This window comes from Anaerosalibacter bizertensis, from assembly GCF_009696605.1.
In the GTDB taxonomy this organism is placed as follows: Bacteria; Bacillota; Clostridia; order Tissierellales; family Sporanaerobacteraceae; genus Anaerosalibacter; species Anaerosalibacter bizertensis.
Window position 1 is genome coordinate 173,015 of sequence record NZ_VULR01000001.1, and the last position, 57,671, is coordinate 230,685.

The 57,671-nt window shown below is 30.2% G+C and carries 62 protein-coding genes and 2 riboswitches (1 of these 64 cut by a window edge); of the genes, 11 read left to right on the forward strand and 51 right to left on the reverse strand.

What is annotated here, in order from left to right:
• Positions 1–89: 89 nt before the first annotated feature.
• Positions 90–1,349: a beta-ketoacyl-ACP synthase II gene (fabF, locus tag FYJ27_RS00805; protein ID WP_226808460.1), complete on the reverse strand. Its 1,260-nt coding sequence runs from the start codon at positions 1,347–1,349 to the stop codon at positions 90–92.
• Between the two features lie 209 nt (positions 1,350–1,558).
• On the opposite strand from fabF (FYJ27_RS00805), the gene fabZ reads away from it, so the two are divergent.
• Positions 1,559–1,990 carry a 3-hydroxyacyl-ACP dehydratase FabZ gene (gene fabZ / locus FYJ27_RS00810; protein ID WP_216384654.1) on the forward strand — a complete coding sequence of 144 codons (432 nt, stop codon included), beginning with the start codon at positions 1,559–1,561 and terminating at the stop codon, positions 1,988–1,990.
• A 39-nt stretch (positions 1,991–2,029) separates the two neighbouring features.
• Here the strand turns inward: fabZ and fabF (FYJ27_RS00815) are convergent, their stop codons facing one another.
• From fabF (FYJ27_RS00815) to FYJ27_RS00950, 28 genes are all read right to left on the reverse strand, one after another.
• Entirely contained in the window at positions 2,030–3,268 is a 1,239-nt protein-coding gene (gene fabF, locus FYJ27_RS00815) for a beta-ketoacyl-ACP synthase II (RefSeq protein WP_154481638.1), read from the reverse strand.
• A gap of 20 nt (positions 3,269–3,288) precedes the next feature.
• Positions 3,289–3,525: an acyl carrier protein gene (gene acpP / locus FYJ27_RS00820; RefSeq protein ID WP_154481641.1), complete on the reverse strand. Its 237-nt coding sequence runs from the start codon at positions 3,523–3,525 to the stop codon at positions 3,289–3,291.
• A gap of 23 nt (positions 3,526–3,548) precedes the next feature.
• A complete protein-coding gene (fabG, locus tag FYJ27_RS00825) occupies positions 3,549–4,292 on the reverse strand; it encodes a 3-oxoacyl-[acyl-carrier-protein] reductase (RefSeq protein ID WP_154481644.1) in 744 nt (247 codons plus the stop codon).
• A gap of 3 nt (positions 4,293–4,295) precedes the next feature.
• Entirely contained in the window at positions 4,296–5,249 is a 954-nt protein-coding gene (gene fabD, locus FYJ27_RS00830) for an ACP S-malonyltransferase (protein WP_154481647.1), read from the reverse strand.
• 1 nt (position 5,250) lies between these two features.
• Positions 5,251–6,201 (reverse strand): enoyl-[acyl-carrier-protein] reductase FabK, encoded by a 951-nt coding sequence (gene fabK / locus FYJ27_RS00835; RefSeq protein WP_154481650.1) that lies wholly within the window; start codon positions 6,199–6,201, stop codon positions 5,251–5,253.
• A 12-nt stretch (positions 6,202–6,213) separates the two neighbouring features.
• Positions 6,214–7,209 (reverse strand): beta-ketoacyl-ACP synthase III, encoded by a 996-nt coding sequence (locus tag FYJ27_RS00840; RefSeq protein WP_229775432.1) that lies wholly within the window; start codon positions 7,207–7,209, stop codon positions 6,214–6,216.
• A 417-nt stretch (positions 7,210–7,626) separates the two neighbouring features.
• Complete coding sequence (locus tag FYJ27_RS00845; protein ID WP_154481656.1) at positions 7,627–9,273, reverse strand: cobalamin B12-binding domain-containing protein; 1,647 nt, start codon at positions 9,271–9,273, stop codon at positions 7,627–7,629.
• A complete protein-coding gene (locus tag FYJ27_RS00850; RefSeq protein ID WP_154481659.1) occupies positions 9,273–10,388 on the reverse strand; it encodes an NAD/NADP octopine/nopaline dehydrogenase family protein in 1,116 nt (371 codons plus the stop codon). The genes FYJ27_RS00845 and FYJ27_RS00850 overlap by 1 nt, the downstream gene beginning before the upstream one ends.
• Positions 10,389–10,460: 72 nt before the next feature.
• Positions 10,461–10,594: riboswitch (cyclic di-AMP (ydaO/yuaA leader) on the reverse strand.
• A gap of 29 nt (positions 10,595–10,623) precedes the next feature.
• Entirely contained in the window at positions 10,624–11,628 is a 1,005-nt protein-coding gene (locus FYJ27_RS00855; protein ID WP_154481662.1) for a D-alanine--D-alanine ligase family protein, read from the reverse strand.
• A gap of 345 nt (positions 11,629–11,973) precedes the next feature.
• Complete coding sequence (locus FYJ27_RS00860; RefSeq protein ID WP_154481665.1) at positions 11,974–12,531, reverse strand: 2-oxoacid:acceptor oxidoreductase family protein; 558 nt, start codon at positions 12,529–12,531, stop codon at positions 11,974–11,976.
• Positions 12,532–12,534: 3 nt separating this feature from the next.
• Positions 12,535–13,281: a thiamine pyrophosphate-dependent enzyme gene (locus FYJ27_RS00865; protein WP_154481668.1), complete on the reverse strand. Its 747-nt coding sequence runs from the start codon at positions 13,279–13,281 to the stop codon at positions 12,535–12,537.
• Positions 13,265–14,341 carry a 3-methyl-2-oxobutanoate dehydrogenase subunit VorB gene (locus FYJ27_RS00870; RefSeq protein WP_154481671.1) on the reverse strand — a complete coding sequence of 359 codons (1,077 nt, stop codon included), beginning with the start codon at positions 14,339–14,341 and terminating at the stop codon, positions 13,265–13,267. The genes FYJ27_RS00865 and FYJ27_RS00870 overlap by 17 nt, the downstream gene beginning before the upstream one ends.
• 20 nt (positions 14,342–14,361) lie before the next feature.
• Entirely contained in the window at positions 14,362–14,589 is a 228-nt protein-coding gene (locus FYJ27_RS00875; RefSeq protein WP_154481674.1) for a 4Fe-4S binding protein, read from the reverse strand.
• Between the two features lie 26 nt (positions 14,590–14,615).
• Complete coding sequence (locus FYJ27_RS00880; protein WP_154481677.1) at positions 14,616–15,290, reverse strand: nucleotide-binding protein; 675 nt, start codon at positions 15,288–15,290, stop codon at positions 14,616–14,618.
• An 18-nt stretch (positions 15,291–15,308) separates the two neighbouring features.
• Entirely contained in the window at positions 15,309–16,382 is a 1,074-nt protein-coding gene (buk, locus tag FYJ27_RS00885) for a butyrate kinase (protein ID WP_154481680.1), read from the reverse strand.
• A 32-nt stretch (positions 16,383–16,414) separates the two neighbouring features.
• A complete protein-coding gene (gene ptb, locus FYJ27_RS00890; RefSeq protein ID WP_154481683.1) occupies positions 16,415–17,338 on the reverse strand; it encodes a phosphate butyryltransferase in 924 nt (307 codons plus the stop codon).
• A complete protein-coding gene (buk, locus tag FYJ27_RS00895) occupies positions 17,338–18,423 on the reverse strand; it encodes a butyrate kinase (RefSeq protein ID WP_154481686.1) in 1,086 nt (361 codons plus the stop codon). The genes ptb and buk (FYJ27_RS00895) overlap by 1 nt, the downstream gene beginning before the upstream one ends.
• Positions 18,424–18,427: 4 nt before the next feature.
• Entirely contained in the window at positions 18,428–19,708 is a 1,281-nt protein-coding gene (locus tag FYJ27_RS00900; RefSeq protein ID WP_154481689.1) for a CdaR family protein, read from the reverse strand.
• Complete coding sequence (gene cdaA / locus FYJ27_RS00905) at positions 19,686–20,522, reverse strand: diadenylate cyclase CdaA (RefSeq protein WP_154481692.1); 837 nt, start codon at positions 20,520–20,522, stop codon at positions 19,686–19,688. The genes FYJ27_RS00900 and cdaA overlap by 23 nt, the downstream gene beginning before the upstream one ends.
• A gap of 156 nt (positions 20,523–20,678) precedes the next feature.
• Positions 20,679–21,857 carry a CapA family protein gene (locus FYJ27_RS00910; RefSeq protein WP_154481695.1) on the reverse strand — a complete coding sequence of 393 codons (1,179 nt, stop codon included), beginning with the start codon at positions 21,855–21,857 and terminating at the stop codon, positions 20,679–20,681.
• 68 nt (positions 21,858–21,925) lie between these two features.
• Positions 21,926–22,633, reverse strand: a complete 708-nt coding sequence (locus FYJ27_RS00915) for a PrsW family intramembrane metalloprotease (RefSeq protein ID WP_154481698.1) — start codon at positions 22,631–22,633, stop codon at positions 21,926–21,928.
• A 124-nt stretch (positions 22,634–22,757) separates the two neighbouring features.
• Positions 22,758–24,470: a phosphoenolpyruvate--protein phosphotransferase gene (gene ptsP / locus FYJ27_RS00920; protein ID WP_154481701.1), complete on the reverse strand. Its 1,713-nt coding sequence runs from the start codon at positions 24,468–24,470 to the stop codon at positions 22,758–22,760.
• Between the two features lie 12 nt (positions 24,471–24,482).
• Positions 24,483–24,746: an HPr family phosphocarrier protein gene (locus FYJ27_RS00925; RefSeq protein WP_154481704.1), complete on the reverse strand. Its 264-nt coding sequence runs from the start codon at positions 24,744–24,746 to the stop codon at positions 24,483–24,485.
• A gap of 25 nt (positions 24,747–24,771) precedes the next feature.
• Positions 24,772–25,065, reverse strand: a complete 294-nt coding sequence (locus tag FYJ27_RS00930) for a PTS fructose transporter subunit IIB (RefSeq protein ID WP_154481707.1) — start codon at positions 25,063–25,065, stop codon at positions 24,772–24,774.
• Between the two features lies 1 nt (position 25,066).
• Positions 25,067–27,031, reverse strand: coding sequence for a BglG family transcription antiterminator (locus tag FYJ27_RS00935; RefSeq protein ID WP_154481710.1), 1,965 nt, complete (start codon positions 27,029–27,031; stop codon positions 25,067–25,069).
• A 281-nt stretch (positions 27,032–27,312) separates the two neighbouring features.
• Positions 27,313–27,918 carry a DUF5317 domain-containing protein gene (locus FYJ27_RS00940; protein ID WP_154481713.1) on the reverse strand — a complete coding sequence of 202 codons (606 nt, stop codon included), beginning with the start codon at positions 27,916–27,918 and terminating at the stop codon, positions 27,313–27,315.
• A gap of 194 nt (positions 27,919–28,112) precedes the next feature.
• Positions 28,113–30,098, reverse strand: coding sequence for an FAD-dependent oxidoreductase (locus FYJ27_RS00945; RefSeq protein ID WP_154481716.1), 1,986 nt, complete (start codon positions 30,096–30,098; stop codon positions 28,113–28,115).
• A 141-nt stretch (positions 30,099–30,239) separates the two neighbouring features.
• On the reverse strand, positions 30,240–30,515 hold the full coding sequence (locus FYJ27_RS00950; RefSeq protein ID WP_154481719.1) for an ArsR/SmtB family transcription factor: 276 nt from the start codon (positions 30,513–30,515) through the stop codon (positions 30,240–30,242).
• Positions 30,516–30,674: 159 nt separating this feature from the next.
• Between FYJ27_RS00950 and FYJ27_RS00955 the strand changes: the two genes are divergently transcribed.
• On the forward strand, positions 30,675–30,872 hold the full coding sequence (locus tag FYJ27_RS00955; RefSeq protein ID WP_154481722.1) for an alpha/beta-type small acid-soluble spore protein: 198 nt from the start codon (positions 30,675–30,677) through the stop codon (positions 30,870–30,872).
• 16 nt (positions 30,873–30,888) lie between these two features.
• On the opposite strand, the gene FYJ27_RS00960 is transcribed toward FYJ27_RS00955, so the two are convergent.
• Genes FYJ27_RS00960 through FYJ27_RS00970 form a run of 3 tightly spaced genes read right to left on the reverse strand, consistent with a single transcriptional unit; the run spans position 30,889 to position 31,903 of the window.
• A complete protein-coding gene (locus FYJ27_RS00960) occupies positions 30,889–31,461 on the reverse strand; it encodes a manganese catalase family protein (protein WP_154481725.1) in 573 nt (190 codons plus the stop codon).
• 12 nt (positions 31,462–31,473) lie between these two features.
• A complete protein-coding gene (locus FYJ27_RS00965; RefSeq protein WP_154481728.1) occupies positions 31,474–31,734 on the reverse strand; it encodes a spore coat protein CotJB in 261 nt (86 codons plus the stop codon).
• A 13-nt stretch (positions 31,735–31,747) separates the two neighbouring features.
• Positions 31,748–31,903, reverse strand: coding sequence for a spore coat associated protein CotJA (locus tag FYJ27_RS00970; RefSeq protein ID WP_154481731.1), 156 nt, complete (start codon positions 31,901–31,903; stop codon positions 31,748–31,750).
• A gap of 158 nt (positions 31,904–32,061) precedes the next feature.
• On the opposite strand from FYJ27_RS00970, the gene FYJ27_RS00975 reads away from it, so the two are divergent.
• On the forward strand, positions 32,062–32,307 hold the full coding sequence (locus FYJ27_RS00975; RefSeq protein ID WP_154481734.1) for a FeoA family protein: 246 nt from the start codon (positions 32,062–32,064) through the stop codon (positions 32,305–32,307).
• Positions 32,308–32,322: 15 nt separating this feature from the next.
• The gene (gene feoB, locus FYJ27_RS00980; RefSeq protein ID WP_154481737.1) at positions 32,323–34,449 is read left to right on the forward strand and encodes a ferrous iron transport protein B; all 2,127 of its coding nucleotides are present in this window, start codon (positions 32,323–32,325) and stop codon (positions 34,447–34,449) included.
• 35 nt (positions 34,450–34,484) lie between these two features.
• Here the strand turns inward: feoB and FYJ27_RS00985 are convergent, their stop codons facing one another.
• The 3 genes from FYJ27_RS00985 to lysA are packed head-to-tail and all read right to left on the reverse strand — an operon-like array spanning position 34,485 to position 37,889.
• Entirely contained in the window at positions 34,485–35,735 is a 1,251-nt protein-coding gene (locus FYJ27_RS00985; RefSeq protein ID WP_154481740.1) for a dicarboxylate/amino acid:cation symporter, read from the reverse strand.
• Positions 35,736–35,765: 30 nt separating this feature from the next.
• The gene (dapF, locus tag FYJ27_RS00990; RefSeq protein WP_154481743.1) at positions 35,766–36,602 is read right to left on the reverse strand and encodes a diaminopimelate epimerase; all 837 of its coding nucleotides are present in this window, start codon (positions 36,600–36,602) and stop codon (positions 35,766–35,768) included.
• Between the two features lie 24 nt (positions 36,603–36,626).
• Positions 36,627–37,889: a diaminopimelate decarboxylase gene (gene lysA / locus FYJ27_RS00995; protein ID WP_154481746.1), complete on the reverse strand. Its 1,263-nt coding sequence runs from the start codon at positions 37,887–37,889 to the stop codon at positions 36,627–36,629.
• A gap of 359 nt (positions 37,890–38,248) precedes the next feature.
• Between lysA and FYJ27_RS01000 the strand changes: the two genes are divergently transcribed.
• A complete protein-coding gene (locus FYJ27_RS01000; RefSeq protein ID WP_154481749.1) occupies positions 38,249–38,479 on the forward strand; it encodes an alpha/beta-type small acid-soluble spore protein in 231 nt (76 codons plus the stop codon).
• Between the two features lie 45 nt (positions 38,480–38,524).
• Here the strand turns inward: FYJ27_RS01000 and FYJ27_RS01005 are convergent, their stop codons facing one another.
• The 6 genes from FYJ27_RS01005 to FYJ27_RS01030 form a co-directional block, all read right to left on the reverse strand.
• Entirely contained in the window at positions 38,525–39,040 is a 516-nt protein-coding gene (locus FYJ27_RS01005) for a ferritin (RefSeq protein WP_154481752.1), read from the reverse strand.
• Between the two features lie 422 nt (positions 39,041–39,462).
• Entirely contained in the window at positions 39,463–40,188 is a 726-nt protein-coding gene (locus FYJ27_RS01010) for a L,D-transpeptidase family protein (RefSeq protein ID WP_226807600.1), read from the reverse strand.
• 179 nt (positions 40,189–40,367) lie between these two features.
• Entirely contained in the window at positions 40,368–41,552 is a 1,185-nt protein-coding gene (locus tag FYJ27_RS01015) for a cation:proton antiporter domain-containing protein (RefSeq protein ID WP_154481755.1), read from the reverse strand.
• 61 nt (positions 41,553–41,613) lie between these two features.
• A riboswitch (Fluoride riboswitch) is annotated at positions 41,614–41,672 on the reverse strand.
• 59 nt (positions 41,673–41,731) lie between these two features.
• Entirely contained in the window at positions 41,732–41,959 is a 228-nt protein-coding gene (locus FYJ27_RS01020; RefSeq protein ID WP_154481758.1) for a thioredoxin family protein, read from the reverse strand.
• An 18-nt stretch (positions 41,960–41,977) separates the two neighbouring features.
• Positions 41,978–42,982: a permease gene (locus FYJ27_RS01025; RefSeq protein WP_154481761.1), complete on the reverse strand. Its 1,005-nt coding sequence runs from the start codon at positions 42,980–42,982 to the stop codon at positions 41,978–41,980.
• Between the two features lie 51 nt (positions 42,983–43,033).
• Complete coding sequence (locus FYJ27_RS01030) at positions 43,034–43,381, reverse strand: ArsR/SmtB family transcription factor (RefSeq protein ID WP_154481764.1); 348 nt, start codon at positions 43,379–43,381, stop codon at positions 43,034–43,036.
• Between the two features lie 188 nt (positions 43,382–43,569).
• Here FYJ27_RS01030 and FYJ27_RS01035 point away from each other — a divergent pair, with 188 nt between their 5' ends.
• The gene (locus FYJ27_RS01035; RefSeq protein ID WP_154481767.1) at positions 43,570–44,076 is read left to right on the forward strand and encodes a flavin reductase family protein; all 507 of its coding nucleotides are present in this window, start codon (positions 43,570–43,572) and stop codon (positions 44,074–44,076) included.
• A gap of 228 nt (positions 44,077–44,304) precedes the next feature.
• Here FYJ27_RS01035 and FYJ27_RS01040 read toward each other — a convergent pair whose 3' ends face one another.
• The 4 genes from FYJ27_RS01040 to FYJ27_RS01055 form a co-directional block, all read right to left on the reverse strand.
• Positions 44,305–45,000, reverse strand: coding sequence for a DNA alkylation repair protein (locus FYJ27_RS01040; protein ID WP_154481770.1), 696 nt, complete (start codon positions 44,998–45,000; stop codon positions 44,305–44,307).
• A 23-nt stretch (positions 45,001–45,023) separates the two neighbouring features.
• On the reverse strand, positions 45,024–45,512 hold the full coding sequence (locus FYJ27_RS01045; protein WP_154481773.1) for a methylated-DNA--[protein]-cysteine S-methyltransferase: 489 nt from the start codon (positions 45,510–45,512) through the stop codon (positions 45,024–45,026).
• A gap of 59 nt (positions 45,513–45,571) precedes the next feature.
• A complete protein-coding gene (locus FYJ27_RS01050; protein ID WP_154481776.1) occupies positions 45,572–46,012 on the reverse strand; it encodes an NUDIX hydrolase in 441 nt (146 codons plus the stop codon).
• Positions 46,013–46,073: 61 nt separating this feature from the next.
• Positions 46,074–46,667 carry a DUF4230 domain-containing protein gene (locus FYJ27_RS01055; RefSeq protein ID WP_154481779.1) on the reverse strand — a complete coding sequence of 198 codons (594 nt, stop codon included), beginning with the start codon at positions 46,665–46,667 and terminating at the stop codon, positions 46,074–46,076.
• A 229-nt stretch (positions 46,668–46,896) separates the two neighbouring features.
• On the opposite strand from FYJ27_RS01055, the gene FYJ27_RS01060 reads away from it, so the two are divergent.
• The gene (locus FYJ27_RS01060; protein ID WP_154481782.1) at positions 46,897–47,577 is read left to right on the forward strand and encodes a Crp/Fnr family transcriptional regulator; all 681 of its coding nucleotides are present in this window, start codon (positions 46,897–46,899) and stop codon (positions 47,575–47,577) included.
• On the opposite strand, the gene FYJ27_RS01065 is transcribed toward FYJ27_RS01060, so the two are convergent.
• Together FYJ27_RS01065 and FYJ27_RS01070 are read right to left on the reverse strand one after the other, a co-directional pair.
• Positions 47,574–48,236: a DUF421 domain-containing protein gene (locus tag FYJ27_RS01065; protein ID WP_154481785.1), complete on the reverse strand. Its 663-nt coding sequence runs from the start codon at positions 48,234–48,236 to the stop codon at positions 47,574–47,576. The genes FYJ27_RS01060 and FYJ27_RS01065 overlap by 4 nt on opposite strands.
• A 15-nt stretch (positions 48,237–48,251) precedes the next feature.
• On the reverse strand, positions 48,252–49,601 hold the full coding sequence (locus tag FYJ27_RS01070; RefSeq protein ID WP_154481788.1) for a [Fe-Fe] hydrogenase large subunit C-terminal domain-containing protein: 1,350 nt from the start codon (positions 49,599–49,601) through the stop codon (positions 48,252–48,254).
• A gap of 177 nt (positions 49,602–49,778) precedes the next feature.
• Between FYJ27_RS01070 and yedE the strand changes: the two genes are divergently transcribed.
• The 4 genes from yedE (at position 49,779) to FYJ27_RS01090 (ending at position 52,825) form a co-directional block, all read left to right on the forward strand.
• On the forward strand, positions 49,779–50,864 hold the full coding sequence (gene yedE, locus FYJ27_RS01075; RefSeq protein WP_154481791.1) for a YedE family putative selenium transporter: 1,086 nt from the start codon (positions 49,779–49,781) through the stop codon (positions 50,862–50,864).
• The gene (locus FYJ27_RS01080) at positions 50,865–51,077 is read left to right on the forward strand and encodes a sulfurtransferase TusA family protein (RefSeq protein ID WP_154481794.1); all 213 of its coding nucleotides are present in this window, start codon (positions 50,865–50,867) and stop codon (positions 51,075–51,077) included.
• 8 nt (positions 51,078–51,085) lie between these two features.
• Entirely contained in the window at positions 51,086–51,373 is a 288-nt protein-coding gene (locus FYJ27_RS01085; protein ID WP_154481797.1) for a DUF3343 domain-containing protein, read from the forward strand.
• Between the two features lie 69 nt (positions 51,374–51,442).
• Positions 51,443–52,825 (forward strand): NAD(P)/FAD-dependent oxidoreductase, encoded by a 1,383-nt coding sequence (locus FYJ27_RS01090; protein ID WP_154481800.1) that lies wholly within the window; start codon positions 51,443–51,445, stop codon positions 52,823–52,825.
• Between the two features lie 98 nt (positions 52,826–52,923).
• Here FYJ27_RS01090 and FYJ27_RS01095 read toward each other — a convergent pair whose 3' ends face one another.
• The 4 genes from FYJ27_RS01095 to gcvPB all read right to left on the reverse strand — a co-directional run.
• Entirely contained in the window at positions 52,924–54,321 is a 1,398-nt protein-coding gene (locus FYJ27_RS01095) for a TRAP transporter large permease subunit (RefSeq protein ID WP_154481803.1), read from the reverse strand.
• Between the two features lie 77 nt (positions 54,322–54,398).
• On the reverse strand, positions 54,399–55,019 hold the full coding sequence (locus FYJ27_RS01100; RefSeq protein ID WP_154481806.1) for a phosphatase PAP2 family protein: 621 nt from the start codon (positions 55,017–55,019) through the stop codon (positions 54,399–54,401).
• 102 nt (positions 55,020–55,121) lie between these two features.
• Entirely contained in the window at positions 55,122–56,552 is a 1,431-nt protein-coding gene (lpdA, locus tag FYJ27_RS01105) for a dihydrolipoyl dehydrogenase (protein WP_154481809.1), read from the reverse strand.
• 10 nt (positions 56,553–56,562) lie between these two features.
• Positions 56,563–57,671: the 3' portion of an aminomethyl-transferring glycine dehydrogenase subunit GcvPB gene (gene gcvPB, locus FYJ27_RS01110; protein ID WP_154481812.1), read on the reverse strand. Its footprint extends 346 nt past the window's final position; the window shows 1,109 of its 1,455 coding nt (coding positions 347–1,455); its start codon lies off the right edge, out of view; its stop codon occupies positions 56,563–56,565.

Sequence of the window (57,671 nt, forward strand, 5' to 3'; positions counted from 1 at the left end):
ATATTTTTAGTATATCATATCTATTATGGGAATAGGAAAAAGATTATATACAAGAAAAGGCCTTGAAAAAATTTCAAAGCCCTTTCTTATTATCCTGCAAATTGTTTAAATAATAAGGTTGCATTATGCCCTCCAAAGCCGAATGAATTAGATAATGCATATTCTATATCTTTAAATACTGATTTATTTGGAGTATAATCAAGATCACATTCTGGATCAGAAGTTTCATAGTTTATAGTTGGAGGAATCATACCTTTTATTATTGAAAGTAGCGTCGCTATAGCTTCAATACCTCCTGAAGCTCCTAATAAATGGCCTGTCATAGATTTTATTGAACTAATTGAAATTTTATTAGCATATTCTTTAAATACTTCTTTTATTGCTAAAGTTTCTAATTTATCACTACTATAAGTACTTGTCCCATGAGCATTTATATAATCTATTTCTTTATAGTCTATCTTCCCATCTTCTAATGCAATCTTCATAGATTTTGATACAGAATCTACCTTTGCATCTAAATCTTTGTTATTTCTTATATCTGTATTTATATAATGGGAATCTGATATAGTGCCATATCCTACAACCTCTCCATATATATGAGCTCCTCTTTTTATAGCATGTCCTAACTCTTCTAAAATTAATATTCCAGCACCTTCACCTACAACAAAGCCATCTCTATCTTTATCAAAAGGTCTACTCGCCTTTATAGGCTCATCATTTCTTTTAGACAAAACTCCCATTGAACTAAGACCTGCTATGGATATAGGACTTATTGCTGCTTCACTTCCTCCTGTTACTACTATATCGCAAACGCCATTTTGAATCATTCTAAAAGATTCACCAATTGCATGAGTTCCTGATGCACAAGCTGTAGTCATTGTAAAACTAGGTCCTTTAAATCCAAAATTCATAGATATTTGTCCAGGTCCCATGTTTGAAATTATCATAGGTATAAATAAAGGCCTAACCCTTTTATTTCCCTTCTTTAAATATCTTGTATGCTCTAATTCTGCTGTACCAATACCTCCTACTCCTGATCCTAATATTATTCCTACCCTTTCCTTGTCTATCTTTTCTAAATTTAAATTACTATCATCTATAGCTAGTTGTGTACCTGCTACTGCGAACTGACTAAATCTATCCATTCTTCTTGCTTCTTTTTTTTTCATATAGTCTTGGGGATAAAAATCTTTTACTTCTCCTGCAATTTTATTTTCATAGCCTTCCACATCAAAATTGGTTATACAAGATATACCTGATTTACCTTCTATAAGGGACTTCCAATAATTTTCTTTCCCAATCCCTATAGGTGTCACAGGTCCCAAGCCCGTTACAACAACTCTTTTCACTATTTATACCTCCCACCTACTACTTATCTTTAAATATTTATTTCTATATAATTAATATATAGTTGAATTATATATTTTCAATTTGAATAATTTTATAGTTTATAATATAATGAAAAATTAAAGTACTATTAATTATACTTCAAGAAATAGTATATATTATTTTTTTATAAAACTCAACTTTCTCTAAAATACATAAGTGAGGTGGATTTATGTCCAATATGTTAAATATAAATGATATTAAAGAAATTCTTCCCCATAGATATCCTTTTCTTTTGGTAGATAAAATTAATATAGTATCTCCAGGTGAAAAAGTCATAGGATATAAAAATGTAACTATAAATGAACCTTTTTTCCAAGGTCATTTTCCCCAGGAACCTGTTATGCCTGGAGTATTGATAATAGAAGCTATGGCACAAACTGGAGCAGTACTAGTTTTAAGTGAAGAAAAATTTAAAGGTAAAACTCCTTATTTTGTTGGTCTCAATAAAGTAAAGTTCAGAAAAAAAGTTATACCAGGAGACACTTTAAAAATGGAAGTAGAAACAGTGAGAATGAGGAGCTCTATGGGGGTAGGAAAAGCTAAAGCTTATGTTGAAAATAAGCTAGTTGCTGAAGGAGAATTAATGTTTGCAATAGGATAAAAAAGGCAGTCTAAAAATATATTTTTAGACTGCCTTTTTTTATTTATCATATTTTTTAAATATTATAGTCCCATTATGTCCACCAAATCCTAATGAATTAGATAAAGCATATCTTACTTCTCTATCTACTGGTTTATTTGGAGTATAGTCAAGATCACATTCTGAATCAAAAGTTTCATAATTTATAGTTGGAGGAATTTTACTATTTTCTATAGCAAGTACTGATGCTATAGCTTCAATACCTCCTGCAGCTCCTAATAAATGGCCTGTCATAGATTTTGTTGAACTAATTGAAATTTTGCTAGCATGTTCTTTAAAAACTTTCTTTATAGCTAAGGTTTCTAATTTATCATTATAATAAGTACTAGTTCCATGAGCATTTATATAATCAACTTGAGTATAGTCAACTTGTCCATCTTCTAATGCAATTTTTATGGAGTTTGCTGCTCCTGTCGCTTCTGGATCCGGGGCAGTAATATGATATGCGTCTGATGTAGCACCATATCCTACAACCTCTCCATATATATGAGCTCCTCTTTTTAGAGCATGTTCTAATTCTTCAAGGATCAATATTCCTGCTCCTTCTCCTATGATAAAACCATCCCTATCCTTATCAAAAGGTCTACATGCCTTTTCAGGTTCTTCATTTCTCGTTGACAATGCTCTCATTGAACTAAAACCTGCTACAGCTATAGGAGATACTGCTGCTTCGCTACCTCCAGTTACTACTACATCACAAGTCCCAGTTTGTATTAGTTTGAATGATTCACCAATTGCATGAGTTCCTGATGCACAAGCTGTAGTTATAGTAAAACTAGGTCCTCTAAAATCATATAACATAGTTATATGTCCTGGACCCATATTAGCAATCATCATTGGTATGAAAAACGGGCTTACTCTTCGAGGACCTTTTTCAACAAGTTTGGAATGTTCTTTTTCTAAAGTTTCAATTCCTCCTACTCCTGATCCTAATATTACTCCTACCCTCTCCTTATCTAAACTATCTATATCTATCTCACTATCTTCTACAGCTAACATAGCTCCTGCAACTGCAAACTGACTAAATCTATCCATCCTTTTTGCTTCTTTTCTTTCTATATAATTTTCTGGATTAAAGTCCTTAACTTCTCCTGCTATTTGACTAGCATGATTTTCTGGATCAAAATTGGTTATTCGAGATATTCCAGATCTGCCCTCCATAAGGGATTTCCAGTAGTTTTCTTTTCCAATTCCTATAGGTGTTATAGGTCCTAGTCCTGTTACAACTACTCTTCTCAATTGTATATCACCCCATATTATTAAGCTATTTTTTCTTCTATATATTTTACTATATCTGCAATATTTTTAAATTCTTCTGCATCTTCATCTGGAATTTCAATATCAAATTCATCTTCAATATCCATCATTACTTCTACTGCATCTAGTGAATCAGCTTCTAAATCATCCATTATAGAAGTCTCCATAGTTATAGTTTCTTCATCCTCAATTTCTAATTGTTCACAAATAATTCCTCTAATAGTTTCAAAGATTTCCATAATTATTCCTCCTCTAATATTTTTTACATTAACATACCACCATCAACATTTATTATTTGACCTGTAATATAGTTTGCCTTTTCACTACATAGAAATACTACAACATTAGCTATATCTTCTGGTTTTGCAAATCTATTTAAAGGTATCAATTTAAGGGATTGCTCCTTAATATCTTCACTTAAAACTTCTGTCATATCTGTTTCCACAAATCCCGGAGCCACTCCATTAACATTTATTCCTCTACTGCCTAATTCTTTAGCAATGGACTTTGTAAATCCAATAACTCCTGCTTTTGAAGCACTATAATTTCCTTGACCTGCATTTCCAGATATTCCAACAACTGAAGCAATATTTACAATCTTTCCATGTCTTTTTTTCATCATTCCTCTGACAACTGCTTTAGTACATAAATATACACCTTTCAAGTTTGTATTAATTACTTTATCCCAATCTTCTGACTTCATTCTTATAAGAAGATTATCTTTTGTGACTCCTGCATTATTTACTAATACATCAATAGAATCAAATTGACTCTTAATCGTTTTCATCATACTCTTAACATCTTCTTCCGATGAAACATCGGCTTTAATAGCCAGCCCTTTGACTCCATTTTTTTCTACTTCTTTGATCACCTCCTTAGCTTTTTCTTCATTACTATTATAAGTAATAATAACATTGGCTCCTTCTTTAGATAATTCTATAGCGGTAGCTCTTCCAATCCCTCTAGAGCCCCCAGTAACTAAGGCATTTTTCTCTTTTAAAATCAATATTTAAACCTCCTTACCAAAAAAATCACATACCTTTTCAAATCCTGAAAGATTGCTTACACTAAAAACATTTACTTCTTTATTTAAAGGTTTCGCTATTCTTTTTATAAATCCTTTTAAACTTTTACCTGGTCCAATTTCAACAAAGGTATCTACTCCATTATCTAACATATAGATTATGGAATCACACCACAGTACTGAATTACTCACTTGTCTTACAAGACTTGACTTAACTTCTTCTTTATCTCTAAGAGGTTTTGCATCTACATTAGTAATAACTATTTTCTCTAAATCATTTACTTTTACATTTTCTAAATCTTTCTTTAGCTTTTCACCAGCCGGTTCTAATAAACTTGAATGGAATGGTGCACTTACTGGTAAATGTACAGCTTTTTTAGCTCCTAATTCTTTTGATTGAGATACAGCTACCTTTAATGGCTCTACTTCTCCTGATATAACAATTTGTTCAGGACTGTTATAATTCGCTATATCAACAACACCATAATTTCTCGCTTCTTTAATAGCTTCTAATATTTTAGATTTCTCTAGCCCTAAAATAGCTGCCATTCCACCTTTACCTTCTGGTACAGCTTCTTGCATGTATTTACCCCTATTTTTAACTAAGTTTACTGTTTCATTAAAATCAAGAGCATTTGCTTCAACTAATGCTGTATATTCTCCTAAACTTAAACCTGCTGTATAATCACAATTTATTCCTCTTTCTTCAAGAGCTTTTAATATGGCAACACTAGTAGTAAGTATTGCAGGTTGAGTGTTCTCTGTTTTAACAAGTTCCTCCTCTGTTCCTTCAAAACATATACTTTTTATATCAGTTCCTAAGCTTTCATTTGCAGCTTCAAATACTTCTCTAGAAACAGAAAAATTATCATAAAAATCCTTCCCCATTCCTACAAATTGTGCTCCTTGACCAGGAAAAACAAAAGCTACTTTTCCCATTTTACTCACCTCTTTTAAAACTATACAACTTATTAAGTTCTTTTTCTGCATCTTTTATAATATCATTTATAATTTCTTCACAGGATTTTATATCTTTAATCATGCCTGAAATTTGTCCAGCCATTAAAGATCCATTGTCTATATCTCCCTCTTTTACAGCCAATCTCAATCTACCTGCTCCTAATTCTTCTAATTCTTCAAAAGGAACTTCTTCTTTTTCTAATTTTATATACTCTTTAGAAAATCTATTTTTTATCACTCTTACTGGATAACCTGTGCTTCTTCCTGTTACTATTGCATCTCTATCTTTTGCTTTCACAATTTTCCTCTTATAATTATCATGAGCTATACACTCAGTAGAACAAACAAATCTAGTCCCCATTTGTATTCCTTCAGCTCCTAAAGAAAGGGCCGCTAAAAAACCTCTCCCATCTGCAATTCCTCCTGCTGCAATAACTGGAATATCTACAACATCTACCACTTGTGGAACTAAAGACATAGTAGTTAACTCCCCAATATGTCCACCAGCTTCTGTACCTTCTACTATAAGTGCATCTGCTCCTTGCCTTTCCAATCTTTTTGCCAAAGCAACTGAAGGAACTATAGGAACAACCTTTATTCCATTACTTTTGAATTTATCCATATATTTGCCAGGATTTCCAGCCCCTGTAGTAACAACAGGAACTTTTTCTTCACAAACCAATTCTACTATATCTTCAGCAAAAGGAGACATAAGCATTATATTTACACCAAAAGGCTTATCTGTATTTTTCTTTAACTTTTTTATTTCATCTCTTACAACTTCCACAGGTGCAGCTCCTGCAGCAATGACTCCTAATCCTCCTGCATTTGATACTGCTTGAGCTAATTCATGGGTTGCTACCCAAGCCATTCCTCCTTGTATAATTGGACACTCTATGTCTAAAATATCACATATCTTTGTATTAAACATATACACCATCCTTTATTTATTCCATTTCAATAGTACTGATGCCCAAGTAAGTCCTGCACCAAAAGCTACGAATAAAACTATATCATCTTTTTTTATGTAACCTTTGTGGAAAGCTTCATCTAAAGCAATGGGTATTGAAGCAGATGATATATTCCCATATCTATCTAAATTTACATATACTTTATCTCTTTTTATCTTAAGCCTCTTAGCTGCAGATTCAATAATTCTTATATTTGCCTGATGAGGAATAAGATAATCAATAGCTTCCAAAGGAATATTTGCTTTTTCTAAAGCCCTTTTAGATGCTTTTTCCATAGATCTTACTGCAAACTTAAAAACCTCTCTTCCATCCATATGTACATAATGGAGTCTTTTATTTACAGTTTCAATTGATGCAGGATTTAGAGAACCTCCTGCCGGTTGAGTTAAGAAATGTCCATTTGCTCCGTCTGCTCCTAAATCATAAGAAAGTATACCTTTTCCATCTTCACATCTCTGTAAAACACAAGCTCCTGCACCATCCCCAAAAAGTACACAGGTATTCCTATCTTTCCAATCTAATATTCGAGATAATATCTCAGCTCCAACAACTAAAACTGTGTCATATGCTCCAGTTGCTATAAAATTAGAGCCTATAGCCAGCCCATATAAAAAACCTGAGCACCCAACTGATATATCAAAAGCACTGGCATTATTTGCTCCTATATTCTTCTGCACAATACATGCAGTAGAAGGAAATGCCATATCAGGTGTAACTGTTGCCACAAGAATCAAATCTATATCTTCTGGCAAAATATTTGCATCCCTAATAGCTTTTTTTACAGCTTCTGTGCACAGGTCTGAAGTTGCTATATCTTTCTTTGCTATCCTTCTTTCACAAATCCCTGTTCTAGTCCTTATCCATTCATCTGAAGTATCTACTATCTTGCTTAAATCATCATTTGTTACTATTTTTTCAGGAACATAACTTCCTACCCCTGAAATTCCTACAGAATATATAGTATTCAATATATACACCTCCAAACCTACTAATAGCAACATATACAGCATACATGGTCATTAAACTTATATATTGCCTTCAACTTACAAGAAATAGTATATATTAAATAAAAAGTTTTTTCAATTTCTTTTTTTCCAGAATACCCCATGGCCTGAATTACATTTTAATATATCTATAACAAGATATTAACTATTTTAGATAATAGCTTTAATTTTCCCCATCAATATCTTTTAAAACTTCTTTATTCTCCCTAACTGTAGTACCAATAACCTCCAATATTTTAACTCTCTTAATCCTATTTTTTTATTTATAATTCTTCCAGTTATATTATAACATATATAGTAATTTATAATTAATAATTAAATTGAATGTGCTTAACTAAGCATAAAAATAGGCTGTTTAAACAGCCTATTTTTAAATTAATTTTATACTACTGATTTTTTTTCATTATTTTTAATTATTCTATCTATTCTTTCTCTTTCTGATATAACTCTTCCTTCTCTAGTGTCATAAGGATATAGTGCTCCATTAACTAAACGAGTAGTTAATTCTCCTTTTGCGGCCGAGTTTCCCTTAAATTGTGGAGTATCTAATAGTCCTATTTCAACTGCTCTTGCTAAGGTTTCTACATCTGATAATGGATCTTTTACTGTAGGATTTAAAACTTTAATTGCCTCTAGTATTAAATTAGCTTCTTCTATAAGTTCTTTTTTCCTCTCCTCTACTATTAAATTTTTAGTCATATCAACTGTACCTAAGAATTCGTTCCTTATTACACCTCTAACTATTTTACAAGATTCTATTATTTCTTCTGCTCCAGCTGCATGATGTGCTTCGCAATATCCAACTACATGATATATATGAGGTTTTATAGCCATAGCTAGATAAGCTGATGAAGCTAATTGACCTTTAGCTTGGTTTAAGTCTGCCGGGAAACTTGCTAACCCTGCTCTTGCCTGTCTATATGTTCTAAAGTTTTCATCTTCCAAACTTTCTACCAATTCTATTTTTGCAAGCATCTTAGCTAAATCCATTTGCGGAGACATAAATGCAGGTACATTAAACATATATTGTGATACATAGTCCTTTACACCCATTTTTTTAGCATTATAAGCAGCTAAATAAGCAGCAGCCACTCCTATAGCATCATGTGCATCCCTTAAACTCCAATGATGAGGATCATTTACCTCTACAGGAATATCTCTATCTCCATGCCATTTCATTACTTGTTGATTTTCTTTAATGGCTTCTCTTAGAGTCCTAGGTCCTCTTTTATCTAAATCACTGTACCAAAATAATGGTACTGCACACCACGCATTATCAATGGTCTTTTTTAGCATTTCAGCAAAGGGTAACAAATTTTTAGTCCCACTATAACATCTTAGTAAAGGATAATTACCTACTTGGGCTGCTTCATAAAGTTTATTAAAATCTTCACTACTTCTCAGAGGCACCCCTCCAGCTCCATCTAATCTATGATCCATTTTATCTTGTTCAAAAAAATATTCCTGAGCATTTTGATCCGGTGCAATTGATATAACATCTAATACTTCTGCTTTTGCTATTTTTTCTATTGCTTCAGTTGTTTTTTCTAAAGATGGAAGGCCTAAGTGATGTCTAAGTATTGGATAAGGATATTTAGAATTAATTCTAGTAATAAGATCTTTTGGATAGAACTCTTGTTTTTTATAATCCTTTCCCTTTAGGTAAGCTATCACTTCATCTATATCTTCTGTTCCATAAAAGATCTTGTGAAAAATCCCACTTTTTTCTGCAATTTTTGCAGTAGGCTCTGTACCACCAAACATCCATTTTACATTATTTATATTCTGTCTTTCTATTTTTTCTTTTAGTTCAATAAGTATTTCTTCTAATGGTTCAGGAGTAAGTCTATAACTTAAAGCTACAATATCTGGATTTAATTCTAATATCTTTTCTATAACTTTATCTATAGAAAGCGCAATACCTAAAAATTCTGTCTCATAACCTTCTTTTTCAGCTAATGTTAAAAAATTCATCGTTCCTGCCACATGAACACAGTTTCCTATAGTGCCAGCAATTATTCTCTTCATTATGCCACCACCCCTTTTTCTTTAGTAACTATACCAGTTTGAGCAAAATTGTGTATTTCATCTAAGTCTAATCCATCAAGACCAAGATGTTCAACTGTCCTACCACTATTCCAAAAATCTTTCCCTGTCATAAGTTCAGCTAGTCTAATTACAGAATCTATTGCTAGAGTATCTATATTTAATTGTTTTCCAAGTGAAGACATGGGAACTAAACTATAGGGTACATCTTCATATATATATCTGATATTAAGTCCTTTAGGAGCTAAAAGTCCTTTATATCCTGGATTATTTTGTATAGCTTCATATAGGTTTGTTCCTACTGCTCCATAGGATTCATATAGCCAATCCTTAGCTGAGCAAGTTTCAATATTCAATGCTTGGGCTATTCTCATTCTTTCATTATCCATCTTTTCTAAAAACTTACTAATTGATGGTGTAATTCCCTCTGTATAATAATCAAATGGCGCCCCTCTTTCGATATGACCACTATTTAATAAAGTAGGGGCTGGATGAAATATAGCACCATAGTTATTCAAACTTGTTTCCATAACATCCCTTGCAGGTACAAATTGTGGATATGCAGATGAAAGCATATGAATAACTTCATCCGTCTTTGTAGATGGAATGCACGCTAAAGATACCTCATTTTTTTCTCTATATATATGAGCAGATCTAGCACTAGTTTTCCTACAAGCATATATGAAAGTTTGAGCCTCTCCTACAACTATATTTTTATCACATCCATTTTTCTTAAGGGTAGTATATATTTCTAATGCTCCACCTGTTCTACCTGGATTTAAAATTATTATTTGACCATCTTTTAAATATGGGGCCATTAACTTTCCAAGGTTATAATGCCCAATAGCGGGAATAGTGACCATTATTATATCCACATTTTCAATAACTTCCTTTATATTGTCGCTAACTATGTTTAGCTTTCCAGTACCTTCTTTTTCCCCTGTCAATGTAATAGTTGGCTTCTCCATTAATGGTAAAATTTTTTGTAAGGTTCTATTATATAGATTTACTGCGAAACCTTTTTTAGCTAGATAACCTGCCATTGCAAGTCCTCCATTTCCTGCTCCTATAATCCCATAACTAAGACAATTTTTCATAAGACACTCCCTCCCTAAGCACAATATTTATAATAAAATTTAGACTATGGGGCCCATAGTCTAAATTAAAATACTATTCCCCTTCTACGCTGACGGAGTTAACTGACGGATTCGGGCAAGGGTATGCCCTACCTCTAAGAGGATTCACCCCATATACATGGTTCCCCCGCTTCTTTTAAAATAAAAGAATTAAGCGATTGAATTGTGAATATTCATATATTTCTGTACATAATTTTTATGAAATAAGCGGTTCTTTTCTTTCTCCATCAATTAGTCCATATCTATCTATAGCGCTCTCTGTAATCATAGAAATAAATTCTGCTCTATCATATCCTAGTTCATTTGCCATATATCCCATATATCCGTGATGAACATTTTTCTCGCCCTTTCTTGCCTCCATAGTAAGACCTGCAAAAGTATTTATCTCTAAGAAATATGGTATATTGTCCTTTCCTAAAATCATATCTATTCTGCCAAAATCCTTAACATTTAAAACTTTATATATTTCTAAAGCCGTTTTTTTAATTTTATTTTCAATATCTTTAGGAAAATCTGCTGGACAATGTATTATTTCATTATCAAACATCTTATGTTCATAAGTATTTGTTTTAGCAGAATTGTATCCAATTTCTAAAAGAGGTAATATTTTAGGCTCTTTATATCCAATAATGCCAACAGTTAACTCTCTTCCATCTATAAATTCTTCAATTAATGCTGGTTGGCCTATTTTTTCAGTTATTTTTTCAACCACTTTAGGAAGTTGTTCATATTTATAAATTATATTTTCCTCGCTAATACCAGCACTTCCTCTACCTCTTAAAGGTTTTACGAACAATGGATAGTTTAAATCTGTCTTTGGAATCTCTTTTGGACTCCTAGCTATTACAAACTTAGGTGTAGGTAATTTATTGAAAGCTACTATTTCTTTTCTAACAGCTTTGTTAGTAGCTACTAAATCTATACCAGATCCTACATAAGGTATACCAAATGCTTCAAGAAATGAAATCTCTTTAAGACTAGAAGCATTGAATATTAAATCTACCTTTTCCTTAATAATATTTTTCAATGTTTCTCTAGGATCCACTCTCCATTCTAGCAATACTGCATCATAACCTGACTCTTTAAGAGCCATATAATGTTGATATGCTTCTTCATAAGCATCATCATAAACTTTATCTGGTGTAAGTTTTTTCTGAAATTCCACATTTCTGAATTTTCTCCAAAACACACCTATTTTCATATATAAGACCTCCTATTTTTATAAAACGATAGACTTTAGCTTTTGCTTTGTCCGTTTTTAAACATGAGAAAGTAAAGCTATAGTTTAGCCTTCTTTAAAAAATTTTATTTAAACTCTTGTTTCAGATTTTAATAGATATAATTTAATAATTTAAAAAGAATAGTTAATAAAAACGAATTGATAAAAACCGAAAGAAAATAACGAGCAGAATTGTATAATACGCCCAACTGATATTATACCAGAAACATAAATAAAATGCAACATATTTTTTAAAGTAAATTATTACAAAAAACAATTGTTTAAAAATAAAAAAGCTAGCTGAAATTCAGCTAGCTTTTTGTACATTTATACCATTGCTTTCTCTTGTTCTTTTGCTGCTTCCATACCTTTTTCAATAGCCTCTTTGTTTAAAGGTAATAGATGGGCTTTATTTTCCCCAAACACTTTAGTAAAAGCTTCTAATACAGATTCTTCTTTTACCAATTTAGTAGCTTCTAAATAAGCTCCTAATATTACCATATTTGCAACCCTATCATTCCCTAATTTGTTTGCTATTTCATTAGCTGGTATATAATATACATCTATATCATTTCTTACTGCTTTCTTATCTATTAAAGATGAATTAATAAAAAGTTTTCCACCTTTTATTACATCATCTTCAAATTTATCAAGAGATGGTTTGTTCATAACAATTACTGCACTTGCTTCTTCTATTACTGGTGCTCCTATAGATTCATCAGATACTATAACGTTACAGTTAGCAGTCCCTCCACGCATTTCTGGCCCATAAGATGGTAGCCATGATACATGTCTATTTTCAATCATTCCAGCATAAGTTAACAATTGACCTATAGCCATAACTCCTTGCCCACCAAAACCTGCAACAACTATTCTTTCTTCCATTTCTTATTCCACCTCCTCTGGGGTTCTAAAATTTCCTAGAGGATAATAAGGTATCATGTTTTCTTCTAACCATTTCAAAGCTTCTTCTGGAGTATATCCCCAATTAGTTGGACAAGTAGATAGTACTTCTACTATTCCAAATCCTTCTCCATTAATTTGTGTTTCAAAACATTTTTTTATAGCTTTTTTTGCTTTTCTTACATTAGCTGGAGTATTTACTGCTACCCTTTCTACAAACTTTGCTCCATGAATTGTAGCAAGCATTTCAGCCATTCTTATAGGTCTACCAGCATGAGCTTCATCTCTTCCATAAGGTGCTGTTGTAGCTTTTTGTCCTACAAGGGTTGTTGGAGCCATCTGTCCTCCAGTCATACCATATATTGCATTATTTATAAATATAGTTGAAATTTTTTCTCCACGATGGGCAGCATGAACTATTTCAGCAGTACCTATTGAAGCTAAATCCCCATCTCCTTGATAGGTAAATACAAATTTATCTGGATGAACCCTTTTTATTCCCGTAGCTACTGCAGGTGCCCTTCCATGAGCTGCCTCATGCATATCGCAATTAAAATATTTATATGCTAGAACAGAACATCCTACAGGTGCAACCCCTATAGTATCATCAAGAACTCCTAACTCTTCCAAAGATTCAGCAACTAATCTATGAACTATACCATGGGTACATCCTGGACAATAGTGGGTTTGTTCATCTGTTAACCCTCTAGTCTTCTCAAATACTACAGCCATTACTTTTCACCTCCATAGATTCTTTTACCTTTTCAGCTATTTCATTAGGTGTAGGAACCATCCCACCCGTTCTTCCATAAAAGTAAACCGGAAATCTGCCATTTACTGCAATTTTTACGTCGTCTACCATTTGGCCAGTATTCATTTCTATAGTCAATACACCCTTGCACTTATCATTTATTTTATTGAATTCATCATATGGGAAAGGCCATAAAGATATTGGTCTTATAAGTCCTACTTTATATCCTTCTTTTTCTAATTGAGAAATTGCAGTTTTAGCTATTCTAGAAGTTGTTCCATAAGCTGCAACTACTATATCTGCATCTTCAATGTTGTAAGATTCAACTTTTACTTCATTTTCTTTAATAGCTTTATATTTTTTTTGAAGTCTCTCATTATGCTCTTCTAACTCTTCTGCTGCTAAATAAAGAGAGTTAATAATATTAGGTTTTCTCTTTCCTTTTGTCCCTGTTGTAGCCCAATCTTTTTCTGGTAGTTCTCTCTTTTTAGGCTTCTTAAATTCAACAGGCTCCATCATTTGTCCAATCATTCCATCTCCAAGAATCATTACTGGATTCCTATACTGATCTGCTATATCAAATCCTTCTATTATTAAATCTACTAGTTCTTGTACATTTGCTGGAGCAAGAACTACTAATCTGTAATCTCCATTTCCCCCTCCTCTTGTTGCTTGGAAATAATCTGTTTGAGAAGGTTGAATACTTCCTAGGCCTGGACCACCTCTCATTATATTTACTATTAAACATGGTAGCTCAGCACCTGCTATATAAGAAATACCTTCTTGCTTTAATGAAATACCAGGGCTTGATGAGGAAGTCATTACTCTTGCACCTGCTCCTGCTGCTCCATATACCATATTTATAGCAGCAATTTCACTTTCTGCTTGTAAAAATACCCCGTTAATCTTAGGCATTTCTCTTGCCATATATTCAGGGAGTTCACTTTGAGGAGTTATCGGGTACCCAAAAAAGTACTTACAGCCAGCTTCAATTGCAGCAGCTCCAATAGCCTCATTTCCCTTCATGAGAATTTTAGCCATGTTATAAACCCTCCTTATTTTTATTCAGTAATCCTTTCAACTGTAATAACTACATCTGGACACATAGTTGCACAATTTGTACAACCAATACATTTGTCCATTTCTTTTACTGTTGCTGGATGATATCCTTTTTCATTTATTTTTTCTTTATCTAAGGATATGATTTTCATTGGACATACAGATACGCATAGTCCACATCCTTTGCAAAGGTTTTCCTGAAATGTAACCCTTCCTTTAACTTTAGGCATATTGACCCCTCCTTACTCATAATTAATTAAAGCATCCAATCTTCCCTCATATATAAATTAATTGGGAAAATTTCTCCTTCCAAATTATTTGGAAGTTTTTCTGCTACACTTTCTAGTGCAACTATATATTTAATAGGTATTTCTAACTTTTGTGAAAGTTCTTTTGCCAATTTCTGACCTTTTAATACGTCATCTACAGTAGTACTTTTAAGCATATGTGTATTGTTTATGATTCCTGTTACCTTTTTTCTTGAAGCACCTTCTATAGCATTTAAATACCCTATTGCCTTATCTAGAGTATTGGTTTCAGGTCTATTGGCATTTAGAACATAAAACATATCATAGCTTCCTTCTTTTAAAATATCATTATATCTTCCTAAAACCCTAGCTCCTACAGGATCTCCCCCTATATCTAGAATTGTATCATATTTTTCATTTTGTAGTGGGGCATAAGCTTCTGCAGATATAGCTGGTATATCTACTGCAGAAGCTTTTATTGAACTTGAAATTACTTTCACATTGGATTTTTCCAACACCTTTTCTTTTTCTCTACTTCTAAAATATAAATTTACTATATCTAAATCTACAAGTGCCACTTTTTTTCCTTGCTGAGCTATTTTTAAAGCATAATTAACACTAAATTCTGTTTTACCACTACCATAATGACCAACAATAATTCTTATCCTTTTATCTCTATACATATTCCCACCTTATCCTATTTAGTATTCTTTTGCTTTCTCTTCTCCTCTTAAAACCCTTAAACCACCTTCTGCTAAAGCCATTAACTCATCTTCTCCAGGATAAATATATACATTAGATATAAATTTAACCATTTCTTCTATCCATTTAGTAAACTCTTTATCATAAGCTATTCCACCTGTAAGTATTATGCCATCTACTTCACCTTTAAGTACAGCAGCACAGCTACCTATTTCTTTAGCTATTTGATAAGCCATAGCATTGTAAACAAGTTCTGCCTCTTTATTACCTTCTTTTATCATTTCTCCAACTTCTCTTGCATCATTAGTATTTAAATAAGATACTAGTCCACCATTTCCTTTTATTTTCTTTTTCATTTCATCTTCTGAATATTTACCTGAATAACAAAGTTTCACTAGATCCCCAACTGGAAGTCCCCCAGACCTTTCTGGTGAAAAAGGTCCTTCTCCATCAAGAGCATTATTTACATCTATAATCTTTCCTTTTCTATGAGCTCCTACAGATATACCTCCACCTAAATGTGCAACTATTAAATTTATGTCTTCATAATTTTTGTTTTTAGACTTAGAATGTCTTCTTGCAACAGCCTTTTGATTTAATGCATGTACAATACTTCTTCTCTCTATTTCAGGCATACCTGATATTCTAGCTATATCCTCCATCTCGTCTACAACTACTGGATCTACTATATAAGCAGGTTTGTCTATCATTTTAGCTATTTCATTAGCTATTATTCCACCTAAATTCGAAGCATGTTCTCCTTGAACACCAATTTTTAAATCTTTTAACATTTTCTCATTAACTTTATAAGTACCACCTTCTATAGGATTTAACAATCCTCCTCTACCTACTATTGCATTTAGAGATTCTAATTCTATATTATTTTTATTCAAAATCTCAAGTATTATATCTTTTCTAAATTTATATTGATCATACACTTTATCATATTTAGATAATTCTTCTGTAGAATGTCTAAGTGTTTCCTCAAATATAGCTTTTTCATCATCAAATACAGCAATCTTTGTAGATGTACTACCTGGATTTATTACTAATATCCTATACTTCTCTTCCATTTTAAGTCTCCTCTCTAATTTTTGTCTGTTTTTTAGAGGCCATAAGTATGACCTGACTTAGATGCCATAAGTACGCCTAATACAATAGAACGTAGCTTAGCTTCTGCTGTATCAGCTCTAGAAGTTAATACTATTGGAGCTGATGTTCCAACTATTAACCCTGCACTTTCAGCTTTTGCAAAGAAAGTTAAAGATTTATAAAGCACATTACCTGTTTCTATATTAGGCACAATTAATACATCGGCATCTCCTGCAACAGGTCCATCTATACCTTTATGTTTTGCTGCTTCTTTAGATATAGCATTATCTAAGGCTAATGGCCCCTCAATAATACAACCTGTAATATCACCTCTTTTATTCATATCTTCTAATTCTCTTGCATGAATTGTAGCTTCCATATTTGGGGTAACCTTTTCCCTTGCACAGATTACAGCTACTTTTGGTTTTTCCATTTCTAGACTATGAGCAAAAGACACTGCGTTTTCAATTATTTGTCTCTTCTGATTTAAATCCGGATGGATATTCATAGCTGCATCTGTAACAATAATCAACTTTTCATATGTAGAGACACTAAACACAGCTAAATGGCTTATTAAATTTCCTGTTCTAAGGCCTATTTCCTTATCTAGTACTTGCTTCATTATAACTGCAGTATCTATTAAACCTTTCATCAAAACATGGGCTTTTTTTGAACTAACTAAACTTACAGCTTTTCTACAAGCTTCAACTGTATCCTTTTCATCTATAATTTCAAATTGAGAAAGATCCATTTTTATATCTTTTGCTATCTTTTCAATTTTATTTTTATCTCCAACAAGAATAGAATCTGCAACACCTAGATCTTTAGCTGCTTTTACAGAAGTAAGTACCTCTCTATCTTCAGCAACTGCTACAGCAATTTTTTTTGGTTCCCTCTCCTTAGCCAAATCTAATAACTCCTGGAAATTCTTAACCATTATAAATCCACCTCATTTTCATATATTTTTTCTTTTTCCTCCTTATTAAGCACTCTAAGTACCCCTTTATTTAAGGCATCCATTTCATCTTCTCCAGGATATATTACTACATCTGCAATAAATTCTACCATTCCAATTATAAAATCTGTTAAATACTTTGAATAAGCTAGTCCACCTGTTAAAATTATATTGTCCACATTTCCCTCCAAAACTGTTGCTACAGATCCAATTTCTTTGCCTATTTGATATGCCATAGCGCTATAAATAAGGTCTGCTTTTTTATTGCCTTGGGCTATCATTGCCTCTATTTCTCTAGCATCCATAGTCCCCAAATAACCTGACAATCCACCTTTTCCTTTTAATTTTATTTTCATTTCTTCATGAGTATATTTTCCTGAATAGCAAAGTTTCACTATATCCCCAACTGGAAGGCTTCCTGTCCTATCAGGAGAAAAAGGTCCCATTTCACTAGCATTATTAACATCTATCATTTTTCCTTTTTTAACAGGAGCTATAGATATACCCCCTCCTAAATGGGCAACTATTAAATTTAATTCACTTAAATCTTTATTTAATTCTTTTGCTCTTCGATAGGAAACTGCTTTAATATTTAATGCATGGATTAGTGACCTTCTTTTTATTTCTTTAAGACCTGAAATCCTAGCTATATCCTCAAATTCATCTACAGCTACTGGATCCACTATATAAGATTTGATTCCTTCTTTGTCTGCAATACCTTTTGCTAATATGCCACCTAGATTTGAAGCATGTTCACCTTGAATACCAATTTTTAAATCCTCTATCATTTTTTCTGTTACAATATAAGTGCCTCCTGGTATAGACCTTAGAAGCCCTCCTCTACCAACTACTGCAACTAAAGAAGAAGTGGAGATTTCTTCCTTAGCTAACCAGTCATAAATTAATTTCAACCTATAATCATATTGCTCATATACTCTTTCATATTTTTCTAGGTCTTTCAGTTGGTGCGTAATTTTATTGGATTTAATCTCTTTCTCAGCTTCATATATTGCTACCTTGGTAGATGTAGAGCCTGGGTTAATGACTAATACATACTTTCTAGTCATGCCTTCACTCCTTTTCTTCCCTTTTTAATGAAACTTTTACTTTAGCAGGAATAATATCTGATACTTTTATTTCTCTAATATCTTTTATGATTAATTTTACTTCATGAACTCCCTCATCTAATCCCTTTAAATCAATTTCTGGCGATAAAACTTCTTTTCCTGTTGAATTTAAATGATCTTTGGGACCATTTAGAACAACTGTTATACTATTAGTAGAATTACTTGTATCAATGACTAGTTCATCTCCTAAATTTCTAACATTTATTTCAGAAAAACTATAGTCAAATTTTTTATTTATGTTTTCACTAACATTTCCATTTTCTACATCAGAATCTTCAACATCTTTTCCATTTTCAATACTATTCGATTTTAAACTTACAACTATCTTTTGATTTGGATCAACTAATTCTATACCTTCAGGTAACAATAATTCAGTCTCTACGGACCCACTTCCTACAAGTTTATATACACTAATCGGTTTTGTTTTTATAGATGATAAACTGTTTAAAATAGCATCATTACCCTTTACATCCACAGCCTTAGGCGAAACAGTCAATGTAGGATTTTCATATTCAGTTGGAATACTTCCATCTAATTGAATATCAATAGGAATTTTCCTGCTCCTATACATAGGAATAAAGACATCCACAACATTAGGCTCTTTCTCCACCCTTCCTACATCATTTCCATCATCATCTAAAAGCTTAATAGGTACTGTAGCATTTATATCCTTAGTTTTACCTGTTATATCCACTACAGCCACAACTTCCCTGACTGAATTTACCCAACTTTTAGGTCCTTTTAATATTACAGATTGAGGTTTTATTTCTCCATCTCCTAAACTATACCCTGGTTCAAGTTTACCTATAGTTTTTAACACAACTGGCTTTTCTTTAGATACAATCCTCTCGAATCTAAAAGAAATCTCTTTTGGGGTATAATCAACAATATCAACTTTACTTGGTACATCTATATATATAGGTACTTTCTTAGTACCCTCAGAATATCCACTTAAATCTACTTTTGCTATTATATCAGTATCTCTAAGTTTTAAAACTTCACTTCTCCTACCTTCAACCTTTACATTTATTTTTACCTCTTTTGGAGACATGAGTTCAATGCCTGAACGTTCTAAATCTTCCATATTAGAAAATACAACATCAATATTTCTAAATTCCTTAGTTATTTTAGGATTAACTTCGCTCATTACATAGCTCCATAATATAATAGCAATTACTAGAGAAAAGATTTTTATAGTGAGATTACTTTTCTTCTCCTTGCTCATCTTTACGCCTCCACTTTACAAAAAAACTTTGTCGTTGAATTTTGGGTTTATACATATCAATAAGTATTTGTTTCAATGTTTTTGTATCCAAATACCTTGCTAGACTTCCATTTTCCGCTATTGATATTGCGCCTGTTTCTTCTGAAACTACAATAGCTAAACAATCTGACTTTTCTGATATACCTAGCGCTGCTCTATGTCTGGTACCTAATTCTTTACTTAAAGATGTGTTATCTGTTAAAGGTAAAAAACAACCTGCTGCTTTGACAATATCCTCTTTTATTACTACTGCACCATCATGAAGAGGAGTATTAGGTATAAAAACATTTATAAGTAGACCACTTGAAATTTTACCATCTATTCTAGTTCCAGTTTCTACAACTTCACTTAGGCCAGTTTCTCTCTCCATAACTATCAATGCTCCAATTTTTTGTCTCGACAGCGAAGCTACTGCGTCCACTATTTCATCCACTACTTCATTTAAGCTCTCATCTTTTATTTCTGCAAAAGATTTAGTAAAAAATCTGCTTCTACCAATGTATTCTAATCCTCTTCTTAATTCAGGTTGAAAAACAATAAGAATAGCTAAAACTCCAACAGTCATAGTTTTTTCCAATATCCAATACACAGTAAATAACTCTAACCACTCACTTATCTTAGTAGCGACAAATAAAACTATAATTCCTTTAGTAAGTTGCTCTGCTCGTGTTTCCCTTATAAGCATAAATAATTTATAAAAAGCAAAGGCTACTATAAGTATGTCTATAATATCCCTAATTCTTACATTTAGAAAAAGTTCTTTTAAATATTGCAAGGTTTCACACACCCTTATATACTATATTCACATAATATTCTATAATTCTATTATATAATAAATTATTGTAAATTTAAATCTATATCAATAAAAAGACTTATTAATAACAAAAGTTAACAAATAAATTACTTTTTGTTAATAAAAATAAGCCAGAAATTATTGCTGCTGGCCCATTTTATTCATAGTATTTTTATAAGATTCTTTCATTTTAAGTAAGGTTTCTTGATTAAATACTTCTGTATCTATAAAATCTTCAACTGGAAGTATTTCATATTTAGGCTTCCCACTTTCAATATACTTATTTACCCAGGTAGGAATATATTCCACATTCTTTATAATAGTTTTGTTATTAGAAAAATCTTTTTCTACTTCTATATTTACCATAACTCCATCTTCTGTATATTTATTATTTATACTTTCTCTTCTCTGATTCGACAGGAAATTTCCCAGGGAATAAATTATAAACTTATCTTCTCCATTAGATTGTATTATTTCAGACTTTTGAATCACATGAGGATGACTCCCAAATACTATATCTACTCCCCACTCTGTCATTTTTTTCCCTAATTCTATTTGTTCTTCATTAGGTTCCATTTCATATTCATTTCCCCAATGAATAAACATAATAACTAGATCTGCTCCTTTTTCTTTTATTTTATATATATCATTTTTTATTTTATCTTCATCTATTATATTTACCATATACTTTAATTCTTCATCTGTCAAAGTATGTTCCATACCATTACATCCATAGGTATAGGATAGTATTCCAATATCTATATCATTTACTTTTTCAATAAGTATATGCTGCTCTGGTTCCTTATATGTGCCAACATTTTTAAGGTCATATTTTTTTATTGTATCTATAGTTTTTAAAAGCCCATCTTTTCCTTGATCTAAAGTATGGTTATTTGCTGTAGACAGTATATCAAATCCTGAATCTTTTAATGCTTCTATAGACTCTTCTGGAGAGTTGAAATTTGGATATCCTTGAAACCCTCTTTCTTCACCTGCAGTAGTAGTTTCAAAATTTGCTAAAGCCAAGTCTGCAGAATCTACATATTTTTTTATATATTTAAAATTTTCTTTGAAATCATAAGTACCTGTTGTTTCATCATAAGCTCCTCTAATCTGAGGTGAATGAAACATTACATCTCCTGCTGCCAATATAGTAGCAGTAGCATTTGGTTTAGTTTCTACTAACTTAGATTTAGTAGATTCATTAACATCTTCAGAGTCTTTAGGCTTGGCTTTTAATTTAACACAAGATGTTAATAAAATGGAAGTACAAATTAAAGTTGTAAAAAATATGATTCTGAGGGTCTTCTTTTCCATGTTCTCTCTCCTTTTTTATATGGGATAACTATATATTACTTCTATATAATAATTTTTTCAATGATTTTTTACTTTCTTTTCTCCCTAGTTCCTATAAATCTTGATCTAGAATCATATAAGTATTTACTTAATTTCCTCTCATTTAACCACCATAAATATATTACATATGGAACAAATATAATTGTTAACTGTGGTATATTGGCCATTAGTATAAAGTCAAATATTCCATGAAATATTATTGGCATATATAGTGAACGTCTATAAGCTCTTCTTTTTCTTTCCTCTATAGTACTAAATTTAGCTAAAGATAAATAATATCCCATTGTAACTGCGAATACTCCATGAGCTGGAACAGATAGTATACCTCTATAAAGGCCAATATAAGGGTTATTGCTGTATCTATATACTACATATATAACATTTTCTATTGTAGCAAATCCCATAGAGGCAAATACAGCATAAACTATACCATCTAATTTCTCATTAAAATACTTTGATTTATAAGCAACTTTTAAAACAACCAATCTTTTAAAATATTCCTCTGTAAATCCTGCTACTATAAAAGCTGTATAAAAAGCTCCAAGTATACCAGGAAAAACGTTAAATACACTTAATAATTCTTCTACAAATATAGTAGGTATTACAGACAATGCTCCAAGAATATAAGTAATTAATAACAATTTTAGTGGTTCTCTATCGTATCTATCACTTAAATAAAGACCTACTGTTATAACTAATGCTGGTGTTATTGCAATTATAAATAATCTAGTTGACAAAATAGCACCCCCAAATTATTTTAATTTATTCTATACATTAATATTATTATTGCCTATGTTTCTGATTTTATAGCCTTTATAATAGGTATTAAATAGGTATTAAATAAGAAATAACCTCTAAGATTTAAATCTTAGAGGTTATTTCTTTATCTATATATTTTTCAACTTCTTGGGGGGAGCCCAAGGTTAAAATTTTTTCAACCTTCTCTTCCATTTCGGTTTTAGAAATATTTTTTATAATCCATCTTGCCATTAGCATCGAAGAAGCACTCATACTAAATTCGTCTAATCCCATTCCTAAAAGAATTGGAATTAATTTTTCATCTCCTGCAGCTTCACCACACATTCCTACCCATATGCCTTCCTTATGACCATTCTCTATAGTCATCTTAATAAGTCTTAATACAGCTGGATGATATTGACTATATAAATAAGAAATATCTTGATTTCCTCTGTCTACTGCAAGGGTATATTGAATTAAATCATTAGTACCAATGCTAAAGAAGTCTACTTCTTTAGCAAAAATATCTGATTGAATCGCTGTTGAAGGTATTTCTACCATTATTCCAACTTCTATGTCTTCATTAAATTTAACATTTTCAGATCTTAACTCAGATTTCACTTCTTCTAAAATATCTTTTGCTTTTCTTAATTCATCTATATTAGAAATCATAGGAAACATTATTTTTACATTTCCATATGCACTTGATCTCAAAATAGATCTTAATTGAGTTTTAAATATATCTGTTCTATCTAAACAAAGTCTAATGGCTCTATATCCTAAAAATGGATTCATCTCTTCTGGAAGATTTAGATAAGGTAAATCTTTGTCTCCTCCTACATCTAAAGTTCTGATAACTAGAGGTTTTCCATCTAATTTCTCTGCTACAACCTTATATGCTTCAAATTGTTCTTCTTCTGTTGGTAATTTATCTCTATCCATATATAAGAATTCACTTCTATATAAACCAACACCTTCACCATCATGCTCTAAAACCTTATCTATATCTTTTGGAGTGCCTATATTAGCTGCTATTTCAACTTTTACCCCGTCTTTAGATATACTTTTTTCACCTTTTAAATTATTTAACTCTTCTTTAAATTTTTCATAAGAATTTTTCTTTTCTTTATATTTATTAATTTCTTCTTCTGAAGGATTAAGAATTACTAATCCCTCATTTCCATCCATGATTATAATATCTTCATTTCCTACTTTTTTAGTTATATCCTTTACTCCAACAATTGCAGGCAATTCTAATGTTCTTGCCATAATAGAAGTATGAGATGTTCTTCCACCAAATTCAGTTATAAATCCTAAAACCTTATCTTTTCTCATTTGAGCTGTATCTGATGGGGTTAAATCGTCAGATACTATAATATATTCGTCTTCTAAACTTGATAGTTCTACATCTTTTATACCTAGTAGATTTTTTAAAAGTCTAATTGATATATCTTTTACATCGGCTGCTCTTTCTTTTAAATATTCATTGTCAAGGCTTTCTAAAATTTTGACATACTCATCTGTTGCTTTTTTTACTGCCCATTCTGCATTAATTTTTTCTTCTTTAATATTATTCTTAATTCTTCCTATAAATTCTGGATCCTCTAACATTAATCTATGAGCATTAAAAATTTCTGCTTCTTTTTGTCCAAATTCCTTTAAAGTATGTTCATATAGAGATTCTATCTCTTTTATACTTTTACCAATATTTTTATCTAATCTATCCAATTCAATTTCAGCATTGTCTATATCCTTCTTTTTAATGTCTATATTAACTTCTTTCTTTAAAAAAACTTTACCAATAGATATCCCTGGAGAAACTCCTATGCCTTTCATATTAACAGCCTCCTATTCTCCAAACTTATTATTCACCAATTCAACTAAACCCTTCACTGCTTCTTCTGAATCTTCTCCAATTGCTTCAATTTTTATTGAATCTCCCATACCAGCACCCATACTAAGTATTCCCATTATACTCTTAGCATTATATTCTTTTCCATCCTTAATCACTTTTATTTCTGAACTATATTTTGATGCTTCTTTTACAAATAAACTAGCTGGTCTAGCATGTAAACCTGTTTCATTTTTTAAAGTAACACTTTCACTGTACATTTTCATTCCTCCTAAACATATGTTTTTATTTTATATTTTTTATTATGTTTAAAGAATTCTGTATTATATCTTTACAACTTACATAAATAACTGGCAAGCCTTCAAATCTTTCCTTCCCATCAATAGGTCCATCATTAGTTAATATAACTGCTTTAGCTTTTTTGATATCAGAACTAGTTATCTCATTTTCTATAAATATTCCCTGAGTCTCTACCTTTATATTTACATTAGCTTGTTTTGCCGCCTGTTCTAATGCTTCCTTAGCTAAATTTGTACAAACAATACCTAGTGGACAAGAAGTAACAGCCAGAATATTCATACTATTTTCTTCCTTTCGTCAATAATCTATATATTTCTTCACTATTATTATTTTTCCTAATCTTATTTAATATTTCTTTATTATCTAATAATCTATAAAAATCAGAGAAAGTTTTTTTAACTACATCTCTAGAGTCGAAATTTAGCCCTAATAAAAAGACAATATCTACATTGTTCCCTGACCAATCAATTGGTTTTCCCAATGTAGCAAAAGCTATAACTGGTCTTTTTACATAACGTTGATTAGCATGGGGAATAGCTACACCATTCCCTATAGCTGTAGAAGTAAGTTTTTCTCTTTCAAATACTTCTGTCACAAAGCCTGCTTCTACATAATTTTGTTTCATCATTTGATAGCTTAAAAATTCTATTACAGATTCTTTTGTTTCTAGTTTCAAATTTAAAAATATTAAATCTGGTTTAAATAAAACTTGAGAATTATCTTCCATTAGCCCTATATCTAACTTCTTTGTATTTTCAATATTTATAACCCATTTTTTTATCTCTAATATATCTTTTTCTTCTAAAAAAGGGCTTATTTGAACCACTGGCTTTAAATAATAATCAAGAGGTATTGTAGAAATAACTATATCAAAAGTTTTTGTTTCTATATTTTCAATTTCATGTTTTGAAACTATATCCACAATTTCAAGACTTGGTAAAGCTTTTTCTAGTCTTATAGATACTAACTGTGATGTACCAACACCACTACTACATACTACTACAGCTTTAGTGTTAGACTTTTGTCTCTCCATTGCAGCTCCAATATGAATTGCAATATATCCTATTTCATCTTCATTTACTTTAAATCCATAATATTTCTCAAATAAAACGCTACTTGCCCAGCTTGCTCCAAAAATACTAGGATAATTTTCTTTTATTTCATCAATAAGTGGATTTTTTATAGTAAGACCGTACTTTAATCTATTGATAGTTGGTTTTAAATGCAATGCCAATCCTACTAGCGCTTTTTTGTCTTTGGTTAAATCTATAGATAATATATTTCCTATTAGTTCTATTATCTCCTTGGACAAATTAACTATCTCTTTATCCATACTATCCAATATTTTCAAACTACTGTCTAAACTATAAGACTGTTGTAATTTAGATCCTAATATATGAATTGCTATATAAGAAATTTCATCTTCAGGTATTAAAACTTTAAAGTTTTCTTCCAATTTAGATGCTAATAACTTTGCAATATAATATTCCTTTTGTGATTTAATGTCAGAAAAATCATCCTCTGTAAGCTTAATAACTTTACTTTGTTTTATTCTTTCTATTGAAATTGCTGAGTGAAAAATTAAATTGGAAATAGATTCATCAGACAATTTGATTTCCATCTTTTTCTCAGCCTCTTTTACAATTTCAGATACAATATACAGATTCTCTTTAGAAAACATTTTCATATGGCTTCCACATTCATTATGCAAATCATCAATATTTAAACCTTGGAAAAAATCTCCTGCTAATCTTCTAAAATCCTTTTCTTTTCCTACTAACTCAACTCCATAGTTTTGTTTTCTAAGAATAGCTAATTTATAATCTTTTACTTTTTTTTCAACCTCATCTAAATCTTTAAATACAGTTATTCTACTTACATATAACTCTCTTGAAATCTCTTCCATTGTAATTGGTTGTTGCACTTTTAAAAGTTTCTTCAAAATATAATTTTGTCTTTCTTCTGGTAAAAAAGGTTGAATATAAGAACTCGTTATCCTTAAACTATCTCTAAATTCCTTTTCTTTACCTTCATTTAGGTCTATCCATACTCCTACTCTAGGCCTTCTTATAATTCTTCCATATCCTTCTCTTTGAATAATTTCATCTATTTTATCTAAATCGTTTCTAATAGTCCTATTAGAAACCTTTAAATCTTTCTCCATATCACTTATAGTTATAGGATAGGTGTTACTTAATAGTATCTTTAAAATTTCAATCCATCTATCTTTCAATATATCATTCATTTTAATAACACCCCAAATATATGATTTGGTAATCTGGCAATTAGTATACATATTCATTATCTTTAATAGTATAATATCATAGAATATGCATATTTACTATATATTAAAGGTACTATTTGGTTACAGATTAATGTGGCAATTCTTTATATATGCATCTTTTTAGTATCTATTATCTATTATTTTATACTCTCTATAATTTATCCATATATATTTTATAAACAAAATACCTAAAAATAAAAAAATGTCTCTAGATAAGGAAATTTTTATCCAGAGACATTTTTCTACAATTTACATGTTCCATAAGTAAAATCTAGTATATTATCTTTTCTTTTCCTTGATAACATTTCTTTTTGTATTATAAAAAATACTCCTAATGCAACAAAAATATCTCCAACACTAATAACTTTAGGTAAAGGATAAGGATTTGGTATAGGTATAATATCTGTTAAAAAATAAACCCTTATAGCTTCTGTAGATATTTTATGTGTTAATATCTTTCCATTTTTAAGCATGTCCATTTGTTTTAGTAATGATGAATATTTAAGGCCTTCTAGGGAAACTGGCATTTTCCCACCATTAAGTATAATAGCAATAAAATTAAATAAAGAACCTATGAAAACAAATAGAATACCTTTATTTTTTAAATTTAATATAAGTCCAATTATAAGCAAAATATAGACTATAATGTGAATATAATAAAAATATTCCCTTATTAAAACAGATAATCTTCCATAAGTTAGTTTTTCAATATATATACTAGAATACTCTAATAAAAAACCTATAACAAATAAATACCAACCTTTTATTTTTAGATTACCTATACTTTTTATTTTTCCTCCTCTAATCTTTCCTACAATTATTGATAAAACCAAAGATTCAATTAACATACTTAGCACTCCTTTAAATTATATTGGCTAATTATTTAATATTCTACTTTAAATACCTTTTTCCTCCTATTTTTTGTTATTTTTAATTAATTATTGTATTTTAAAGAAAATAAAATTATTTATTATAAACAACAACTTAAAATATTGATTTAAAAATAAAAAATCAGAGGATCTAACTCCTCTGATTTTTAAGATTATTTATTTAAACCTTTTTTCACAGTAACTAAAAAGCCTTTATCGACTCGTTCACCTTTTACAAAAGTATTTCTTGTATTACTACACCAAGTTTTCATTCTTTCGCTAAAGTTAGGATCACTTGATAATATTTCTAGTATATCTCCATCATCTATTTTTTCTATAGCTTCATTAATTTCTTTAGATGGAGTTGGACAAGTCAATTCACTTATATTGATTTTAAGAGTTTTTCTACTATCATCTTCGTTTCCAATAACTTTTATTTCTCCATGATCTGTATATTCTATATTTTCAGATTGAATTCTCCCTCCACAATCATTTTCATCTTTACAAAATAGATTACCATAGGTCATAAATCCACCAGCAAAATTTTTAGCTTTAAATCCATTTTGTACTAATATTCTAGAAGCTATATATCCTCTAATGCCTATTCCACAATAAGGTACTATTAACTTATCTTTGTCTAATTCATCAAGCCTATCCCTTAAATCGTTCAATGGTATATTTATAGAACCTTCTACATAACCCATTTCTCTTTCTTCTGGATCAGTCACATCTAAAATGATAGAATTTTCTCTATCTAAATCGTCTAATTCATTCCAAAAGATAGTGTCTACATCTTTATTTAAGATATTTTCAGCTACATATCCTGCCATGTTTACTGGATCTTTTGCTGAAGAATATGGTGGTGCATAAGCAAGTTCTAGTTCTTTCAAATCATAGATAGTTCCTCCAAATCTAATAGCTGTAGCTATTACATCTATCCTCTTATCCACCCCATCATAGCCTACTGATTGAGCTCCTAAAATTTTTCCTTCTAAATCAAAGATTAATTTAATAGTTATAGGTAATGCTTCTGGATAGTAGCCAGCATGAGATTTAGCATGTATGAAAGATATAAGATAATCTTTTCCATATTCTTTACCTAGCTTGTTTAATGTCTTTTCATTGTTTCCAGTACTAGCAACAGTCATATCAAATACTTTAGCAACACTAGTTCCCTGAGTTCCTTTGTATTCTTCTTTTCTTCCAACTATATTATTAGCCACAATTCTTCCTTGTTTATTGGCTGGCCCAGCTAGCGGTACCATAGTTTTAGTTTTATTTACAAAATCTATAACCTCGATAGCATCTCCAATAGCAAAAATGTTTTTATCAGAAGTTCTTAAGTTTTTATCAACTACTATTCCACCTCTTTGATTCACTTCAAGACCTGCATCTTTTGCTAATTCTCCATTAGGACGTATACCTATAGAAAGAATAACTAAATCTGTTTCTATAGTTTTTCCACTTTGTAAAGTAATAGTAGTTTTACCATCTTTGTAATCAAAGGTTTGTACACCATCACCTAAGTAAAGATTTCCACCTTTAGATTTAATATGTTCATGGATTATTTCAGCCATTTCAAAATCTAAAGGTGCCATTACTTGATCAAGCATTTCAACTATTGATACTTCAATACCTAATTCATGTAAATTTTCAGCCATTTCAAGACCAATAAATCCTCCACCAACTACAACTGCTTTTTTAGGACAGTTTTCTTTTATAAATCCATATATAGCATCTGTATCTGGTATATTCCATAAACTAAATATATTTGGAGAATCAATACCTGGTATTGGTGGTCTAAGCGGTGTTGAACCAGGAGACAATACTAAATAATCATATGACTCTTCATATATTTTTCCTGTAGATAAATCTTTAACTTCTATTTTCTTTTCATCTTTAAGTATTTTTGTCACTTCATTTTTTATTCTTACATCAATATTAAACCTTTTTTCCATTGACTCTGGAGTTTGAACTAATAAAGCATCTCTTTCTTCTATAGTTCCTCCTATATAATAAGGTAAACCACAATTAGCAAAGGATATATATTCGCCTCTTTCAAATAAAATTATTTCTAAATTCTCATCTAATCTTCTAAGTCTTGCAACAGTTGTAGCTCCACCAGCTACTCCTCCAACCACTAAAACTTTCTTTGACATTTAAAATTCCCCCTTGAAATATTGTAAAATCCATATATTGCAATAATACAATATATTGTTTAAAAATTTAATAATGTATCCAGCCTAGCATTGGAATACGTTTTCAATTAAATTATCGTTAATTAAATGACGATTTAAACCTTAAAAAATTGATTTTAAAATTTTTTCTACATCTTTATTTATAAGTTTATAATATATTTCTATTCCTTCTCTTCTTCCTTCAATTATCCCTGCAGCTTTCAATCTAGATAGATGTTGAGAAACTGTAGATTGAGGTGCCTCAAGACAATTTTGCATCTCTGTTACATTTTTTTCTCCTTCTTTTAAGAGTCTTCTCACAATGCAAAGTCTTACAGGATGGGATATAGCCTTTAAAACATCTGCTTTTTCCTCTAGTATTTTTTTATCAATATCCAATATTTACACCTTCTTTATATCCTTATATTCATATAATATAATATATAAATATAAAAGTCAATATTATCTTTTAAATTTTTTTTGTTATTATATTCCTTGTATTTAATTAAATATAAAGTTAAAAATATAATATAAGTTAAAAAATAAGGAGGAATTTCAATGGACAAAATCGATCCTAATGCAAGAGTTGGACTTGAAGAATTTAAAGCTGAAATAAGTAAAGAATTAGGACTTGATACCACTTTAGATAAATCTGTTGATAATACTAAAAATATATTCTATGCAGGTAAAGTTGGAGGACTTATGACCAGAAAATTAGTTGAAATGGGAGAAGAAAATTTAATAAACAAAGATTAGCCCCAAAGTTTTGGGGCTAATAAAATTTCCTACTATCTAAATCTTCTTGTACTATCATCAATGCTTCTCCAAATCTTTGAAAATGTACTATTTCCCTTTCTCTTAAAAATCTTAATGTATCTATAACACCAGGATCATCGCTTATCCGGATTAAGTACTCATAAGTAGCTCTCGCTTTCTGCTCCGCTGCCATATCTTCATGTAAATCTGCTATTGGATCTCCTTTAGATTGTATATAACTAGCTGTCCATGGTGCTCCAGCTGCATTGTGTGGAAATGGGCTTTTTCCATGATTCACATAGTGAGCTTCAAAAGGTGTACCTTTAATCTCTTCCTCAGAAGCATCCTTCACTAATTTCCAAGCTAGAGTCCCTATTATTTCCCAATGAGCTAATTCTTCTGTACCTATATCTGTTAAAAGCCCTTTAGCTCTATCAGTAGGCATAGTCCATCTTTGTGTTAAATATCTAATTCCAGCTGATAGCTCTCCATCTGCTCCTCCAAACTGTTCTAAAAGCATAGCTGCTAAAGTCGGATTACATGTATCTACTTTTACAGGATATTGAAGTTTTTTTTCATAAATCCACATATACTAACCTCCTCAACATAATCTATAGTCAAATTCCCAAGGCCAAGGTCCATTAATATAAGCCCATGGATATTGACTCATATTATGGTTTTGCAATGGCCCATATTTAGCTTCATATAAAGATACTATTTCACTATATTTTTGAGCATAATTATTATGAAGTCTTAGTGCTCTCTCATCATTTGGATGAGTATCTAAATAAAGTGATGTCTCATCTAATACAAAGCTTATTTCCATAATTTCTTTCAATAAACAAACTTGCTCTCTATCCATAAAAACACCTCCATTAATATCTTTTTTCATATTTATATGGCATATATAATTCTGGGAAAAGAGTGCCCTTTTTTAATGCCTCTTTTGAATTGTATACATTGTTCATAATTTGAAAAGGCACATAGGCTCTAGCCAACTGAAATTCTCTTCTTTTTGATTCAATTCTCATTTTCAACCCTCCTAATTTTATTTGCAATAATATATTACGCTTTAAAGCTAAAAAAGTTCCTGTAACTTTCTAAATTCTAAAGAACCTTTTTTCTGCTGTCTCATATAATAACTTTAGAATAGCATGGATAAGTGAAGTCTTTTTAAGGAGGTAATTTTATGGAAAATCTCAATAATATAATTTCACTTGCAGAGTTACCTGTACAGAAGTCTGGAAAAGTAATTAATATACTATGTGGTGGAAATAAAAGAAGAAGGTTTTTAGATCTAGGTATTACACAAAATACTATTATAAAAAATGAAAGAGTTAGCCCATCAGGTAATCCCATTGCTTATAACATAAGAGGGACCATTATTGCACTAAGGACTAGTGAAGCAGAGAAAATTTTAATAAATATATTATAGATTGGAGGTTTTTTTATGGGACTCACCCATGAATCTAGTGGATTAACACTAGTTAAAGATGAATATATTATAGAAAAAGAGATGTACAATACTGTTATAGCTTTAGCTGGAAATCCTAATACTGGGAAAAGTACACTATTCAATTATCTTACTGGTTTAAAACAACATACAGGAAACTGGCCTGGAAAAACTGTTTCCAATGCCAAAGGTACTTTTAACTATGAAAATGAAAGTTTTTTATTAGTAGATTTGCCAGGAACCTATTCAATATTTGCTAATTCTCAAGAAGAAGAAATTGCAAGAAATTTTATCTGTTTTGGAGAACCAGAAATAACAGTAGTAGTTGTAGATTCTACTTCCCTTGAACGAAATTTAAACTTAGTCCTTCAGATAACGGAAATAACTGATAATGTAGTGGTTTCTCTAAATTTAATAGATGAAGCTAATAGAAAAGGTATAAAGATTGATATTGAAAAATTAGAAAATGAATTAGGGGTGCCCATAGTACCTATAGTAGCAAGGGATGGTATAGGAGTTGAAAAACTTTTAAATACTATTTACAATATTAGCAATTCAAATTATAAAATTGATCCTAATAAAGTAAAATATAGCCCTGAAATAGAAAACACAATCACAAAAATAGAAAATATACTTTCTATTTATATGGATAAAAGTCATAATCTAAGATGGATTGCTCTTAGATTAATAGATGGAGATAAAAATATAAAAAATGAATTAGGAAACTTTCTAATAGAAAATGGATTCACTAGTGAACCTCTAGAAGAAATTGAAAATATCATTAAAGAAAATAAAAATATAGGGGATGAAATTGTAACTACTATATATGAAAATGCAGAACAAATAGCAGATGAAGTAGTTTCAATAGAAGATAATAGAAAAATAGATTGGGATAAAAAATTAGATGATATACTTACAAATAAAATAACAGGATATCCTATTATGCTCATACTACTGGGTTTAATATTTTGGATAACCATAGTAGGTGCTAACTATCCTTCTGAGCTTTTAGCAAAAATTTTGTTTGGTTTTGAAAACAAATTATCTTATTTATTTTTAAAACTAAATCCACCTGATTGGCTATATGGAATATTGATTTTAGGAGTATACAGAACACTTGCTTGGGTAATATCTGTTATGTTGCCACCAATGGCTATATTCTTCCCACTATTTACACTACTTGAAGATTTAGGATATCTACCAAGAGTAGCTTTTAATCTTGATAATTCATTTAGAAAAGCTGGAACTCACGGAAAGCAAGCTTTAACTATGAGTATGGGTTTTGGATGTAATGCTGCAGGAATTATGGCCTGTCGTATAATAGATTCACCTAGAGAAAGACTTATTGCAATAATAACTAATAATTTTGTCCCCTGTAATGGTCGCTTTCCAATAATAATAGCAATGTCAACTATATTTATTGGAGGATTAGTAAATGAAAAATATAGTTCAATTATAGCGGCTATATCTGTAGTTTTTGTAGTACTTATTGGAATATTTGTGACATTGACAGTATCTAGATTTCTATCTAAAACTTTTTTAAAAGGAGTCCCCTCATCTTTTACATTAGAGTTACCTCCTTATAGAAAACCACAAATAGGTAAAATACTTATAAGAAGTCTTATAGATAGGACTCTCTTTGTCCTCAGTAGGGCTATAATGGTAGCTATACCTGCTGGAGCTATAACCTGGATATTTGCAAATATAACTATAAATGGAGCAAGCATTCTAAATATATCAGCAAATTTTTTAGATCCTTTTGCAAAATTATTAGGACTAGATGGCTATATACTGATGGCATTTATATTAGGTCTTCCTGCAAATGAAATAGTGCTTCCTATATTAACAATGAGTTATATGTCAAAAGGAGCAATGCTTGAATTTGAGAGTATAGAAACGTTGAAGAATTTATTATCAAACAATGGCTGGACTTTTATAACTGGTCTTAACTTCATGCTTTTTTCCTTATTGCATTTTCCTTGTGGAACTACTCTTTTAACTATAAAAAAAGAAACCGGAGGAAGAAAATGGTCTATATTTACTTTTTTCCTAACTACTATTGTTGCAATACTAGTCACTTTTATAGTTAATATAATTGGTAGACTTGTATATTATCTAATATAATAAAAAGCCTGGCAAAAAAACACCAGGCTTTTTTATTATTCATTAGCTGTTAGTTTTTTGGACATCCAATCCTTACCTTCAATTATTCTTGTAACCATCATTGAAGCTAAAGAGTCACCAGTTACATTAATCATAGTTGCAGGTGGATCAACTAAATATCCTATAGTAGCTATAATAGGGAATGCCTCTGCTGGGAATCCATATAGATTTACAATAAGCATTTCTCCAATAAGGCCTCCACCTGGAACTCCAGACATAACCACTCCACTTAATACAGATATAATTATAGCAGTAGCATAAGTTCCTATACCTTTAAAAGGCATATCAAATATTCCAAACATGAAAGAAATTTTAAGTATAGCACTTAAACACGATCCATCCATATGAGCTGTAGCTCCTATGGGGATAACTATATCCCTTACATCTTTAGGTACACCTATTTTCTTTGCCGCTTCTAAATTTACAGGTAATGAAGCAACACTACTTTGAGTAGCTATAGAAGTTATAGCTACTGGAAATATATTTTTAAAATAAGTTTTAACTCCATTCATCCCTCCTGCAAAGTATGAATAAAAGAAGAAAGCCACAAAGAAATAAATAATACAAATTGGATAATATACCACCATGGCTCTAGCATATGAACCTAAAAGTTCTGGACCAAATGTTCCGATTAAAGCTGCAAAATAAGCGCCTAGGCCAATAGGAGCATAGTACATAATAATTGAAACCATCTTTAGAAAAACTTCCGATAATATATTCAATCCTTCTGCAATTTTTTTACCTTTTTCACCTATTAATCCTACACATAATCCAAAGAATATAGAAAAAATAATCAACGGTAGCATGTTCTTTCTTGAAATTAATTCTGTAAAATCAGTAACAGTTATAGCCGAAACTATTTGTTCAGAAGTTTTCAGTGGCTCAATCTCCTCTGCTTCTGGCATTTCAATATGAACCCCTTTAGCTGGAGGAAATATATTTACAGTTGCTATCATTATTATGGAAGCTATAAGACCGGTAATTACAAATACTAGTAGCATACTTCCTAATATTTTCCCAAGCCTCCTCATATCTGCCATACTAGATACTGCGCTAGTAATTGTTACAAAAACCAATGGTACTACTATAGTAAACATAGCATTTAAAAAAATATCCCCAAAAGGCTTGAAAATAGAAGCTTTTTCTCCCATAATCAAACCTATTATACAACCCAATATTATAGACGAAAGGAGTATAATTGGAAATCTATAATATTGCCAAAAACTTTTTTTCTTATCATTTACCATTATACTTCACCTCTTTATATTTATTATTTTCTATAGGTCAAGCATTGTTCCAGTACAAATAGTAGTAGCCCCTCCCTTCATATATATATTATAATTATTTTTTAATTCAACTTGGAGATGTCCCCCTTCAGTTTTTACATTCACTACACTGTCTAGCTTTCCTAATTTTTTGCCCAACACTACACTAGCACAAGAGCCTGTGCCACATCCTAAAGTTCTTCCAGCTCCTCTTTCCCAAGTATATATATTTATATTATTTCTATCTAATATTTCCACAAAATTTACATTAGTTTTTTCAGGAAAGATAGAATGACTTTCCAGCTTCTCTCCTAAACCATTTATATCCACATGTTTTATATCATCAACAAATATAACTGTATGAGGCACCCCTACTAATACAGAAGAAAACATGATATTTATTCCATCTATAACTATACTTTCTAATAAAACTTCGTCACTATTTATATTAACAGGTATCATATTACTTTCAAATATAGGTACTCCCATATTAACTTTTATCATTTCCACTATATCATCATCATTAGTTTCCAACCATATAGTCTTTATACCTGCTAATGTCTCAACGGTAAAACTCTTTTTATTTAATATTTTATTTTCATATACATATTTAGAAAAACATCTTATACCATTTCCACACATTTCTCCTCTAGAGCCATCAGAATTATAATAAATCATTTTAATATCAGCTACATCAGACTTCTCACATACCATTATACCATCAGCGCCAATTCCAAAATGTCTATCACAAGATTTTTTAGCTAAATTACTATAATTATTTACAGTATAATCAAAGCCATTATACAATATAAAATCATTACCAGCCGCCACCATCTTAGTAAACTTCATAATATCACCCATTTATCAAATTTTTTAGATCTCATTTTTTATTATATCATCATAAGTTTCTCTCTTCACTATTAATCTATCTTTTCCATTGGAAACCATCACTACAGCTGGTCTCGGTATTCTATTATAATTACTTGCCATAGAGTAGTTATAAGCACCAGTAGAAAGTACTGCCAATATATCTCCCGACTCTATATATGGTACTTTTAAATCCCAAATAAGTATATCTCCAGATTCACAACACTTACCTGCAACTGTAACAATATTTTTAGGCTCCTCATCCATCTTATTAGCAACTAAGGCTTCGTATTTAGCATTATAAAGGCTTGGTCTTGGATTATCAGGCATACCTCCATCTATTCCTACATAAGTTCTAATTCCTGGTATATTTTTTATTGAACCAATTGTATAAAGAGTGATTCCTGCCTCACCTACTATCCATCTACCTGGCTCTATAATTACCTTTGGTCTTTCTAAATTATATTTCTCACATTCTTTTTCCAATTCTTCCATTATAGCATCTGTAAAATACCTTAATGGTTTTCTATGTTCATTTCCATTATAATGAATACCATAACCACCACCAGTGTTTAATTCTTTAGTTATAAACCCAATATCATTTTTCACTTCATTCATTAAAGATGCAATAATCTTAATCGCTTTTACATGGGTTTCATTTTCCTGAAGCTGAGAACCAATATGAAAATGAAACCCTTTAAGCTCAACATATTCCAATTCCATAGCTTTTAATATTGCCTTATGAATTATATTTTCATTCAATGGTATTCCAAATTTAGAATCTATTTGTCCAGTTCTTATATACTTATGTGTATGACTATCTACACCTGGAGTTATTCTAAATAATATATTGGCTTTTTTCTTGTATTTTTTAGCTACTTTTCCTAACAAATCTAGTTCATAAAAATTATCAACTACTATTCTGCCGACATTATGCTTTACTGCCATTTCTATTTCATTTAAGGTTTTATTATTCCCATGAAAAACTATTTTTTCCATAGGAAAATCTACTTTTATTGCAGTATAAAGTTCTCCTCCAGAAACAACATCCATTCCCAATCCTTCTCTTTTTATAATTCTTGCCATTTCTTTTGTTAAAAAAGCTTTACTTGCATAGACTGCCATCGTATTTTTATGTCTTTCCGTAAAATCCCTCTTAATCTCATTACATCTCTCTACTATAATATCTTCTGAAACTACATAAAGTGGTGTTCCATATTTTTCAGCAAGTTTAACAGTATCTGTATTAGAAAATAAAAAATTAGCCATATATATCAAATCCTTTCTTAATTTTAAAATTAGTTATACTGATTAATAAAGCAATATTAATGCCATTCTATACAGTAAGGAATATAAGCTTATAACCATATGCTTAAGATATTTTTTCCGTTTTATCGAACTATTTTAAGTTTTTATTTGAGAAACACCAATTTAGGGCTTTTCATAATTACGAACTTATTTCCGGTTTTCTTAACTAGAATTATGTGTTTAAAATGATTTTTTTGGATTTTCTTGAAGAATAATATAGTTAATGAAAAAAATACATGTTTATTAGTTCTTTTTCTACACATAATACTAATACACCAATTTAATATATAAATTATAATTTTAGAAAGGAGTTGAACAAATTGGCTAATAATAATAATACTGGAAGTAACAGAATATTAGTTCCTGAAGCACGTCAAGCACTAGATCAAATGAAAACAGAAATTGCATCTGAACTAGGAATGTCAAACTATGAAACAATGGATAAAGGTAATTTACCATCTAGACAAAATGGTTATGTTGGTGGAAATATGACTAAAAGATTGGTGGAAATGGCTCAAAAAAATATGAGTGGTGGAACAACTACTAGATAAATATATAAAAAAGATAGGTCCAAAAGGGCCTATCTTTTTTATATTTTATTGTTCAGAATCTGCAGGTGCTGTAAATACCCTTTGGCCTAATTCTTTATCTAACATATATATTGCATGACTATCTTCATTGATTTTTTCAAGTTGTGCAATTATATCTTTCATACTATTTTCTTCTTCTATTTGTTCATCTACAAACCATCTTAAGAAACTAATAGTAGCATGTTCTTTTTCCTCTGTTGCAATATCCATTAGATGATATATTCTCTTTGTCACAAATTTTTCATGTTCAAGAGCTGCTTTAAAAACATCTAAAACTGACTTATAATCATCTTCTGGCTCTTCCAATCCTAATATTTTAATCTTTCCATCCATTTCATCTACAAAATTAAAAAATTTCATAGCGTGGAACTTCTCTTCTTCAGCTTGTGCTATAAAAAAGTTTGCAAATCCAGGTAAATCTTCACCAAGACAATATCCAGCCATAGCTAGATAATAATGAGATGAATACAACTCATACTTAATTTGTTTGTTTAATTCTTCAACTAATCTTTCTGATAACATAAAAACGCCTCCTTAAAAATCATTAGCATATTTAATATACCCATAAAAAAGCACTTTAACCTAATAAATATATCTTGATATTATTATAGCATCTTTGCTAATATCAAGTACATGAATAAAAAAGAAAACTTCTGTTTAAAATAAACAAAAGTTTTCTTCGAATTTTTTAAAAAATATTTAAAAGACTAATTGTAACGTCTCATTTCTTTAATTTTACACCCTTTACTTTTCATTTTCGCTCTCCAGAATAATTCGTGTAAAATAGATTTAAATACTAGCTCATCTCTATAAAGAAGATAGCCACGTTGAATTTCATATCTCTTACATATCATATAAACCATCTCCTGAAAGTAATAATAATAAGTCCGACCACAATATTATAGAAAAAAGTTCTCTCTTTGTAAAGGGGTTTATATAAATATTTAATCCATAAGTACTATTCCAAGTTTTTCATAAATATTAGGCCCTATATTATCAGTTATAGACATATTATTATCCTTTAAAAAATTTATCAATGCAGACTTCATTCCATTACCATATACTCCATCTATTGATCCTTCATAGTATCCTTTCTGCTTAAGTCTTTTTTGAACTTCTCTTACATCAGCACCTCTATCCCCTGGTTTTATTGTTCTAAATCCATAACTAAAGGGACCATATTCACCAGAAACTAAAGTAACAATAGTTTCATGTTTTACCATTGAATAAAGTTCCTCTATATCTTGATTTCTCATTCTGATACATCCAGCTGAAGCATTATAACCTATAGAATCTGGTTTATTAGTGCCATGAATTCCATACTTTCCCCAAGGGACATTTAACCCCATCCATCTAGAGCCAAATCCTCCTCCCCATGCAGCTTTTTCAACTATTTTAAAAGTACCTAAAGGCGTAGGAGAACCAGGCTTTCCTGTAGCTACTACATATTTTTTTATAATTTCATTTGTATCCATATCTATTAAGTATAAAATTTTTCTATCTACTTCAATGAGTATAGATAGATTTGATTCTTTATTAGTTGAATATACATCTTCATAGTTATTGTTTTTATTTTTCTCAACCAAGGACAAATGTATTTGATTTCCAACAACGATTACTATAATCATAAGAAAAAAGCTTAAAATCACTACCTTAATCCGCCTAAGCACTATATATTCCCCCCTATATAGTCATTATATGCAATAGGGGTTTTCATTAAGACTATAAATAATTAGGCACTAATTCAAATCAATTTATCTTCCTTTAATTTCCTACCTTACTACCAATAATAACTATTGTCTTTTTAAGCCATTCATCTTTGGTTTAATATATACCACCTCTATAAAACCTATTTTTCTACTGTCAAAAAACTCTCTGAAAAAACTCTTATTCCTATAGCTCCTAAAGGAGCTGTTATTAAAATAGATAGTACCGCTACTGCTAAAATCACATCTCCAGATGCTACACCTAAAGATAAAGGGACTCCTCCTATAGCAGCTTGAACAGTTGCCTTAGGTATATAGGATATTATACAAAACAGTCTTTCCTTCCAATTTAAATCAATTCCTAGAAGAGATATTATGACTCCAATACTTCTTCCTATAAGACCAATTAGTATAAGAATAATACCTTTTATTCCAGAATCAAGTGCAACTGAAATATTAACTTGTGCGCCAACTAAAACAAAAAGAAATACTTGTGCAAAAACCCATATTTTATCAAACTTTATAGCTAATCTCTTACCTACCTCAGGTCTTTTTTCTAATATAATAAAACCTATTGTCATGACTCCTAATAGGGAAGCTATTGAAATTTTACTTTTCAATAAATTTTCTAATTCAGTAAATAAAATTGAAAAACCAAGTATTAATAAAACCTTTTTAGTATCACGTATATGATATTTATTGAAAATATTTAATAACATATAACCAATAATTATACCACCTACAATACCTAATAATATAGATATTGGAATTCCTAATAATTGAATACCAATATTTATATTATTACCATTATATAGACCTAAAAAAGCACTAAATATAGTAATAGCAAAAACATCGTCAATAGAAGCTCCAGCCATTATCAATGTTGGAATACCTTTATCCGTGCCTATCTTATTCTTATTTAAATCCAGCATTGAAGGAACTACAACAGCAGGAGAAACTGCCGCAAGAACAAATCCTAATATTCCACCTTCTATAAAAGAAAAATCAAAAATTTTTATTGAGGCAAAAGCAATAAAAAATCCTTCTATTACTCCTGGTATAAAACTCATTTTTATAGCTGAAGTTCCAACTTTCTTTAAATCATTTTTATTAATTCCAAACCCTGCCCTTAATAAAATAATAATCAAAGCAATTTTTCTTAAATCTGATGATATATTAATCATTTCAGGTCTAATCCAATTAAGACCATAAGGCCCTATTATTATACCTAAAATTAACATTCCTAATAAACCTGGCATTCTCATATTTTCAAAAAATCTATTTGCTGGCAACCCTAATAATAATATAATTGCTAAGCTTTTAGCCATAAAACCACTCCCTAATATAATTAATTTTTTACAAAACAAAAACTCCTATAGATAATAAATATTACCCATAGGAGTCATTAGCATTACGCAGTTATGGTGAACTCCATCACCTTTAATATTAAATTATATACTAATATTAATTTATCATTATTCTTCATGAAAATCAAATAACTATATATTTACAAATGTTTTTTTATTTCTTCTACTTTTGGTACTCTTCCTGAAAACTTAACTTCTTCATCTACTACAAGGGCAGGTGTACTCATAACACCATATTCTACTATTTTCTTTATGTCTTCGACTTTCTCTATTGAAGCATCTACTCCTAGTTCTGCTACTGCTCTCTTTGTGTTTTCTTCTAATTTATTACATTTCCTACACCCAGTACCTAAAATTTTAATTTTCATAATAGAATCCTCCTTAATTTATATAAATATAAAAGATAAAGCATTAAATAAATAGCCTATAATTATTATCCCTATTGTTACAATAGTTATAAATGTTGCCAATAATTTTGGCTTTATAACTTTACTTAGCATAATCATAGAAGGCAAAGAAAGGGTAGTTACTCCCATCATAAAAGATAAAACTGTTCCAATACCAACACCTTTAGCAACTAAAGCTTCTGCTATTGGAATAGTGCCGAATATATCAGCATAAATAGGTATTCCAATAATAGTAGCTATTAAAACAGAAAATGGATTATTTTGTCCCAATACTTTCTCTATAATTGTCTGTGGAATCCAATTGTGTATTGCAGCTCCAATACCTACACCTATTAAAATATATGGCCATACTCTGCCTACTATATCCCTCACTTGACTCCTAGCAAAATAAACCCTATCTTTACGAGTCATTTCACCAGACTCATTATTTACATCTTCTACTCCCCATACATAATCTTCAACATACTCTTCCATATGAAGTTTATCAATTAAGCTTCCTCCTATAACTGCCAAAACAACACCTACAACTACATAGGATATTGCTATCTTTGCACCAAAAAAAGACATTAATAGCATAAGAGAAGCTAAATCTACCATAGGAGAAGATATTAAAAATGAAAATGTTGATCCTAAAGGTAATCCTGCTGATGTAAATCCTATAAAAATTGGTATACTTGAACAACTACAAAATGGAGTTATGGTACCTAATAATGCTCCAAGTATATTCCCTTTTATTCCTTTAAAACGTCCAATAATTTTCTTAGTTCTCTCCGGTGGAAAATAGCTTTGTATATAAGATATAATGTATATTAAAACTGATAACAATATAAAAATCTTTATAGTATCATATATAAAAAAGTGTACACTTCCTCCTACTTTACTTTCTATAGATAATCCAAATACTTTTTCCACTAATAATTCTACTAAATCCCACAACCACTTCATTTTCAATAACTGATCATTTAGCCAATTAAAAATTCCCATCAAATTCACCGCCTATCATTTCTAGTTATACATTGTTAGTTTTTTAAATAATTATTTACACATATTAGCTAACTCAATATATTTTTCTGCAGATTTACTTTTTTCTATATCTGATTTTAAAATTGGATATTCTTCCACATTTCCAACTATGTTCTTGAGTATATTTTCAAATAATTTATCTTTCATATTTAATGAATAAAAAATATATTGCTCTTTTCTTTCATCTTTTACTAAGCCTGAATCTCTGAGCCTTCCAAGGTGTTTAGATATATTAGGTTGAGATATACCTGTTATTCCACATAATTGGCAAACACATAGTTCTCTGTGGTATAAAAGCACCATTATTCTAAGTCTTGTTTCATCTGAAAGCAATTTAAAGTAATTTGTTAATTCATCCATATTAACACTCCTTATTATTATATGTCCATATAGTTATATGGTTATATGTATTATAATACTTTTATTCTTATTATTTGTCAATAGTTTAATACTACTAAATAATCTATAAAGGTTTTTTATAATAAATATAGAAATATATAATATATTATAACTTAGATCAAATATTATATTTAAGGGGGATATTTTGTATGTTCAAAGAAGTTAATTTTAATGATTATTCTAAAGAAGCTCTTGAGCAGATAAATAATGGAGCTTTCCTTACTGTAAAAAGTGGTGATGAAGTAAATACTATGACTATAGGATGGGGAAATATTGGAGTCATATGGAGTATGCCTATATTTACTGTGGCTGTTAGATATTCTAGACATACTTATAATCTACTAGAAAACTCTGATGAGTTTACAGTAAGTATACCTATTAAAATAGATATGAAAAAAGAATTAGCCTTTTGTGGAACTAAGTCTGGAAGGGATGTTAATAAATTTAAAGAATGTAATCTAAAGTTAAAAGATGGTATAAAAGTAGGCACACCTATAATTGAAAATTGTGAACTCCACTATGAATGTAAAATAGTATATAAACAAGCTATGGAACCTGGAACTTTAGATGATAACATTAAGGAAAAATACTATACAAACAACGACTACCATATATTATACTATGGAAAAATAGTTAATTGTTATATAAAAGAATAAAGTATAGGGATGATTCTTTTTATTTTATAAAAAGCTGCTTTAAAGCAGCTTTTTCTTTAACTGTTCTACTTTTTATTATCTAATTTTTCTACATATCCATCATCAAACAATTATAAGTTATCTCCAAAATTAAATGTTTTTCTAATCATTTTAAAATAGTTTGGATCATCTGAGCAATCTGAATGACCAGCAGAGTTAGACCAAATATTATTTGTCATAAGCACCTTCCTAAACTATTTTATTAACAATTTTCATACCTTCACGTTCACTTAATGGTGATAATTTTGTATTTTCAATAAATTCTTTAACTATTTTAGGATTAGTTTTTGAATATTCTCTTAGTGCCCAACCAATAGCTTTTTGTATAAAAAATTCATCTTTATCTTTTAAAATTTCTATTATATTAAATAATAACCCTATATCAGTTCTGTCTTTATATCCTAATTGGAATAATATCGTAGTTCTTTGCAGCCAAATATTATTTGATTTTATCCATTTTTTAATATATTTATCTCTCTCTCCAGGAAATTGTTTGAAATATTCTCCTACTAATTTCTTAGAAATTATATCTACTGTATCCCACCAAGATTTATCTATTATCATGTACTCAAATAGATTAATAATCTCTCTTGAGAAATCTTTATTGTATTTCTCCAAAAGATCACACGCAAAGTATTGGTATTCTCTTTCTGGCAATTCCCATAATTTTTTAACTACTATTTCTATTTGGTCATATTTTGGTCTATTATCTTTCTTCAAAAATACTCTACTTATTTTTCTTCTTTGAGGGGCTTTAATGCCTAAAAACTGAAAGTTGTTTTTCATATACTTTTCCATTTGTTCTATATTATCTTTATTGGAATTTTCTTTCAATACCCCTGTTATTTCATCTATATATTGATTTATGTCACTATATTTTACCATAATTCCCCCCCTACATATCTAAATTAAATCTCCACTCCCTCTAGTTCAAGTAAAAATTGCTTTACGGATGTTTTATTCCCTGCATATCCCATTAATTCTCCACTTTTACCTACGACTCTGTGACAAGGTATTATTATTGGAAGTAAATTCGCCCTATTTGCTTGTCCTACTGCCCTTACAGCTTTAGGGTTTCCAATAGCTTCTGCTATTTGTGAATAACTTCTAACTTCACCATAAGGAATATTCCTTAAAGCTTCCCATACTTTTTTTCTAAACTCAGTACCTTCTATAGACAGTGACACTTGAAATTCTTTTCTCTCTTTGTTAAAATACTCATCCAATTCTCTTATTACATTATTACATAATCTTCTATCTTGTTTTATATTGTTGTATTTATTCCTATATTCCAACCATTCATTTTCAAAAAGTATTATTCTTCTAACCCCTATTTCATCCACTACTATATATATTGTCCCTAATGGAGAATCATAAGTATCATAGACAATTTTCATACTGAATCATCCTTTCCTCATATTACATAAAAATAAACAAGAATATAGAGTACTACAAATTATACTGATAATAAATGCTTGAAATTTTTATCTAAATGCTGAAATAATTTTGGTGTAATGTCCTTGTATGTTAAATTAGATGGCAACGTTTCAAAACATCTTACTTTTTCCATTTCGCTTTCTGGCAAATCACCTAATTTTTTTATATCTGCATAGAAAACCATTCCATTAGCTTCAGATCCATTAACGTCAGAAGTTTTATCTGCAGCCCAATAATCAAATATAGGTTTTATGTCAAATGAAACAGCTCCTGTCTCTTCAAATAATTCTCTTTTAGCAGCATCCAATGGAGTTTCTCCTAATTCAATATGTCCACCAGCAGTTTCCCATGTATCTCTTTCTTTATGTTTGCACAAAATCCATTTGCCATGATACTTTGCTATAATCACTACATATTTATAAGTTTTTAAACGGTTTAAATCATAAACCTCACAAATCATAAAATCCCCCCTATTCATTTGTTATTATACATAATATATCATATAAAACAGCATATTTTTCCTATTTAAATACAATTTTTACATTTTCAAATCCTAAATTTTTAAGAAAAGATGTCAATATTTCTTTTGTATTTTTTTCTGCCTCCGTTAATATTCCTTTTTTTATTACTTCTTTCTCCATATTTTCCTTTTCTTTTACTAGAACATCGTATAAATCTTTTAATTTAAGTTGATTAAAAACAGATTCTTTTTCATCATATACATAAGAATCTTCTTCATTTATTACATTATCCAACACTTTAGGTTTGTCCAATTTTATCTCAACATTCTTCAGATCTTTTACATCTATTTCGGCACTTTTTAAATCCACTCCTGCCTTTATATATCCACTATATTTAATAAGAAATCCTTTATTAGTAAAAGGCATGTTTAACCCATTAAATTTCTTTTTATCCTTGTATGCTACAACATTTGTATAATTATATTTTACCGTAGATAGATCTAATAATTTAGATATTTCTTCTTCTATAGTGTCTGACAACATATCGGTTTCCTTCTTAATTGAAAATCTAATATAAAAAAATAATGCTATGACAATGGCTAATATTATTAAAAAAATAGTTATATATGGTTTCTTTTTTGTTTTGCTTCTCATAAAATCGCTCCTTAATTTATATATTCATAGCCTAATTTTATTAAAATTTACATACATTTTCAACTACTTATATAGATATAATATTTTATAATATGCCAAATTATCCTTTTTGCACTTATATATTTCCCTAAAAAACGTCATATTTATTTCCCAGGCTATAATTGATTTGTTGATTAATATATAATAAAATATGATAAAATAAGCAGTATATATTCACTGGGGGTATTCAATGAACAAAATTGTAGATGTATTGAGTAAATGCGTATTATTTAAAGATATGACTAATAATGAAATAAAAAAAATATTAGAAAGTATTGATTATAAAATATCTAGCTTTAAAAAAGGTGAAATAATTGCTATAGAAGAAGAAGAGTGTGTAAATTTAGGTATTATATTAGATGGGTTAGTAGAAATTCAAAAAACATTTCCTTCCGGCAATATAGTTACATTAAATAGATTTAAATCGGGAAATATTTTTGGCGAAGCCATAGTTTTTTCAAAGAAACATGTATATCCAGCAACTATTATGTCCATAGATAACAGTAAAATAATGTTTATCCATAAAAACGACATTATAAATATTTGCAGTATTAATAACAAATTTCTAGGTAATTTTATGACAATTCTTTCTGACAGAATCCTCATGCTAAATTCTAAAATAAAAATTTTGTCATATGAAACCATAAGGAAAAAAATAGCAAACTTTCTTTTAGATGAATATAAAAAACAAAATAATAATTTTCTTGAATTTTCTTATGGAAGAAAAAAAATGGCCGAAGTTTTAAATGTACCAAGGCCATCATTATCTAGAGAATTGGCGAAAATGCGAGATGAGGGAATAATAGATTTCGATAAAAATGTGATTAAAATAGTTGATATAAAACTGTTAGAAGGGTGTTTAATAAACTAGGATTTTTTGTCTATGTAAAGAGAACCGTCTTCTTGTATTTCTCCATAGAGAACTTCTTCTATGGAATTTATTCCTTGATTTTTTAGTTCTTTATAAATCCAGGTTTTATCGATATTTAATTCCTTTAAATTTCTATAAATTAAATTTCCATCAATTATAATTTCAATAGGCATATAAAGACGGTTTTGAGTTTTTTGGTTTTCTTGTTTTTTTAATATACTTAATTCACCATTAGATTCCAATATAGCATAATCAACTTCTGTTATTGAAAAAATATCTTTACTTCTAAGGAGCATACTTAAATCATCTAAATTTATTTTAGTAGATTTAAGAGCCTCTTCTACTATTTTTCCATTTTTTATAACCATAATTGGTTCACCCTCCAACAATACCCGAACCCTAGATGATTTTAACGATATTAAAGTCACAAATATAGTAAGTAATATCCACCAAATCAATTTAATCATCTCATTCAAATATTGAGAACTTGTATTAATAATAGTATTAGCTGCAAGAGAGCCTATAGTTACACCTGTTATATAGTTAAAAAATGTTAATTCACTTAATTGTTTTTTTCCAAGCATTCTTGTTAATATTAAAAGAGTGATAAAGGTTAATGTTGTTTTTAATATAATCTTTGAAAATTCAATAACAATCATTGATATCCTCCTACCCTAAAGTTTCCTCTCAAAGATTTTTACTTTTCTTTTATCTTCAAAATCTTCAATATTATCTATACCTATATTTCTCAAGAATTTTTTCATTATTTTATTGTTTACTGAAATATTAACTTTAGAATCATCCCCATATTTTTCTATATGTTCCTTGCCTTTTTCTTTTGAAATAATAGTCTTAGGTCCACCTACACAGCCACCATCACAACCCATTCCTTCTAAAAATGCTGCACTAGTTTCTCCTTTTAAAGCAGATTGAAGCATAGCTTTACATTCTTTTATGCCACTAGCCTGTTCCGATGTAAATAATTCTATTTTATCTGGATACATTTCCTTCACTGCATCTTCTACAGCTGAAGATACTCCTCCAATTCTCCCATATATCCTACCTCCCCTAGATGAGTATTGGGTCGATAGTTCTTCATGAAATTTATTTGGCTCTATATCAAATACTTCGAATATATCTTTAAGTTCAGTAAAAGTAAGTACATGATCTATTGCATCTTTTATATCATCTGATTTTGCTTCTCCCTTCTTAGCTACACAAGGTCCTATAAATACTACCTTACATTCTGGATCGATTTCTTTTATAATTTTTCCTGCTGCAATCATAGGAGAAACAGACGGAGAAGTATATTTAACTAATTCTTTAAATCTTCCTTTTATCATACCAACCCATATAGGACAACAACAAGAGGAGAGTAAAAAATCTTTTTCTTTATTAATATGCCTGTTAAATTCTACTGCTTCTTTTATAGTTAAAATATCAGCAAAAAAAGCTACTTCTACCATATCTTCAAATCCTATATATTTCAAAGCTGCTCTTAATTGGCCCATAGACACATTCTCACCAAACTGTCCAGCTATAGAAGGTGCCACTGCAGCAATTACTTTTTTATTCTCTTTCAATATTTCTAAAATAGGGAGAAACTCTATTTTGTCTATAAAATTTTTATTTTTGCAAGAATCTACACATATACCACAGTTCACACATAAATCAATACTTATATTAGGAAGCAATGTCTCTTTATCTACTATAATTGCATCAAAAGGACAGGCATTTTCACAAATAATTTTATCATCAACTTTTACACAGTTTTTTGTACAAGGTGATGTATTTATAACAACTTTGTTAGTTTTTTGATAATTTTTAATAGCAAATTTTAAATCTTCTGAAAAGTTATCTGAATAATTTACTTCTACGCCACAGAGTGCAGAAATTACTTTTGAAAGGCTTTCTTTATCTATATCTTCTCTATTCATTATTTCTTCTATTTTTTCTTCAAATACTTCTTCATAATAAGCTTTAAGTATTTCTTTAAATAATTGCCTATACTTTGTTTTTTCCATTTCAATCCCTCCATTAACCTTAAATATAATATTCCCCAAAACTTCCATATATATTTTATCTACTATAGATTAGTTTGATAGTTTTTTAACTAGTATTGATATTTATTATTTTAATAAAAAACTATAATTTTATATAATTGAATTATGGAATAAATATATAAATAAAGGGGTGTTAGAATGAAAGAGAATAAAAAAATCTTTATTTATGGTGGGATCATAGGTTTAATAGGTGCTATTTTAATGAAACTGGGAAACCCAGGAAACATGGGTATATGTGTTGCATGCTTCTATAGGGATATTGCTGGAGCATTAGGCCTTCATAGGGCAGAAGTTGTGCAATACATACGACCTGAAATCATTGGATTTATTTTCGGAGGAGTATTAGCTGCAGTTTTAGGTGGAGAATTTAAATCTAGAGGTGGCTCATCTCCAATAATAAGATTTGTACTAGCCATATTTTTAATGTTTGGCGCATTAGTATTTTTAGGCTGTCCTCTTAGAATGATATTGAGACTTGCTAATGGAGATTTAAATGCTATATTTGGTCTTCTTGGATATTTACTAGGTATTTACATTGGAATTCATTTCTTAAAAAAAGGTTACTCTCTAGGACGAAGTACAAAGCAAACTAAAATATCCGCTTATATCATTCCAATTTTATCTGTATTTCTACTATTACTTTTATTAATAAAGCCATCTTTTATCTTTTTCAGCACAGAAGGACCTGGTTCCATGAGAGCTCCAGTATTTATTGCGCTAGCTTTGGGACTAATTTCAGGTTTCATATTACAAAGATCAAGAATTTGTACTGCTGGTGGTTTTAGAGATGCAATACTTATTAAGGACTATCATTTTCTATGGGGTATACTAGGTATATTTATTTTCAATTTAATAGGTAATCTAGTCTTAAATTTCGATACTTTTCAAATAAGTTTTGCTAACCAACCAGTAGCCCATACAAATCACCTTTGGAATTTCTTAGGGATGGTTCTAACTGGTATATGTTCTATCCTTTTAGGTGGATGTCCACTAAGACAAACAATACTAGCCAGTGAAGGAGATTCAGATGCTGGAATCACTGTATTAGGTTTAATTGTTGGTGCAGCTTTTGCACACAATTTTCAAATAGCTTCTAGTCCTGAAGGAGTTACTCCAAATGGAAAGTTAGCAGTCATCATAGGACTTATTGTAGTAATTTTAATTGGAAATAGTGTAGTTAAAGATGTCCTAAAAGAAAGAAGAAAAAAAGAGGAGGTAATGTAAATGGCTAAAACTATAGATGCTAGAGGAAGATCTTGTCCTGAACCAGTGATAATGACGAAAAATGCCTTAGATGAAAACCCAGAAGAATCTTTCGATATACTTGTAGATGTGGAAGTAGCAGTTGAAAATGTAACACGTTTTGCAAAAAATAGTGGATATAAGGTTGATGTTGAGGAAGATAAAGGCTATTTCATCCTTCATATTCAGAAATAGGTGATTCAATGAATGATTTTTATTGTGTAATTACTTTTCATACAACACAAGAGGCATTAGCTTTTGAAAAATTCTTTAAAGAAATTGGTTTTTCTATAAAATTAATGCCTGTACCTAGACAGATTAGTTCTAGCTGTGGATTATCTGCTAAAATACCTTGTGAAAAGAAAGAAAAAATACTTGAAATATGCGAAGAAAAAAAATTAGAATTTAATGAATTTCATAAAATAGTTAAAAAAGAGAGGAAATCCTGGCTTTTAAACCATATTAAAAAAACTACTCAAAACAATGAGTAGTTTTTTTTGCTAAAAAAGTATATCATTAAATAGGGTATTGAATTGATGTGATTTTAAGGAGGTAGAGTTATGAAGTATGATATTATAATTGTTGGTGCAGGTCCTTGTGGTATATTTACAGCTTTAGAACTAAAAAAAAATAATCCAAATAAAAGTATATTGATTTTAGAAAAAGGCAGTTCTATTTCAAAAAGAATTTGCCCTAAAAGAAAAACTGGTAATTGTGTAAACTGCTCTCCTTGCAATATAACTACTGGATTTGCAGGAGCTGGCGCTTATTCTGATGGAAAATTATCTCTTTCACCAGATGTAGGTGGAAATCTACCTGAATATATTGGATACGAAAAAACCCAAGAACTAATAAATTATGTAGATGAAATTTATTTAAAATTTGGCGCTGATAAAAAAATTTATGGCATTGATAATAAGGAACAGATTGATGAAATTAGAAAAAAAGCTATAAGAAGTAATTTAAAACTTGTGGAATGTCCTATCAGACATATGGGTACGGAAGAAGGATATAATATATACTCAAAAATTGAAACTTATTTAAAGGAAATTGGAGTAGAACTTAAGTTTAGAAATCCTGTAAAAGATATAATATTAAATAATAATAGAAAAGTAAAAGGAGTTATAGCTGATAAAGAATATTTGGCAGATAGAGTAATTATTTGTGTTGGTAGAGAAGGCTCTGATTGGCTAAAAAATTTATGCCATAAACATGATATTGACACAGAAACTGGAGATGTAGATATTGGGGTTAGGGTTGAAACTAGAAATGAAATAATGGAAGAGCTAAATAAAGCTATGTATGAAAGCAAACTTATATACTATACTCCTACTTTTGATGACAAAGTAAGAACATTTTGTACAAATCCAGGAGGAGAAGTTTCTACAGAATATTACGATGACAATTTAGCTGTTGTAAATGGTCATAGTTATAAATCAGATGATTTAAAAACAAAAAATACTAATTTTGCACTACTTGTAACAAAACATTTTACAAAACCATTCAATTCACCAATAGAATATGGTATGCATATAGCCAAGCTTGGAAATATGTTATCTGGAAATAAGATACTAGTTCAAAGATATGGAGATTTCAAAAAGGGTAGAAGAACTAATGAAAAAAGATTATATAGGAATAATATAATTCCAACTTTAAAAGATGCAGTTCCTGGAGATTTAAGTCTCGTTCTTCCCCATAGACTTTTAAAAGATATAGATGAAATGATAATAGCCCTTGACCATGTAGCCCCAGGCCTTGCTAGTGATGAAACACTACTATATGGAGTTGAAGTCAAATTTTACTCAAACAAAGTAATTGCTAATGATAATTTTGAAACTAATATCAAAAATCTCTACGTCGGTGGAGATGGAGCAGGAATAACTAGAGGATTAATGCAAGCAAGTGTTAATGGAGTTTTATTAGGAAGACAATTTAGTAAATAAGAGATAGTATAAAAAGCCGTAGAATATCAATATTATGATAAGCTTTCTATTATTAGGGATGCAGATAAAATGAGGCAGAAATAAATCTGCCTCATTTTTCATATCATAAATATTGCCACTATTGTTGTGACTATAAGCCCTACAGTTACAGGAATTAAATTCCTTCTTGCTAGTTCAAATGGATCTACATCACATATGGCTGCTGCAGGAATTAATGCCCAAGGTACTAGAGTTCCACCTCCTACCCATATAGCAGATATTTGTCCTAAAGCTGTTAATACTGCAGTCCCTCTTCCTATAGCAGTACCAAATAACTTTGCTACTGAACCTGCTAAAGATATTCCTGAAAAACCAGAGCCATCTAATCCTGTTATGCCTCCTACTACTGTTAGAGTTATAGATCCAATTGTCGGATTTAAAGGTACTGAATTTGCTAAAGCTACACCTAAATCATTCACTAATCCTTGGGAATTAGAAGGTAAAAAATCACCAATTACTTCTACAAAGCCCTCAGAACCTAGATAGAAAAAAGCTGCCACTGGTATTACTGGACCAAATACTTTAAATCCAAATTGAAGTCCTTCCACCAAATAGGAAGTGATTTCTTCTATAGCTTTGTTTTTATGAGCTTTTATAGATACTATAATTAGTATAAATATTGCTGTTCCTCCAATTAAAGCAGTAGCATCTCCTCCTTGCAAATTAGCAACAATCATTATTATTATATCTATTAGGAACATTATAGGAATTAATATAGCAAATACCTTTCTTGATTTAGAAGACATTATATCTATGTTATCTTTATTCTTTTGTATAGCTTCTTCTCTTTCTTTATCTTCAACTTTTAAATTGCCATTTTTTAAATCCCTTTTTAAAAAAATATATGCTAATACTGTAGTTGTAACTCCCATTATAAAAACTAATGGGATACTGGCAGATATAACTTCTGAAATAGGAATACCTGCTGCATCAGATGTTAATTTTGGTGCTCCCTGAATAACAAAATCACTAGAAAGTGCTATACCATGACCAAATAAATTCATAGCCATGGCTACACCTATAGCAGGAAGTCCTACTTCAACTGCAACTGGCAACAATACCACTCCAATTAGTGCTACTGCTGGCGATGGCCAGAAAAACCAAGAAATAATCATCATAAGTATTCCTATTATCCAATAAGCTAAACTAGGATTTTTAATAAACTTAGTAAAAGGAGATATCATCATTTGATTAATTCCCGTTTCAGTGAGTACCGTACTCATACCTACTATAACAGATATTATCAAAATAGTTCCAATCAGTTCTACTATAGCATATATAAAACTATTGAAAACTCCCATTATAGATTCAGACAAAGACTGGGTTGCAATAAATCCTAATATGAATATACCTATAATACATACTAGACTAGCATCCCTTTTAGCTATCATAAATCCTAATATTATAAAAATAAACAATAGATATATCCAATGTAGTAAATTCAAATCTACCACCATATCTATCCCCCTCTACACTTCACTGATTAATACTACCATCATATGTTATAGGGGAAAGATAGGTTAATTTATTTTAATTACTTTGTTTGTCTTTCATATATAGTTATTATGATTATGTACATTAAGAAGCCCATTATATAACCTGATAGTACATCTGTAGGCCAATGAACGCCTAAATAAATTCTACTGAATCCAATCAGGCCTATCAGTAAAAAATTCAATATCCAAATAAGTAAATCGTTAGTTCTTTTGTCTCTACTCTTTAGAAAAAGATAGGTCATGGTAGTATAAAAAGACATGGAAACCATTGAATGACCACTAGGAAAACTATATCCACCTTGCTCAATTAAAAAATATTTTAAAGGTCTTATTCTAACAAATATATTTTTTAAAATAGCATTAACCCCATAGGTTCCTATTGTAGAAAGAAATAAGGGCATTATTCCTTCGTAGTATTTGTTTCTAATAAATAGAAATGCTAGAACTACCCCAAATCCAATGAAGAAAAGTGAAGAACCTAAAAATGTAATTCCTTTCATGATAGTAGTTATTGTTGAATTAGTATTTGCATGAACACTTTCCATTATTTTTTCATCAAATAGTACTCCGCCCTGACTACCTTTTACAAGTATTGCAATACTTGTAAAAATCACTATAATAATAACAGCTGACAGAATCTTTAGTGTGTTTTTTTTCATATATAATCCTCCAATGTTATTTATTCTAATATAAAAAATCCTTGTAAATATAAAAGGCAAGGATTTTTTATATTATAAATCACTTGCCTTAATAAATCAAATTTATTTAATTTTTTTCTTTCTTTTTTTTCTCTTTCTTGGCGGTGCCATATGAATGGCTTCACCTGTTAAACCTAATGTTGCTTCATAAAATGCCTCACTTAGAGTTGGATGAGCATGGATAGTCCTTCCTATGTCTTCAACACTTAGATCATTGGATATCGCTAATGCTCCTTCATGGATTAAATCGTTAGCATGAGGACCTATAATATGAACTCCAATTATCTTATTTTCTTCATTTGATAAAACTTTAACCAATCCTTCTCCTTGTCCTAAAGTAAGGGCCTTTCCATTAGCTCCAAATAAAAATTTACTAACTTTGTATGAAATACCTTTTTCTTTTGCTTCTTCCTCTGTAAGCCCTACATCAGCTACTTCTGGTATTGAAAACACACAATTAGGATATATATCTAAATTAATTTTAGGCTCAATTCCCATTATTTTTTCTATTACATATATAGCTTGACTAGAGGCTACATGAGCTAATTGAATTCCTACATTATTTACATCTCCTGCAGCATATATCCCTTCTATATTAGTTTCAAAATTTTCATTCACACTAATTCCCTTTTCACTATATTCAATTCCTAATTCATCTAGTCCTAATCCCTCAACTACTGGACCTCTTCCTGAAGCTATCAAAACTTTATCTCCTAATACCTCTATTTCCTCATCTTTATTTTTATACCTTGCTACTACTTTTAATTTATCTCCTTCTTTAATTATCTCTTTTGCTCTAATATCCATATATACATCTATTCCCTGTTTCTTCAAAAGAGGGGTTATTCTTTTTGAAATCTCTTTATCCGCATTTTTGAGCATCCTTGATGCTAAAAGTATTACATTGGAACCCAATCCATTGTATATACTTGCAAATTCTACCCCAATAACTCCTGCTCCTACTACAATTAACGTTTCTGGAATTTCTTCCATACTAAGCAAATCATCACTAGTAATTACACCTTCCATATCTATGCCTTTTGTTTCAGTCATAGTAGGTTTAGATCCTGTAGCAATAAGAATATTATCTACTGAAATTTCTCTTTCATCATTATTTTTTAATTTAACTGAAATAGTATTTTTATCTTTAAGTTTAGCTCTTCCAGCAATGTATTCAATATTTTCATAAGAAGATAGAAGTTTTTCTATTCCTTTCACTAGCTGATTTACAATACCATTTTTTCTTTCTTGCATCCTTTTTCCGTCCAAATTATAATTATCTACTTTTATACCAAATTCCTCACTATTTTTTAAATCTGTCATTATTTCCGCATTTCTAAAGTAAGCTTTAGTGGGGATACAGCCTCTATTGAGGCATGTTCCCCCTAAATCTCTATCTTCAATTAAATATATATTTGCTCCTAATTGAGCTCCCCTAATAGCTGCCACATAACCTGCAGGACCTGCACCTATTATTGCTATGTTCTTTTTCAAGCAAAAACACCTACCCTTCATACTTTAATACCGGATTTCTTGCTGCCTTTGTTTCATCTATTCTTCTCACCGGAGTATTATGAGGTGCTTCTTTTAGTATTTCTGGATTTTCTTTAGCTTCTTTTGCTATTTGTTTTAAAGCTGCCACAAATTCATCGAGTGTTTCTTTGCTTTCTGTTTCTGTTGGTTCAATCATTAGAGCTTCGTTTACGATAAGTGGAAAATAGACTGTTGGAGGATGGAATCCAAAGTCTAGAAGTCTCTTTGCTATGTCTAATGTTTTAACTTCTAGATTTTCATCCTTTAAGCCACCTAGTACAAATTCATGTTTATATATAGTATCTATTGGAAGATAATAATCTTCTTTTAATTGAGACATTAAATAGTTTGAATTTAGAACTGCTACTTCACTAGCCCTCTTAAGTCCATCTTTACCCATAGTCAATATATAACTATAAGTTTTAACTAAAACATTAAAGTGCCCATAAAAATCTTTTACTTTTCCTATGGAATTTGGATAATCATAATTTAAGAAATATCTATCTTCTTCCCTTTCAACAACTGGAACTGGTAAAAATTCTATAAGATCTTTCTTTACTCCTACTGGTCCACTACCTGGTCCGCCACCACCATGAGGAGTAGAAAAAGTTTTGTGTAAATTTAAATGTACTACATCAAATCCCATATCACCTGGTCTAGTAATGCCCATGATAGCATTTGCATTGGCTCCATCATAGTATAATAATCCACCACAGTCATGAACTAAATCTGCAATTTCTTTTATCTCTTTTTCAAACAAACCTAATGTATTTGGATTTGTAAGCATAAGTCCTGCAATCTCATCACTTAATACTTCCTTTAAGCTTTCAATATCTACAAGTCCTTCTGCAGTAGACTTTACTTCTACTGCATCAAATCCTGCCATAGCTGCACTAGCTGGATTTGTACCATGAGCTGAGTCAGGAACTATTATTTTAGTCCTTTTAGAATCACCTCGTTTCTCATGATAAGCTTTAATAAGCATTAAACCTGTAAGTTCTCCATGAGCTCCTGCAGCTGGTTGTAAAGTCATTTTATCCATTCCCGTTATTTCACAAAGAGCTTCATCTAACTCATACA

Coding starts and splice junctions, on each gene's coding strand:
- fabZ (WP_216384654.1), top strand. CDS start 1,559: ATGTCCAATATGTTAAATATAAATGATATTAAAGAAATTCTTCCCCAT.
- acpP (WP_154481641.1), bottom strand. CDS start 3,525: ATGGAAATCTTTGAAACTATTAGAGGAATTATTTGTGAACAATTAGAA.
- fabD (WP_154481647.1), bottom strand. CDS start 5,249: ATGGGAAAAGTAGCTTTTGTTTTTCCTGGTCAAGGAGCACAATTTGTA.
- fabK (WP_154481650.1), bottom strand. CDS start 6,201: ATGTTTAATACAAAGATATGTGATATTTTAGACATAGAGTGTCCAATT.
- FYJ27_RS00845 (WP_154481656.1), bottom strand. CDS start 9,273: ATGAAGAGAATAATTGCTGGCACTATAGGAAACTGTGTTCATGTGGCA.
- FYJ27_RS00850 (WP_154481659.1), bottom strand. CDS start 10,388: ATGAAAAATTGTCTTAGTTATGGGATTATAGGAGCAGGAAATGGAGGA.
- FYJ27_RS00855 (WP_154481662.1), bottom strand. CDS start 11,628: ATGAAAATAGGTGTGTTTTGGAGAAAATTCAGAAATGTGGAATTTCAG.
- FYJ27_RS00860 (WP_154481665.1), bottom strand. CDS start 12,531: ATGGAAGAAAGAATAGTTGTTGCAGGTTTTGGTGGGCAAGGAGTTATG.
- FYJ27_RS00865 (WP_154481668.1), bottom strand. CDS start 13,281: ATGGCTGTAGTATTTGAGAAGACTAGAGGGTTAACAGATGAACAAACC.
- FYJ27_RS00870 (WP_154481671.1), bottom strand. CDS start 14,341: ATGGCTAAAATTCTCATGAAGGGAAATGAGGCTATTGGAGCTGCTGCA.
- FYJ27_RS00875 (WP_154481674.1), bottom strand. CDS start 14,589: ATGCCTAAAGTTAAAGGAAGGGTTACATTTCAGGAAAACCTTTGCAAA.
- FYJ27_RS00880 (WP_154481677.1), bottom strand. CDS start 15,290: ATGTATAGAGATAAAAGGATAAGAATTATTGTTGGTCATTATGGTAGT.
- buk (WP_154481680.1), bottom strand. CDS start 16,382: ATGGAAGAGAAGTATAGGATATTAGTAATAAATCCAGGTAGTACATCT.
- ptb (WP_154481683.1), bottom strand. CDS start 17,338: ATGGTTAAGAATTTCCAGGAGTTATTAGATTTGGCTAAGGAGAGGGAA.
- buk (WP_154481686.1), bottom strand. CDS start 18,423: ATGACTAGAAAGTATGTATTAGTCATTAACCCAGGCTCTACATCTACC.
- FYJ27_RS00900 (WP_154481689.1), bottom strand. CDS start 19,708: ATGAGCAAGGAGAAGAAAAGTAATCTCACTATAAAAATCTTTTCTCTA.
- FYJ27_RS00910 (WP_154481695.1), bottom strand. CDS start 21,857: ATGGAAAAGAAGACCCTCAGAATCATATTTTTTACAACTTTAATTTGT.
- ptsP (WP_154481701.1), bottom strand. CDS start 24,470: ATGAAAGGCATAGGAGTTTCTCCAGGGATATCTATTGGTAAAGTTTTT.
- FYJ27_RS00925 (WP_154481704.1), bottom strand. CDS start 24,746: ATGTACAGTGAAAGTGTTACTTTAAAAAATGAAACAGGTTTACATGCT.
- FYJ27_RS00930 (WP_154481707.1), bottom strand. CDS start 25,065: ATGAATATTCTGGCTGTTACTTCTTGTCCACTAGGTATTGTTTGTACA.
- FYJ27_RS00935 (WP_154481710.1), bottom strand. CDS start 27,031: ATGAATGATATATTGAAAGATAGATGGATTGAAATTTTAAAGATACTA.
- FYJ27_RS00940 (WP_154481713.1), bottom strand. CDS start 27,918: ATGTTAATTGAATCTTTGGTTTTATCAATAATTGTAGGAAAGATTAGA.
- FYJ27_RS00945 (WP_154481716.1), bottom strand. CDS start 30,098: ATGTCAAAGAAAGTTTTAGTGGTTGGAGGAGTAGCTGGTGGAGCTACA.
- FYJ27_RS00955 (WP_154481722.1), top strand. CDS start 30,675: ATGGACAAAATCGATCCTAATGCAAGAGTTGGACTTGAAGAATTTAAA.
- FYJ27_RS00960 (WP_154481725.1), bottom strand. CDS start 31,461: ATGTGGATTTATGAAAAAAAACTTCAATATCCTGTAAAAGTAGATACA.
- FYJ27_RS00965 (WP_154481728.1), bottom strand. CDS start 31,734: ATGGATAGAGAGCAAGTTTGTTTATTGAAAGAAATTATGGAAATAAGC.
- FYJ27_RS00970 (WP_154481731.1), bottom strand. CDS start 31,903: ATGAGAATTGAATCAAAAAGAAGAGAATTTCAGTTGGCTAGAGCCTAT.
- FYJ27_RS00975 (WP_154481734.1), top strand. CDS start 32,062: ATGGAAAATCTCAATAATATAATTTCACTTGCAGAGTTACCTGTACAG.
- feoB (WP_154481737.1), top strand. CDS start 32,323: ATGGGACTCACCCATGAATCTAGTGGATTAACACTAGTTAAAGATGAA.
- FYJ27_RS00985 (WP_154481740.1), bottom strand. CDS start 35,735: ATGGTAAATGATAAGAAAAAAAGTTTTTGGCAATATTATAGATTTCCA.
- dapF (WP_154481743.1), bottom strand. CDS start 36,602: ATGAAGTTTACTAAGATGGTGGCGGCTGGTAATGATTTTATATTGTAT.
- lysA (WP_154481746.1), bottom strand. CDS start 37,889: ATGGCTAATTTTTTATTTTCTAATACAGATACTGTTAAACTTGCTGAA.
- FYJ27_RS01005 (WP_154481752.1), bottom strand. CDS start 39,040: ATGTTATCAGAAAGATTAGTTGAAGAATTAAACAAACAAATTAAGTAT.
- FYJ27_RS01015 (WP_154481755.1), bottom strand. CDS start 41,552: ATGGCTAAAAGCTTAGCAATTATATTATTATTAGGGTTGCCAGCAAAT.
- FYJ27_RS01020 (WP_154481758.1), bottom strand. CDS start 41,959: ATGAAAATTAAAATTTTAGGTACTGGGTGTAGGAAATGTAATAAATTA.
- FYJ27_RS01025 (WP_154481761.1), bottom strand. CDS start 42,982: ATGGGAATTTTTAATTGGCTAAATGATCAGTTATTGAAAATGAAGTGG.
- FYJ27_RS01030 (WP_154481764.1), bottom strand. CDS start 43,381: ATGGATGAATTAACAAATTACTTTAAATTGCTTTCAGATGAAACAAGA.
- FYJ27_RS01035 (WP_154481767.1), top strand. CDS start 43,570: ATGTTCAAAGAAGTTAATTTTAATGATTATTCTAAAGAAGCTCTTGAG.
- FYJ27_RS01040 (WP_154481770.1), bottom strand. CDS start 45,000: ATGGTAAAATATAGTGACATAAATCAATATATAGATGAAATAACAGGG.
- FYJ27_RS01045 (WP_154481773.1), bottom strand. CDS start 45,512: ATGAAAATTGTCTATGATACTTATGATTCTCCATTAGGGACAATATAT.
- FYJ27_RS01050 (WP_154481776.1), bottom strand. CDS start 46,012: ATGATTTGTGAGGTTTATGATTTAAACCGTTTAAAAACTTATAAATAT.
- FYJ27_RS01055 (WP_154481779.1), bottom strand. CDS start 46,667: ATGAGAAGCAAAACAAAAAAGAAACCATATATAACTATTTTTTTAATA.
- FYJ27_RS01060 (WP_154481782.1), top strand. CDS start 46,897: ATGAACAAAATTGTAGATGTATTGAGTAAATGCGTATTATTTAAAGAT.
- FYJ27_RS01065 (WP_154481785.1), bottom strand. CDS start 48,236: ATGATTGTTATTGAATTTTCAAAGATTATATTAAAAACAACATTAACC.
- FYJ27_RS01070 (WP_154481788.1), bottom strand. CDS start 49,601: ATGGAAAAAACAAAGTATAGGCAATTATTTAAAGAAATACTTAAAGCT.
- yedE (WP_154481791.1), top strand. CDS start 49,779: ATGAAAGAGAATAAAAAAATCTTTATTTATGGTGGGATCATAGGTTTA.
- FYJ27_RS01080 (WP_154481794.1), top strand. CDS start 50,865: ATGGCTAAAACTATAGATGCTAGAGGAAGATCTTGTCCTGAACCAGTG.
- FYJ27_RS01085 (WP_154481797.1), top strand. CDS start 51,086: ATGAATGATTTTTATTGTGTAATTACTTTTCATACAACACAAGAGGCA.
- FYJ27_RS01090 (WP_154481800.1), top strand. CDS start 51,443: ATGAAGTATGATATTATAATTGTTGGTGCAGGTCCTTGTGGTATATTT.
- FYJ27_RS01095 (WP_154481803.1), bottom strand. CDS start 54,321: ATGGTGGTAGATTTGAATTTACTACATTGGATATATCTATTGTTTATT.
- FYJ27_RS01100 (WP_154481806.1), bottom strand. CDS start 55,019: ATGAAAAAAAACACACTAAAGATTCTGTCAGCTGTTATTATTATAGTG.